Below are 53,739 nucleotides of genomic sequence, written 5' to 3'. Positions count from 1 at the left end.
CCGATCTGCGGGAGGCTGTCCCGGCGGCAGATCCGCTCGTGGTGGTCAACCGGCTGCGGGCCTCGGTTGTCGGCGGCGACCCGTCCCGGGAGGTCGGCCGGGCGATCCTGCGCCACACCGGGACCGAGCCGGTCGCGCTCGTGCCCTATGACCTCGCCGGGCTCGATGCGGCACAGGTCGCGGGTCAGCTCCTGCGGGACATCGCCCCCACCTCCCCCGCCCGGCTCGCGATCAGGGATCTGGCCGCTCGGCTGGCCGGGCGGCCCGCGGTCGGCCGCCGGCGCCGCAGCGGGTTCCGGCGCCAGTCGCGCTAGGTGATCGTCGGCCGGTGAGCGCGGCCGACTGGACCGGGCGATGACAACTCACCGTTACGCTCACGGCATAACCGTGACATAAAGCATTCGTCTCATCATGAATGTGTAGCGGTCATGGTTACAGCGAGCGATTCGTGGGCATCGCTGTGTGGAACGGTTCCGGTCAAGAAGTGAAGGGGATCTTACTCAAAGCTTCCAGTGGCAGGAGATCGGCCACGAAAGGACGTCGGTCTGATGCACTATGAAGTATGAACGTTAATGGCGGCGCAGTCACGCTGCATAGCGTGATGCAATGTATGTCTGCGTGAGAGTCCCCTTTCGGCAACGTTACGTTAGTGTTGAGCAGGCCTCGAAGGTGCCATCCGGAGCGCGGCCGCAACCGTGTCCGGGGAGCCGGAGGCACGGGGATGCTCGGGCGAGACGGCTAGGGGGTGTGTCGGGTGAGCCGGGAGTACGCGAAGGCGGTGGGCGCCCGCCTGCGGGCGATTCGGATACAGCAGGGGCTGTCGCTCCAGGGGGTCGAGCAGAAGTCGCGCGGCCGCTGGAAGACCGCCGCCGTCGGCTCCTACGAGCGCGGGGACCGGATGATCAGCGTCCACCAGCTCTCCGAACTCGCCGGGTTCTACGGAGTGCCGGTGTCGGCGCTGCTGCCCAGCGAGGACCAGTTGCCCCCGCGCGAGCGCCGCCCGCGCACGGTCCTGAACCTGGAGAAGCTCAGCGAGGCGCCACCCGACACCTCCGCGCTCGTCCGGCGGTGGGTGGCGCAGATCCAGCGCCAGCGCGACGACTACGCCGGGCACGTGCTGTCCATCCGCGACGGCGATGTGCGCGCGCTCGCCCTGCTGCACGACACCACGCCGCAGGAGTTCGCCGAGCGCCTGCGCAACTGGGGCGTCCTGGAGACGACCTTCCCCGAGGAGAGCGAGGAACCGCCGGAGTAGCGGCGAGAAACCGCCGGCGTAGTCCGGTGGCCCGTCCGGGCGCGTCACGCGCCGCAGGCAACGAACGGTCGACGCGGACCGTGGACTGCGACTGGCCCATCCCCGGGAGGTCCCATGCGGCGCACACCGCCGCCGGCGGCCGCCCGGTCCAGGTGCGACCGGGCGGCCCACATGGCAGCGGGCGGACCGGGGCGGCAGGTGCCCCGCGCAGGGCACATCCCCTCCCGACCGCCGCGCCGGGAGGTGGACAATGACCAGAAGGCGGGCCCCGCGCAGGGGCCTGGTCCTCGGGGCGGGCGGAGTCCTCGGCTCCGCCTGGATGATCGGCGCCATGCGGGCCGTCGAGACCGAGACCGGCCGTGACCTGGGCAGTAGCGACCTGGTGGTCGGTACCTCGGCCGGCTCCGTCGTCGCGGCTCTGCTCGGCCTCGGCGTCGGCATCGACGTGATGGCCAACTCCGAGCGCGGGCTGTACGAGGCGGGCGACCCCGTCCTCGACTACCGCGACCTCGGCGCCTCCCTGCCCCCACGGCCCCGGATGCGAATGGGCTCGCCACGGCTGCTCACGGCCAGCGCGCTGCACCCCCGGCACGCCTCGCCGATGGTCACCCTGGCGGCGATTCTGCCGCAGGGCCGCGGCAAGATCTCCGCGGTGGGCGACCTGGTCTCCGCCGCTATGGACCGCAGGGGACTGGACCTCGCCGACTGGCCCGCCCCGCCAAACCTGCGGGTCGTCGCGATGAACTTCGACACCGGTCACCGGGTGCTGTTCGGCTCGCCCGACGCACCCCGAGTGACACTGCCCGAGGCGGTCATGGCGTCCTGCGCGATCCCCGGCTGGTACGCCCCGATCGAGTCAGGCGGTCAGCGCTTCGTCGACGGCGGGACCCGCTCGCCCACGTCGGTCGACCTGCTCGCCGACGCCGAGCTCGAGGAGGTGCTCGTGCTCGCGCCGGCCTGCTCGCTGGCCAGCGACCGCCCCCGTGGCGCGGTGGCCCTGGTCGAACGGCAGGTCCGGCGCGCGGCGACCCGTCGGTTGCTGCGGGAGATCGAGCTGGTCGAGGCCGCGGGCACCCGGGTGACGGTGCTGTCTCCCGGACCAGAGGACCTCGCGGTGATGGGCGGCAACCTGATGGACCTGACCCGCCGCGCGGAGGTGTTCGAGACCAGCCTGCGGACCACGTGCGCGGCCCTGCGCGCGAGCGCCCGCGCGCGCCCACGGCCCCGGTCGGCCCGCACCGGCGCCACCACTGCCACCGGCGCCACCACTGCCACCGGCGCCGGCGCGACCTCCGCCGCCCGCGCGGTCGCCGCCGCAACCACTGCCGCTTCCAGGACCGGGACCGGCACCCGCGGCGGTGCCGGCGTCGAGGGGGGCGCCGGCACCGGCGAGGGCGCCGGTCAACCGAAGGGCCGGCTCGGCTTGGACCTGGCCGGCTGAGCGGGCGGTCCCGAGCCATGGCACCGGCCCGCTCCCAACCACCGCGCCCCGACGGTGCGGCTAAGACCGCGCCCGTGGTGCCCGCCGGATGGGACCCTCGTTGGTCGTCCGGCGCGGCTGGTTGCGAGACTGGTCGGGTGCGCATCTACCTGCCGTCCACGCTCAACGCCGCGCGATCGGTGTGGGAGTCCGGGCAGGTGCCGGCTGGGACGGGCTTTGCGGTCACGCCGGCGCTGCGTGAGTGGTACGCCCAGTCGGAGTCCGAGGAGGAGCTGGAGTACGCGGTGCTGCACGACGCGGCGCGCGCCAGCCTGCGCCTGCTCGACGCCGACCCGGCGGCCCCACGCCGACGCCTGGTCTTCGTCGCGGACCTCGCCGACGGCGACGTCCGCGTCCGGGACGACCTCGAACGAGGCGCCGTCGAGGTCGACTTCCCGGTGCCCTGGTCGGCAGTGGGAGCGATCCACGTCGACGACGGCGACGATGGCGAGGTTCTCGACGCGGTGGCCGAGGCGGCGGATCACATTGTCGAGGCCGACCTCGGCGGCGAGGACGCGGCCTTCACCGTTGACAGCGTCGAAGGCTTCGAGTTGCTCTGGTTCGCCCCGCAGGAGCTGCCCGACCTGCTGTGAGCAGGCCCGCCCCGTCGTTGGCGGGTCGGCTGGATGCCTGGACGGTGTTCGGCACGCCGACTGGCCTGCAGTGTGAGGTAGACCACACCCATTGATGGTTCGTTGGGGTGTGATGTCCGGGCCGGTGCTCACCCGGCGTGAAATGTTGGCGTCGGACGGCGTTTGCGGTGGCCATCCGGCTCCATCACACCGGTCTGCCTCGCCGATCGGCGTCCGCGGCCGGCTTTTCTCCACGCAAACCGGTCCAGATGGACAACGGTTGTGCCTCCCCGGGGTACGGCCGCTGTCGTGTGTTGCGAATAATGCGTAGGCAGGCCGTGAGGTGTCGGTCGGGTTCCTGCCCGGTTGGCGTCGATCGTCCGTTTTTCTCCCAACACCCTTCGTGCCGGGATGCCGGCCCGGGCGGGTATGGATCTTGGTAACCCACCGCGTAAGGAGGCTGGCAGCCGATGCTGTACCTCGCCGGGCAGATCCTGGCGTATGTGCTGGTGGCGATGGTCATCGGCGCCGCGCTTGCGTGGGTGTTCCTCATCGCCCCGCTGCGCCGGCAGGTGCGCCAGACCCGCGACGCCCAGCCGGAACCCAGGGTCGGCGGCGCCGAGCCGACGCCCGACGCCGTGGCCGACGCCCGGAGAAGCGACGCCCGGGGGACCGGCCCTCAGACGGCCGATGTTGCTGGGACAGCACTCGCGCTCCCGCCGCACCCCGGGGAGCTCAGCGGCGACATCGCGCTTGAGGGCGACTCCGAGCGTTTCCCGGAGCCTGTCGAGTCCGCCGAGCGCCTGGATCCCGCGGTGGCCGCCGGCGACCGGCTCGGGCCTGACGCGGATTCCCGTGCCTTCGGGCCCGACACGGTGGGGGCGGAACTCGCCACCACCGGGCCGATCCCGTTGCCGATCAACGCCGTGCGCGTCGGGGAACCCGTCGCCGAGCTCGTCGCCCTGCTGCGCCGCCAGCGGGACGACGCCGCCCTGGAGAAGGCCGACCTGACCGCCCGCCTCGCCGTGGCCGAACAGCGAGCGGCCGAATCCGAGCAGCGGATCGGGGCCGCGGAGCGGCACGCCATGACGGCGAGCGCCCGGGTCGAGGAGATCGAGGCCACGCTGCGCGCCAGGGTCGAGGCCGTGACGAGCGCCGCCGGCGGCGCGCGGGCGGCGGGTGACGCGTCACCGGCCGACCCGGACACCACCGCGGCGGACACCGGGCTCACCGTCGCGGAGCTCGCGCGCGAGGCCGAGCTGCTGCGCCAGCAGCTTGTCGAGGCGGAGGGCCGGGCGGCGAAGTTCTCCTCCCGGCTGGCGATGGCGCGCACCGAGGCCGAGGACGCCCAGCGTCTCGTCGCGACCATGACCACCCGGCTCGACCGGCATCAGGCCGAATGGGCGGCCGAGCGCGTCAGCCTGCTCGGCCGGATCGAGCGGACCGAGTCCGCTCTCGGTCGCGGCACCGAGACCGCTCCCGCCGCCGACCCGGCAGCGGAGCCCGCCCCCTCCGCCGCTGCGACCTCCACCCCCGGCACCTCCGCGGCTGCGGCCTCCACCCCCGAGACCTCCGCGGCCGGGCGCAGGGTGGAGTACTCCGCCGCCGTCGAATACGCCGAGATCGTCGGTACGGCGAAGGCCGTGGCCTCGGCACGCGCCGTCAGCTCGGCCCGGGCCGCCGCTCCTCTCCTCGCCGCCGAGCCGACCCAGGTCGCCGAGCCGACCCAGGTCGCCGAGCCGGTGGATGTCGACGAGCCGGTCGACGTTGTCGAGCCGGTCGACGTTGCAGGGCCGGCTGATGTTGCCGAGTCGGCTGATGTCGCCGAGCCCGCCAACGCTGGTGAGCCGGCCGCCGACGTCGCGTCGGCGAGGGCCGCGGGGCCGGCACTCCAGGACGAGCTGGCGGTGGGCGCGGAGTCCGCGCGGCTCGACGAGCCGGCGCGGCCGGATTCGGATGGCGCCGCCCTCGCGGCGGCCTCGGCCGAGTCCGGGAGTGCCGGTGAGCCCGGGAGTGCCGGTGAGCCCCCGAGTGCCGATGAGCCCGCGAGCGGGATCGAACCGGTTCGCTCGGGCACGCTGGGCGTGGCCGGAATGAGGGCCCGGACCTCCGGCGTCACCAAGGAGCGACCGGCGGCAGTGGCGGGGATCCCGGCTCCGACCGGCAGCAGCCCTGTCACCACGTCGGGCGTGCGGTCGGGCGCCACGGGGGAGCAGGGCGCGGGCGGCCGGGTCGTCCAGGAGGCCGCGCCGCGCTGGAACGGACTGCTCGATCCGGGCGGCGTCGGCGGCGACAACCTCAAGGAGATCGTCGGTATCGGCCCGGTGATCGAATCACGGCTGCGGGCGCTGGGCATCACGACCTTCAGCCAGCTCGCCGAGATGGGCGACACCGACGTCGACCGGCTGGCCCACAAGCTCGATGGTTTCGGCGATCGGATCATCTCCGACGACTGGGTGGGCCAGGCCCAGGACCTCCAGGTGCGCCACTACGGCGGCGTCTACTAGGGCGCGTGTCACGCCCGTAGCTGGCCCGGGGCGTCGCCATGGCGCGGCGACGCCCGGGTCCGTGGCTCAGAGTCCGGAGATGAGTCCCTCGATCTCGGCCTCGAGGATCCGGCGGTCGGTGACGTCGCTGTAGAGCCACAGGTGGCCGCAGTAGCCGTCGGCCGCGGCCAGCGCGATGTGGCTGCGTTCGAAGACGCGGCCGTCGGCGAACATGACCGGCTCGCGGCGCAGCGTCCGGCGCCGACGCAGCAGGGTGTCCAGACGGGCAGCGAAGCCGGACGGGTCGTCGACCAGCCCGGCCCGCGGCCGCAGATGGCGGCGGCAGTCCGTGCCAACCAGGTCGACGGGCGAGTCCGCCAGGTCGAACAGGTCGCAGTACATCTGGTTGACGGCGACGACGCTGCCGTCGCGATCGGCGATGAGGACCGCGGTCGCGAGCTCGGCGAGCAGGGTCGTCAGCCAACGCTCCCGGTCGCGGCAGGCCTCCTCGATCCGGCGCACCTCGGCGAACAGGCAGCCGCAGCCCTCGGCCGGGTGCCCGCCGTCGGCGTGCGCTGGGCGTGGATGCAGGTCGTCTTCCTCGTTGCGGTGCAGGACGACCGCGGCGCGCCACTCGGCGCCGGGGGGGAGCGCGCCGCGAGGGTAGCTCGTGGATCGGTCCTCCGGGATCTCACGGGGGGCCGACCGGCCGGGCGTCGGCTCGCCGGGGATCGGCCGGCGGGGGAGCGGGACCGTCCAGCGCCGATTCGCCACGGCGTCGTCCGCGTCGGGCCACCGCGCCGGTGGCCCGGACAGGGGGTGCCCGGTTCCAGCGGGATGACCGAGCACCGGGCCGTCGAGATCCGGCGAGGGATCGGCCGGGCCGTCCGCGGACCGGTTTGCTCCAGCGGTGTGGTCCGGACTTTCCGGTTCGCCCGGGCCTGCCGGCGCATCGGTCCAGTGGAACGGGTCGTCGGCGGACTCGCGGAAGGCACGGGCGGCGTCGTCGAACGGGTCGTACCCGCCCAGCCCGTCGAACAGGCCAGATCGATCGGGGCCGCCGGGCAGGACCCCCTCCGGTCCGACATCCTCCTGGCCGAACAGCTCGTGACCCAGTAGCTGCTCGTCGAAGAAGTCCGCGTCGAAGGGGGTGAGATCCAGCGCCGTCTCCTCGGACTCGACGGGCACAGCGGCGTGTTCGGCGTCGTCGGCGGTGAGCCACCCAGTGTGGCTGTCGGGGTGCGCCGGGACGTCCAGGCCGTGGGTGTCGCGGCTGGCGGCGTCGCCGACGGTGGGCGCACCCACCGGGGCCGGCGTGAGGGTGCCGACGAAGCGGCGCCGCCCGTCGCCGGCGGACGTCGCCACCGTCTGGATGATCGCCCGCCGGGCCTCCCCGCCAGGTAGCACCAGCCGGATCTGCACGGAGAACCCGTCGCCATGCGTGACCAGGCGCCGCCAGTGGTCGCCCACGGTGGCAACGTCGTCGGGATGGACGACCCGGTCCCATCCCCAGCCGACCGCCTCGTCGCGGGGAAGTCCGGTCAGTTCGGACCACGGGCGGTTCACAAAGAGATGGCGACCGATCGCGTCGGTGGCGAATACCGCCACCGGGCAATTTTCGACAATTCGCCAGAACATCTTCCAAGCGGTCTTGTCGAACATGTCCGAAGGCTGGAAATCTCGGTTTCCACTCATCGGGTCGCCCCTTTCGAACCGCGCGTAGCGGGCCGCAGGCAGGTCCTGGGCAGCGTCGCCGCGGTGGGCGGACGGGCTTCTCGCAAGCGGTTGCTGAGCCCGTGGATCGATGGCTGACCGGACACGGAAGGGACCCCCGAGGCAGGCGTTGGTGGCTTACCGGGTGAGATCGGCAGGGTGGGGGAGGCTCCACCGGTCGACCCAGCAGGCGATTGTGGCTTCACGGATGAGCGGGTTAGGGACCGCCGCGAGGCTACCGCCTCCGGGGCGATTCGGCGGCGAAATCCTGCGGGCGTTTCCGGGGCGGTCGGCGCACTGCCGACCCGCGGGATGTACGCGCGCCGCGATGGTCGCCCCCCGATCCGTGACCGCACTCTTGATGCGGAGAGTAACTAAATGGGTGGTCAAGGTGGGACGCTGTGCACACCGTGACCTGCCTGTGTCCTACCCGGCCCACACCCCCAGAGGGGGTTGTGCGAACGTTGTTGCGTCCGCCCTGATGGTCGGGGCTTGATAAGCGGTGACCTTCTTCCTACGCTTCGTAGCAATTGTCCGGCCGAGGAAGAGGCGGAGCTGGAGGAGCGGCGGTTTTCGTGGCGGTGGCACGTGGCGGTTGGTTGGACGCCACCTCGTTCGTGGAGGACGAGGTCCGGGAGCTCGTCCGGCGGCGTTCCCTGGATCCCGTGCGCGATCCGGCCCAGGTCCGCCAGCTCGTTCAGGAGGTGCTCGCCGACTACGAGGAACGCGTTCTCGTCAGCGACCTTCCGCCCGTCGTCGACCGGGATGTCACCGCTCGGCTGGTCTACGACGCGGTCGCCGGCTTCGGGCCGTTGCAACGCCATCTCGACGATCCCACCGTCGAAGAGATCTGGATCAACGAGCCGGGTCGGGTATTCGTCGCGCGGGCCGGTCGCAGCGAGCTGACGACGACAATTCTCACCGCTGACCAGGTGCAGGATCTGGTCGAACGGATGCTCAAATCGTCCGGCCGGCGGGTGGACCTGTCGACCCCCTTCGTCGACGCCATGCTCCCCGACGGTTCCCGGCTGCACGTGGTGATTCCCGACGTGACCCGGGTGCACTGGTCGATCAACATCCGCAAGTTCGTGCTGAGCGCAGGCAGCCTCGACGAGCTGGTCGGGCTCGGCACGATCACCTCCGCGGCGGCCGCGTTCCTGGAGGCCGCCGTCGTCTCCGGCCTCAACATCATCGTCGCCGGTGGCACCCAGGCCGGGAAGACGACGCTGCTCAACTGCCTCGGTTCGGCGATCCCCGCCCGCGAGCGGGTGATCTCGTGCGAGGAGGTCTTCGAGCTGAAGCTGCGCGCGCCGGACTGGGTCGCGATGCAGACCCGGCAGGCCAACCTGGAGGGCAGCGGGGAGATCCGGCTGCGCCGGCTGGTCAAGGAGGCGCTGCGGATGCGCCCGGACCGCCTGGTGGTCGGCGAGGTTCGCCAGGAGGAGGCGCTGGACCTGCTCATCGCGCTGAACTCGGGCCTGCCGGGGATGTGCAGCCTGCACGCCAACTCGGCCCGCGAGGCGGTCACCAAGCTGTGCACGCTGCCGCTGCTCGCCGGGGAGAACGTCAGCCACGCCTTCGTCGTGCCGACCGTGGCCGCCAGCGTCGATCTCGTCGTCCACCTGGAGAAGGACGTCTCGGGTCGCCGGCGCGTCACCGAGATCGTCGCGCTGCCCGGCCGGGCCGAGGGCGACATCGTGGAGATCGCCCAGATCTACCGCTCCCGCGCCGAGGGCCTGGTCCGCGCCGACGGCTTTCCCCCGCACGTCGACCGCTTCACCCGCGCCGGCTACGACCTGCCCACCCTGCTCGCGCAGGGGGACCGCGACCATCCCCACCGCCGGCCTGGCGGTGGCTGGCCCGAGATCGCCGTGGAGCGTTGATGGGCATCTTCCTCGGCCTGCTGTGCGGGCTCGGCCTGTTCCTGATCATTACCAGCGGCCGGCCCCGCGAGTCCCGCGGCCCGACGACGATGCGCTGGGAGCNCNCCNCCGCCGAGCTGCTCGCCCAGGCCGGCATCCGCGGCCTGAGCCCCCGCCAGTTCGTCGCGATCAGCGCTGCGCTCGGCCTGCTCGTCGGTCTCGTCGTGCTGGCGTTCACCGGGACCCTGTCGCTCGCCGGCGCGTTCGCGGTCTTCGCGAGCCTGCTGCCGCGGGCGCTGGTCGTCCGCCGCCGCCACGGCCGGATCCACGACCTGCGGGAGCTGTGGCCGGACGTCGTCGACAACCTCGCCAGCGCCGTGCGCGCCGGGATGTCGCTGCCCGAGGGCCTGGCCGCCGTCGGGGTGCGCGGGCCGGTGCAGCTACGCCCGGCGTTCACCCGTTTCGGCGAGGACTACAGTGCCACCGGATCGTTCTCGACCTGCCTGGACCGGCTCGCCGACGAGCTCGCCGACCCGGTCGCCGACCGGATCATCGAGTCGCTGCGGATGGCGCGAGAGGTCGGCGGCACCGACCTCGGCCGCCTGCTGCGCACCCTGTCGACCTTCCTGCGCGAGGACGCGCGGACCCGGGCCGAGCTGGAGACCCGCCAGGGCTGGACGGTCAACGCCGCCCGCCTCGCGCTCGCCGCCCCCTGGATCGTGCTGCTCCTGCTGGCCACCCGCGGCCAGAACGTGCAGGCGTACGACAGCCCGACCGGCGTGCTGGTGCTGGTCGTCGGCGGCGGCGTGTCGGCCCTCGCCTACCTGCTGATGAAACGGATCGGCCGGCTGCCCGAGGAGGGCCGGGTGCTGCGCGGCGGGGTCGCCGCCGCCCAGGCTGCGGCCACCGCCACCGCCACCGCCGGGCGTGGCTCCGGATCACGCCCGGACGATCCTGCGGGCGCCCGCCCGATGATCGCCGCTCCCGACCTGGACGCGCTAGGGGGCTTCGACGGGCCTGGGGGCTTCGGGGCGGGGCCCGATCGGGGGATGCAGCCATGACGATGGTCGCCGCCGGGGCGCTGCTTGGCCTGCTCGTCGGGCTCGGCCTGGTCATCGTCGTCTACCGGTCGCCGCGGGCCCGGCGCATCCAGCTCGCCGACCGGATCGACCCCTACCTGCGCGACACGCCCACCCCGTCCCGGCTGCTCGCCGACCGGCCACGGGCGTCGACTCGTCCGGGTTTCGCCGCCGTCGAGGCGCTCGTGCGGCCGTTGCTCTCCGACGTCGCCGGCCGGCTCGATCGCTTTCTCGGCGGCCGGGTGGCGTTGCAGCGCCGGCTGACCCAGGCGGGCGGGCGGACCAGCATCGAGGAGTTCCGGGTCCAGCAGGTGATCTGCGCGGTCAGCGGCGCGCTGGTCGGCGCGTTCCTGCTGGCGCTGCGGGCCCTGCTCGGCATCGGCCCGCCGGCACTGGTGAGCGTCGCCCTCGTCGTCGCCGGCGCCGCCGGCGGGGTGGTCGGCCGCGAGTACTGGCTGACCCGCTCGATCACCGAGCGCGAGGACCGGATGCTGCTGGAGTTCCCCACGGTCGCCGAGTTGCTGGCGCTGGCGGTGACCGCGGGGGAGTCCGCGATCGGCGCGCTCGAACGGGTCAGCCGCCTCACGCACGGTGAGTTGGGCCGCGAGCTGCGCCTGGCCCTCGCCGACGCCCGTTCCGGCGCCACGCTCGTGCAGGCCCTGGAGGGCATCGCCGCCCGCACGGCGCTCGCGCCGCTGACGCGGTTCGTCGACGGCATGGCCGTCGCGATCGAGCGCGGCACGCCGCTGGCCGACATCCTGCGCGCCCAGGCGATGGACGTCCGCGAGGCAGGCAAGCGCCAGTTGCTGGAGGCCGGCGGCCGCAAGGAGATCGCGATGATGATCCCGGTCGTCTTCCTCGTCCTGCCGACGACCGTGATCTTCGCGTTCTACCCCGCCCTGGTGAGCTTCACGGTGATCGCGCAATGACCAGACGCAGGGCTCAAGGCACGGGGCTCGGACCGGACGGTGATGGAGGAGACATGGGACGGCGTATCGGGCAGACCCTGAAGGCGAGGTGGCTGGCCTGGCGGTCGGCCATCCACACGACCAGCGTCGGCGGCGACGGCCGCGACCGGGGGGACGTCCCCGGCTGGGTGATGATCACGGTGATGACGGCGGCGCTCGTCGTCGCCATCGCCACGCTGGCGACGCCGGCGTTGCAGAACCTGTTCACCTCGGCCATCAACTCGGTGTCGGGCGTCGGCGGCGGTGGCGGCGGCTGACCTCCCGGCCACGCCGGCCACAGCCGTGCGAGAGGGCACACGCCTGGTCGGGCCCGACGGCGAGGACACGACGGGCGAGGACAGCGCGGCGGGCGGCAGGCCCACGTCTGGCGACGGGTTCCCGCTCGGCGATGGGGTCCCGCTCGGCGACGGGGTCCCGCTCGGCGACGGGGACTCGCCTGGCGACGAGGGGTCCGCCGTCGTCGAGTTCATCCTGGTGGGGACGTTGCTGCTGTTCCTGTTCCTCGGGATCCTGCAGGTCGGCCTGATCCTGCACATCCGCAACACGCTCGCGGCGGACGCGGCGGAGGGCGCCCGGCACGCCGCCAACCTCGGCGTCCCGGCCGCGGACGGCGGCCCCTACGCGCAGGCGCTCATCGCCCGGACGATCCCCGGCCGCGCCGACACCGTCTGCACCGGCACCGATGTCGAGGGCCCCGGCGGCACCCCGCTGGTCCAGGTCACCTGCAAGGTCGCCGTCCCGCTCGTCCTCGTCCCCCTCGGCGACGGCGTGACGATCACTGTCACCGGCCATGCCGTCAAGGAGCAGCCGTGACGCCCCGGCCGTCGCGCACCGCCTCGACGGCCCGGGGCCGGACGACGCGGCCCCGGACGGCCTCGGCAAAGGCGGTACGGCCGGAGAAGCTCCGTGCCCGGTCGGTCCGAGCGCGGACGGCCTGGGCCCGGGCGGTGTGGGGGAAGGATCGGCTACCCCGCGCGGGCGCGGGCCGGGTGCGCCGTGAGGGACGGGGGGTGGACGACGGCTCGGCGATGATCGAGTTCGTCGGGCTGTCCATCGTGTTGCTCGTCCCGTTCGTGTACCTGTTCCTGTGCGTGTTCGCGGTGCAGAAGTCGGCGTTCGGCGTCACCCAGGCGGCCCGCGAGGCCGGCCGCGCCTTCGCCACCGCCGACAGCGAGACCCAGGGCGCCGACCGGGCCCGCCTCGCCGCCGCCCTCTCCCTGCAGGATCAGGGCGTGTCCGGCCAGCCGCAGATCCATTTCGCCCCGGCCGGCGCGAACTGTGGCGCCGGCAATCCCGGCGATGGCGCGCAGACCCTGGAACCGGGCGCGTCGTTCGTCATCTGTGTCCGGACGGTCGTCGCCCTACCCGGCACCGGCGCCCTGTTCGCCGGCATCACCGACGTGACCGTCAACGGCCAGTTCACCGTGGTGATTGATCAGTTCCGTGCCGATAGGCAGAATCCCCAGCCCTAGCAGGGGTTTCGTGCGTTCACGGGGTTACGCGGGATCACGCGGTTTTACAACATCATGCGGACTTTTTGCGGACCGTGATCATGGCCTGGTCCGTGGCTGCCGGCACCCGGCAGCCAGCGTCCGCCGCCGGTGGTGCGGGCGCCCGCTCGGACATCGCAGTTACGTCTGAGCGGCCGTCACGTTCGGTTGCGACGGCGGACCCGCCATCAGTGGCGGCGGGTCGGGCCTCGGTGCTGCCCTCCGGCCGGAGCTGAACGTCCAGCACCATCCGGACCGTGGACCACCGGGGGTCAACTTCGTCCGCCCCCGGACGGACAGGGGACCGGTTGAGGTTCGTACGCACAAAGTGCGTACGAACGCGCCCGCTCCTGGGTCAGGTGCTCCAGTGGAGCGCCGAGGGTGTCCACACTGTGGATACCCTTCGCCGGCCCGGCTGTGGCGATCCACGGCATACGCCGTCCACCTGATCACTTTGCCGGCACCGGCAAGCCGATCTTCGCGGCGCCGCGAAGATCGGGATACTGTCCCGATCTTGCCGGCTCCGGCAAGATCGGAAGCGTACCCGGCCCTTCGCGTTCCGGGCATTCGGTCAGGCCGGCGCCCGGACCGCACTGGTCAGTCTTGGGCCCGGCCGCTGTTGGTCCGTGTCGGGATCACGGGTCGGTGTACTTCTTCGACCGCAGCATCACCTGCGCGTCGGTGCTGATAACTGTTCCGGCTGCGGGTTGCTGGGAAACGACATGCCAGTTCCGGTCCAATACCAGGAGCCGCCCCTGGCCGGTCGCGTCCTCTTCCGCCAGGTTGTAGAAGCCGGCCGCCTGGAGGGTGTCCTGGGCGGTCTGATGGTTCAGGCCGACCACGTTCGGCACGGCCTTCTGCACGGCCGGAGCTGCAGTGACCGCTGCTGCCGGCGCGGAGCCTACGGGTGCTGTGGCTGCGGGTGCTGTGGCTGCGGGAGAATTGGCGTCCACCGCGGCGGCCGCGGCCGGAGCGGTAGAGGTTCCGTTTCCCCCGCCGGCGGCGACGCCGATCACGATGAGGAGGATCGCGACGCCCGCGCCGATTCCGATCTTCGCGTTGCGGGAAAGGCCCCTCTTCTCTGGCGGCGGGGGCGATGTGGACGGGCGGTGGCCGGCATACTGATCGCGGGCCGGTGGCGGATAGTCGTAGCGCGGATCACGCCAGCCGGCACGATCGTTGGGCGGATAGCCCCGGTCGTCATAGCCATAACTCATAGTGCGATTCCCCCGTTTCGTACGTCCGAGGGCGCATGCTAGCGATCAGCCCTGGAGCGGACGCTCAAGGCGTTCGATGGTTGACGGTGCGTTGATGGGGTCGCGGGAGTCTGGCGCGTAGCTCGGCGATGCCGTCCAGGGTGGACAGCGGCCGAGCGTGGGCCGCGAGCACGCCGTCGGCGCGGGTCTGCAGTGCGACGCGGGCCGGCGTGGCCGGTGCGCCGCCGTCGTCGGCTTCGAGGTCGGCGCAGACCGGGCATGGCGCCGGCTGGGTGTGCCTGCGGCACATCTGGTGCAGGTTCGGGGGGACGAACACCGACGGCGCCGAAGTGGCCAGGGTGGCGGGTTCGGGGTGGAGGTCGCGGATACGCCGTCGGCGGACCGCGATGGAACTGCGGACCGTGCCGGTGACCGGTGCTTGGTAGGCGGCGGTGATCTGCTCGGGGGTGCAGCCGCGGGCGAGGGCAGCGGCGATGTCCGGCTGCCAGGAGGCGGGGAGCTGCTCGTCGTGGGCCAGGCGGCCGGCGAGGTCGGCGTACGGGTTCACCTCGACGGCGCCGCTCAGCTCCTCGGTGGCCTGGTGCTCACCGTGAACGCTCGAAGCGATCTTCGAGCCTCCTTGAAGATCGCTCCCCGGTTCGTCGTCGGTGGGCTCCGCTGCTGCTGCTTGTACTTCCAGGGAGCTTGCCAGGGAGGGGTCCGGTCCACCGGACGCAATTCGGGGGCCGGCCGGACGCAACTCATCGGTAACTTCCGTGTCTGCGTCCGGTGTGCCGAACCCAATCCCCGCGGGTTCTTGGTGAGTTGCGTCCGGCGAGGCGGACGCAACGGCGACGGCGGTTGGTTGCTCCGCAGGTGGTTGCGTCCGGTCCACCGGACCCATCTCGGTGTCCACGTCGAACCGGACCTCGTCGAACAGGAGTTCGTAGACGGCGACGTGGCCGCGCCGGGCGCGCTCGACCTGTCGGATCAGTCCACGCCCGGCGAGCCGGCCGAGTACGGCGGCGAGTTGGCTACGGCTCTTCAGTCCGGAGCGGGCAAGGAGCTTCGGTAGTCCGGGGGATGCGCGGCGCGAGCCGCGGCGGGCGTTCTCGGCGAGAGCGAGCACGACGGTTCGCTCGGCCGGGGGGAGATCGCCGGGGAGTATGTCGAAGGCGGCGGCGACCCATCCCCAGCTCATGAGGAGCCCCAGCGGGCAAGTGGGGTGGTGACGTCGGTGGTCTGGCCGCCTTCAGGCAGGCTGCCGCGGGCATGATGGGACACAGGTCGGTGCCCTTCTGAGGAAAGGGTTACTGATCAAGGGCCGGTCAGGAGGTGCGAACTCCTGGTCGGCCCGCTTCATGTGCGCTGAGACCGTGGGTCTTCAGCCGGCACGCCCCGTGCTGTCGATCAGCCGGAATCGGCTGTGGGCCTGGTGGGTGTGCGGCCGGTGCGTCGCATCCACTCCTCGATGTCGGTGGCGAGCCAGATCTTGCCGACCCGCAAGGTCGCGATCGGCTCGGGGAACGTCGGATCGGACTTCATGATCTGGTAGATCCGCGCGGAGCCCAGACCGAGAGCCTGCGCGATCTCCGCTGCTGCCATGAGCCGAAGATCCTTTGTCATGGGCGCCAAGTCTAGTAGGCGAGTCGCCAGTATGCGGGTTGCATGCTAGACTACTTCTCTAGTAACGTGCCACTTGAGCGGCCCCGGCCAGGAGGTAGGAGCTCCGAGCCAGGGCCTGACGGACCACCTGCCAGAACAGGAGACCCGCTGTGCCCCACCTTGTCATGCCTCCGCGCGCCCGTGAGCGGTTCGCTCGCACGGCCCGCCGCCTGGTCGTCGCGGTGGCGGTCCGCGTGCTGGACCGCCTCGGCCCGGCCGCGCTCCCCCCGGCCGTCGAGTTGGCCCCGGCCGCCGTCCCCGCCCCGGTGGTGGCCGAGCCGACGCTGGCGGCCGCACCGAAGCTGTTCGCCGTCGACGAGCTGCCCCCGCTGGAGGTGATCGACGCGGCGGCGGTCGCGTTCGACCTGGCCGGTGAGGCTGCCCGCGCCGGTGACCGCGGCAAGCGCAAGGCCCGCAAGCTCCTCGACCGGCTTCCCGACGGCCTGTACGGCCGGTGGATGGTCGAGCGGGTGCCGTCGGCGAAGACCACCCCGGACCTGGAGCAGATCCGCGCCGACTACACCCGCGCCGGTCTCGGCGAGGTCCCGATGCGGGACGTCGCGCCAACCCTGCGGGTCACCATCGCCGTGGCCGAGCCGATGCTGGCGGTGGCCGCGTGAGCCCCACCGACCTGTTCGCCCACCATCCCGACCTGATCGACGTGGGGAGCCGGTATCCGCTGGCCCGCGCCGCCATGACCTTGCAAGAGCGCATCAACGCCGAGGGCGCGGGCCGCTTCGACCCGACTCGGTCGCCGGCCGAGCAGCGCGAAGCCTGGCAGCGCGCGCTCGGCATGTGCCAGGCCCGCGACGTCATCCCCGACGTCTTCGAGGGGCGCCCGCAGGCGCTGGCCGATGGCCTCCTGGCCCTGCGGGCGAAGGCGGACGACCCGACGCTGCTCGACGACGAGCGGCAGGACTTCGACTGGCAGTCCGACGGCTACGCGGACGCCCTGCTGACCTTCGACGCCGCCGTGCGCCCTCTGCTCGGGAGCACGGCGACCAGCACGGAGGAGGCCCGATGACCGCGAAGACGATCCCGCTTACCGACCTGCTCCCCGACGACGTTGTTCAGGGGTTCGCCGATCGGACGTTCGCGCGGGCGATGACGGCCGAGCAGCTCCAGGTGCAGACGGCGTACGGCTCGATCTACGCGGAGGTCCTGGTCGACGCGATTGACACGAACGACGTCGAGCTGGCCGCGGCGGCGGTCCGCTGGCTGGTCGCGCACGTCCGTGCCGGCCGGGCCCGCTGGCACGAGCTCGACCAGCGCGCCGGGGGTGCCCAGTGAGCGGCTGGGCGACGCAGCGGTTGGCCGACCGGATGGCGGCCCGCGAGCAGAACCGGCTCGACCTGGATGCGGCTGCCGCACGGCAGGCCGTGGCGCTGGCCCAAGCCGACGAGCGAGCCGAGAAGCAGCGGGCCGCGCGGGATGCGGCCATGTCTCGCCGGCGGGCGCGGCGGAGTGCGGCCCGGCAGGCGGCAGCCGGCTGGCTCGCCGTGCACACCGTCGAGGTGCTCATCTACGCCTTGGCGGTGCTCTGCGCGGCGATGGCGGTCCCTGCGATGGCCGTCTACGGGCTGCGGATCTACGGGGCCGTGACCGGCGTCCTGCTGCCCGCGTTGACCGAGCTGGGCGCGTGGGCGTTCGCCGGCGCGGTGCAGGCGTCCCGGCGGCGGCACCCGGACCGGCCGGTGCGCTGGCTCGCGGTCGGCGTCATCGTCTTCGCGGCGACCGGCGCGGCGCTGAACCTGGCGCACGGCTGGTCGACTCACGGCCCGCTCGCCGGCGTGGTGATGGCCGCGGTGTCGGTGGCGGGCATCGTCGCCCATCAGCTCGCCGTCGCCTCGCCGCCGCGCTCGCGCGCCGAGCGGACGGCGGCTCGGCATGGCCGGCTAGTCGAGCGGCGGTTGGCGCGGGCGCGGCGGGCGGCGGTGCGCCGCGCGGTGGTCGAGCTGTCCCCCGACGGCACGGTCCGTCTCGTCTACCAGACCGGCGTCTACGGGACGCGCCGCCGCGGCCTGGCCCCGGCGGTCGCTCCCGGACTGCCCGTCGACCCGGTGGACGGCTGGGATGCCGGCCTGTCCGTGCTGCTCGCCAGCGCCCTCCCTGAGGGTGTCGTCGAGCCGGCCGGAACGGACCTGACCGACCCGACTCCCGCGCACCCGACTACCGAGCTCGACCAGCAGGTTTCCGACGGGGAGTCGGCCGACTCGGTGGGCCGGTCGGGTGGGGTGGCGCTCGCGGACCCGCCGCCGTCCGATCCGCCGGCGACGAAGACGGGTGGACGCCGGGTGAACCCGCAGGCGCGGCGGAAGCTGACCGCTGACGAGGCGCTCGCCGCCGCCCGGCGCTACGCCCGCCGTAAGGGCCGCCCGGTGACCGCGGAGGAGCTGCGGGAGCGGCTCGGCGTCGGCGCGGTGACCGCCCGCCGGCTCCGCGACAAGGTCAACGCCGAGCAGGCCGACGGCGGTGCCCAGTGACCGGCGGGGGAATCCGCGCGGACCTGCGCGCGCTGCCCTGGTGGGTGGCGACCGGGCTCGTCGTCCTGGCCGTGGTCGTACTGGCGGTCCGTGCGGCCGGTCTGGTCGTGCTCGCGGTCGTCGACGCGGCGGAACGGTTCGAGGCCGCGGTGTCCGGCGCGGCCGGGGTCCGGCCGCTGGCAGCGTCGGTCGTCGTGCTCCCGCCCGGTGGTGAGGGCCGGTGACCGAGCTCGACGAGGCGCCTGCGGCGCACGGGGGCACGGTCGTCACCGGGCCCTGGGCGGCCGAGCCGATGGTGGAAGCCGGGCCTGTCGTGGGCGAGGTGCTGCCCGCGGCCGGTCCGGTGGCGGCCCGCCCGGCGGTGCCGCTACGGCTCGACGATCCGCTGCGGCTACCGGTGTGGATGACCGACCGTGCGGTCGCCCGGGCCCGTGCTCGGCGTGCCGGGCTGGTCGCCGGCCGGCTGGCGGTGCGCTCGACGTGGCGGACCCCGGCGGCGGTGGCGCGGGGCTCGTGGCAGCTCGGGCGCTGGTGGTGGATGTGGGTGCGCGCGGAGGATCTGGCCGTCGAGCTCCGCGACCCCGCCGGCCGGCTCGGCAAGGAGATCTTCGTCGTCCGTGAGCACCGCAAAGCCCGGTGGATCATCAGCGGTGGGGTGTTCGGCGGCAGCAGTCTCGCTGAGGCGCTGGGCGCGGTGATGGTCGGCGACTGGCTGCCCGTGCTGAGCGTCGCCGTCGGGGCGGGCGCGGCCGGCCTCGCCGGGCGGCGCCGGGCCCCGGGTGGTGTACTGGCCGTGGGCGGGATGGAGCCGGACCCGCGGGCGGATCTGGCCCCGGAGCATCTCAACGCGGCGTTCCGCGCCGCCGGGCTACTCAAGCCGGGCACGACGCTGGTGCTGTGCGCGCCGATCGTGCGGGACCGGCACGGCCGCGGCTGGGAGACCGTCCTGGACCTGCCCCGCGGGGCGGGGAAGACCGCCGCCCACGCGATCGCCAAGCTCGACGTGCTCGCCGCCGAACTCGGCGTCGACGAGATCCAGCTCATCCTGAGCCGGGTCCGCGCCCACGAAGGCGGCCACGGCCGGCGGCTGTCCCTGTGGGTCGCCGACGACGACCCCTACCTTGGCACCCCGATCCGCTCCCAGCTCATCGACCTCGACCGGTTCGACTTCTGGAAGCCGGTGCCGTTCGGTCGGGACGCCCGCGGGAACCGCATCGACGTCCTGCTGCTGTGGCAGTCCGCGTTCTTCGGTGGGCTGCCCAGACGCGGCAAGACGTTCTCCATGCGGCTCCTCGTCGCCGCCGCCGTCCTGGACCCGTGGTGTCAGCTCTGGCTCGCCGACGGCAAGGGCGGCGCCGACTTCCGCGCCGTCGCCGGCGTCGCCCACCGCTACGTCTCCGGCGCCGACCCGGACGACCTGACCGCCTTCGAGGCGATGCTCGACGAGCTGATCTCGGAGATGTCGCGGCGGTTCGCGTTGCTCGCGAGCCTGCCCGCGTCGGTCTGCCCGCAGGGGAAACTCACCCCGGAGATCATGCGCCGCTACCGGCTGCCGCTGATCCCGCTGGTGATCGACGAGTTGCAGGAGTACTTCGAGGCCGTCGAAGACGAGAAGGACCGTCAGCGGATCATCGGGAAGCTCGCCCGGATCGCGCGGCGCGGCCCGGCCGCGGGAATCATGCCGGTGTACGCGTCGCAGCGGCCGGACGCGAAGAGCGTCCCGACGAAGCTGCGGGAGATCGTCACCTACCGGTACTGCACGCAGGTCACCGACAAGACGTCGTCGGACATGGTGCTCGGGGACGGGAAGGCCCGCGCCGGCGCGGACGCGTCGATCCTTTCCGAGTCGGAGCATCACAAGGGCGTCGGCGTGCTGGTCACCGGCCCGGCGTCGTTCGTCGTGGTGAAGGCCGACCTGCTCGAGAACCCGGACTTCGAGGCCGTGTGCCAGCGCGGCCGGGAGCTACGTCTCGCCGAGGGCACGCTGACCGGGGAAGCCTGCGGCGATCTTGCCTCAGCTGCCGCGAGCGTCCGGTTCGTGATTCCTACCGTCATCGCCGACGTGCTGGAGGCGTTCGGCCGCCGCTCCCGTATGTGGACCGAGGATCTCCTGTCCGCCCTGGTCAACATCGACGAAGACACCTACGGCGAATGGGACGGCACCCGCCTCGCCTCCGAGCTGGAGGACGCCGGCGTCGTGCGGAGCATGAAGCAAGTCAAGATCGATGGGGAGAACCGGGCCGGCTGGCTGCTGCGCGACCTCGAAGGCGCGATCCCACCCGAGGCGCTCGCCGCACGGCCGGTAGACGGGGCCCCGTCTACCCGCGCCGCCAGCGAACCCCCCGCTACCCCGCTCGGCTCCACACCCGCCCCGTAGACGGGGCCCTCTACCCCAGTAGCGGCCCCGGTAGACCCCTCTGACCTGCACGGTAGCGGCAGTAGAGGGGTCCCGGGCCTGCCCTCAACCACCCCGTCAGGACCGACCTGGCGGGCAGGCGAAGGGAAGACGCGATGCCACTGCGACGTACCCGGACCGATCGTCAGATGCCGGCGGCCGGCACGACCCCGCCCGAGCACTGCGCGGCCTGCGGCCACCCCGGCGGCCCGACCCGACCCCTACGCCACGACACCGGCGCCTGGGTGCACCACCCCGGACAGCACGGCCCCCACGGCACCATGCTGATGCCCTCCGAGACCGACGGCGAGTACTGATGGGCCTAATCGACTGGATCGCCGCCGGCCCGGCGAGGTCCGCGAGACGGACCTGGGCGCGCGCCGACCGCGACCAGGCCCGCGACCGGCTGCGGGACGTGACCGACGGCAAGGGCCTGACGCCCTGCGGAACACCGACCCGCGCGCCTATGCCCACCTGCGAGAGATGCGGCCAGTACGGGCGCCCTCTCACCGTCCGCCACGGCCGAGCCGTCTGCCGGGCCCGCTGCTGACCTGTTCTGCGGGGTGTGCCGTCCGGGTCAATGCACTCCCGGCAACGGCAACCCCCAATCAGCGTCCCTGCCGGGTGGCCGCGTACCGGCGGGCCGACCGGGCGCGCCAGGCGGCTGCCGAGCCCCCTGTCTGGGTGGCGCGCAGTGTCCACAACCCGGCGACGTAGCAGGCGAAGGCGGTCAGGGTGTCTGGGGCGACCGTCCAGCAGTCGAGCCTGGCGGCCCATCGTTCGGCGTCCGCCGGTTCGTGGCCGGCCCCGACGAGTCGAATCACCAGGAACGCCGCGTCGACCCAGCACGCGGCGGCGGCGGGCCGCGCCCAGTCGACGACCCGTACCAGCGGGCCGTCGAGGAGAAACTGCCCGCCGTGCAGGTCGGTGTGGGTGAGCCGGTCTCCGGCGACCAGCCGCGGTGCCGCGGCGGCGAGGGGTGCCGCCGCGGCCGCGTTCCAGCCGTCGAGTGTGCCCGCGGGCAGCGCCCGGATCTCGTCCCACCAGTCCGCCCCGGACCATCGGAGCTCAAGCGGACGCAGCTCACCCGCGGGAAGCGCCGCGATGGCGTCCACGGCCGCGGCGACCGCCGGCAGGTCGGCCGACCCAGGGCGCAGGTCAGCCGACCGTCCGGCGGCGTGGTCGAATCCGACGAACAGCCAGTCGTCGATGTCAACGACGAACCGCGGTGTCGGCGCGATCCCCGGGGCAAGCCGACCGTTGGTGTACTCGGCGCGCAGACGCCTGGCCCGCACCCCACCGCCGTGGACGCCCTTGACGAACATCCTGACTGCCGGGGTGGTCACGACCGCGGCGACGTCGCAGCCGTCCCCTCCGCCCACATCCGCGGTGGAGGTCACCGGACCGGTCTGTTCGATGATCGCGGCCCGCGCCTCGCCCGGCAGATCGTCCCATTCGATCATTGATATGGCTCCATGGTCCGTTACTTGGGGATACGGCTGCCCTGGTTCTCGTCGCCGTCCTTACCGCTCGCCGAGCAGTTTCCATCGTCGGCGCAGTCGGCCGCGGTCGCCCACAGGTCGGGTTCAAGCTGGTAGCCGAGACGTTCGATCGCCCGCACCGTCCGCGCGATCCGCATCGATCCGGGATGCCCGCTGAGGTCCCCGCCGGCCTGGCATCCCTCCGGTTCGGGGGCGCAAGCACCGGCGCTGACGGGCCTGTCGTCGGGGGCATGGTGGATGAACGTGCCGGCGACCTTTCGGCAGAACAGCGCGTAGTCCTTGGTGAACAGCAGGAAGGTATGCCAGCCCAGGTCAACGGCGCGGGATGGACGCAGACCGCGGTCGAGCGTCGGGCCGCACGCGGCGAGGAACGCCAGGGCCTGGTCGATGATCCGACCGGCGTCGTCGCCGACCTCCGGATGGTCGGCTTCGAGGCGGGCGACGAGTCGCGTGTAGAGCTTCTGCGGGATCAGGTCCCGGCCGAGTCGGGGCAGGGCAAGGGTGGTGGACATGGTTCTCCTTCCGTCCCTGGTTTCAGGCAGGGGCTCCCGTGTGGTGGGGAGGCTCATGGGCGGGCAGGTCAAATGGCCGCAGGTTCGCCCGCGGCGCCTGTGACCCCGGCGAACGCGTCGGCCGCCTGGCCGCGGCGGATCCGCACCGCCTCGCGCCGCTGCTCGCCGTCGAGCAGCGTGTAGCCCTCCTGGAACAGAGAGGTCCACAGGCCGAGAACGCTACGGGTCACCCGGATGTACTCGGTGATCGCCAAATCGAGAGCGGACAGGCTGTCGGGGTCGGCGGCGCGGGCGGCACGTTCGACGTCGGCGGCCTAGCGCTGGTCGGCGTAGGAGCGGCAGAGCACCCGCAGCCCCTCGGCCTGCGCGCTGGTGAGGTTGAGGGCATCGGCGTGGTGAAGCTCGACGACGAACAGGTTGTCGACCGGGGCGGGCAGTTCGGCGGCGGTGGCAAGCAGCGCGGCAATGGGCACAGAGCGCGGCCTTTCGCTGGTAGATGGGGGCTGCCCTACCCACGGTGGTCCCGCGGCGCGGGAGTCCAGTCCGGCACGTCGCGGGCCGCGGGTAGGGCAGCGTCAGATGCCCGGCGCGCTCGGGGGGAACACGCCGGGCTGATCTAGGGGCCGGCGGCCCGGTTGATCAGATGGATCGGGATCACCGCGGAGTGCGCGAGGCCGCGCAGCCGCGCGGAGTGCACCTCCGCCTCCGCCACGGTGGACCAGCCGGCATGCACCTCGGTGTCCCCGCTGGTCCAGACGACGAGCACCCCATAGACGATCGGGACGACGGTGGTGCCGTCTCCCGGCCGTTCCGGGGCTGGGGCCCGGGCGGGGAGCAGCTCACGGCGCGACGGCGCTGTCCCGCCGTGTCCCTGCCCGGGTGGGACGACATGAGGAGGAGCGGCCCCGCCGTCCCGTCCCGCGGTCCCGGCCGGCCGGGGAAGGGGCAGGGAGTCCATATCCTGTCTCCTCCCGTCGTGGCCGGCTGCCGGTGTGGATATGACACAACGCGCGACAGATCTGGTACAGACTGCGAGAATCTCTCGCGCGAGAGGAAGCCCTCTCGCGCCGAGATGCAGGACGGGGAAATGGCCATGGCACCTGCTCGTGCCGCTTTTGTCGCCGAGCTGGGGAAGCTGATCGGCGAGCGCGGGACGAACCGCACCCAGCTCGCGAAGAAGATCGGCGTCAACCGGATGGTCGTCTCCGCCGCTGTCCGCGGTGAGCAGCACGGGAGCCCGAAACTGCTGCCGTCACCGCACGTCGTCGACGGGCTCGACCGGGAGTTGGGCGCGGCCGGCCGTCTGCTCGCGCTGTGGCGCGAGGCGATGATGGAGCACACCGCCAACGAGATCAACTTGGATCGTGGACGCGGACCGTCTCTCGCCCCCACAGTGGCAGAGGGGATCCTGAGAGAGGAGACGGCCACGGACCGGCGGGAATTCGTGGAGCTGGCCGCCCTGTCCGCGCTGGCGGCATCGACACAGACGGCAATGGACAAGGCGGTCACCGCGGCGACGCTCGACGAGTTGGAGGCCGACGCGGACGAGATCGCCCGGGTCTACGGCTCCGCACCGCATGCGTCTCTGCTGCCCGAGGTCGGCGCCCGCTGGAGGCAGATCACGACGATCCTCGGCGGCCCGGTCGCCCCCGAATCTCGGCCGCGGATCACGCTGCTGGGTGGCCAGTTCACCTACTTCCTCGGCCGGTTGGCGTTCAACACCGACGACATGCGCTCGGCGCGCCGGTTCGCCGGCCTCGCCGGCCGGTATGCCGCCGAGGTCGGTGACCCGGTGCTGATCCTGTCGGTGGCGGCGCTGCGCTCGAGCATCGCCTACTGGCGGCAGCGTTACGGCCCGGCGCTGGCCGACCTTCAGGCGGTCAGCCACATCACCGACCCGTACATGGCGGCCCGGATCGCCGCCTATGAGGCACGCACCCACGCCGCTCTCGGCAACGCGGCCGCGGCCCGCGAGGCGCTCGGCCGGATGGAGGCGACCGCGGACACCTTCGCGCCCAGGCCTGGGTCAACGCCGGTGGGCCCGGCCGGCGTCGCGATGTTCCGCGCGGGCGCCGCGCTGGCGCTCGGCGACATGGACGATGCCGGCCGGTGGGCAGCGATCGCCGTCGACGGGTACCAGCGGCGCGGCGGCGACTACTCGGCCGAGGAATCCCACCACGCGACGCTGACTCTCGCGCTCGCGCACCTGCGTGGCAGCAGACCCGAGCCCGAGGAGGCGGCGCGTATCGCGAGCGCCGTCCTGGCCGAGAGCCCGGTTCCTGCCCACACCGTCAGCGGGAAGCTCCGCAGTCTCGGCCGTGCATTCAGCGCGGATCACCGCCAGCTCCCCGAAGTCGCCGCCTACGTCGAGGCATACCGGGCTCTGCCGGCGGGGACGGGCGCCCCGTGACCACGATTCCCACCCTGACCACCGACCGGCTGATCCTGCGTCCCATCGCCCGAGCCGACCTCGACGCCTACGCCGAGATATGGAGCGACGAGGAGTTCACCAGGCACATCGGCGGTCCATCTGACCGGCACGGCACCTGGCACAACCTCGCCGGCAACATCGGGTGCTGGACCCTCGAAGGCGTCGGCCCCTGGTCCGTCGTCGAACGCGCCACCGGCACGCTCATCGGCCGCGCCGGCCTGTGGAACGAACCAGGCTGGCCGGGCATCGAAGCCGTCTGGTTCATCGGTCGCCCCTGGTGGGGCCACGGGTTCGGTACTGAAGCCGCGACCGCCGCGATCGGCTGGGCCTTCGACGAATACCCCGATCTACCCGAGGTCGTCTCGGTCATCCGGGCCACGAATGCCGCCTCGATCCGGCTCGCCGAACGACTCGGCATGCACCTCACGCGCACCGAACGCCTTCACGGCGCAGAGAAAGGCATCTACGCGATCGCCCGCTCCGAGTGGGTCTCACGAGCGCCAACCATCGAAGCCTGACCGAGTACACCGTCCCCTCGCTCTGGTGCAGCGTCTGGTCGAGGCCGACCAGGATGACGGCGGTGGACCGTTGGCGAAGCCGTCGGTCACGCTGATCCCGGTCGCATAGCGGATCACGTGGGGACTACGGCGCGGACCGACGGAACGGGCCATCCTCAGCAACATGGATGATCCGGCGGCGAAGCCGCAGAACCCGGCGGCGATCGTCTTGCGCTGCCGGAAGCATCGCCGCCCGCAGACCGGGCCCGGGGTGAAGCTGACGTTCCGCCGTCCGCCGTCGTCCAAGGAATGCCCGAACTGCCGGACCGTGCACGCCCCGAAGCGGCCGGAGTAGCCGACGCTTCCCGGGCCCGGGGATCGCGACGGCGTCGGTGCCGTGATGGCCTTCGCGCCGGGCGGACCGGTAACGAGGAGCAACGAGCGCCGTGCGTTCTTCGCCTCGCTGCCCTCGCGATGTCCGGCGCACGGCGCCCCTTGTAGGTGGATCCACGTCAAGGGGATATCTTGCCTAAATTCAGGAGGAGGTGCCGTTGATCAAGTATGCGATCCTTGCCGATCATGCCCGGGTGGACGGCGACGCGGCCCACCTACTCGGTGCGAGCCCGATCGTGCCAGTTCCAGCGGTGCCCTGGGCGCGGCCGTTCGCTCTGCTCGTCGAGCTCCTGTTCACCCAAGAGAAATGCGGAGCTGAGCAGCTCTTGACGATCATTTCGACCGCACCCTCGGGCCAGACTCACCTGACCATGGAGGTGCGAACCACCCCCATCTGGCCGCCTGTTCCACCGCCCGGCGCTGTGGTGCGCGTCGTGATGGCCATCAATGGGCTTCTACCGATTGCCGAGCTGGGTGACCATCTCATCCAGCTGGCACTTGATCAGAGCGAGCCATATAAGATCAACTATCGGGTAGTCACGCCACCGCCGGTAGCTACGGAAACTTCCTAACGAAGCCGACTATGCCCGTCACAATCAGCTACCACGGTAGAGAACGCATGATCCTGCGCCGAGCCACGCATGCGCAGGTCGAGCAAGCCCTGAGCAGGGAGCTTCGACGCGAACCGGGCCAGCCTGGGTCGGTCTGGATCTACGGGCAGACCGATCAGGGCATCCTGAAGGTGTGTGTGAGCGCACCCGTCGCAGGCAATAATCGTTTTGTGATCACGGTAGCCTGGCCGGACGGATGAGTTAGGGTGCAGCCATGTTGGTGACGTGGGACCAGACGGCCAACGCGATCTATCTCGCGATGGGTGAGACTGCTCAGTCCGCCTCCCGAACAGTGCAACTCGACTCAGGCACCCTAGTTGATGTTGATGGGTTCGATGTCGTCGTAGGCATCGAGATCATCAATCCATATCGCGCGCTCCCAACGAGCGACATCATGGCGATGCACATCCCCGCGACTGATCGATCGGCGCTGGAGCGCTACCTCAGGGGCCTGTCTGGTCAGTCAGCCGAGATCAGCTCAACCCCTGGCGGCTCGCCTCCATCGCTGATCCAGCGCGAGGGTCGCATCGCCGTCAGCTGACGCACGCAGGTCCGTCTACTCAGACAGCGGCCGATGATCGCCACCTGCAGGGGCCCAGGCTTCTTGGCTCTACTCGCCGAGGAAGGCGCTCAGCGCGTAGGTGCCGTGGCGGTCGAGGTTGCCGCGGGCGCGGTCGTAGCCGCGGGTGGTGCGGGGGTCGGCGTGGCGGGCGAAGTCCTGGGCGTCGCGCAGGCTCGCGCCGGCGTCGAGTAGGAGCGTGATGGCGGTGGCCCGCATCGAGTGCGGAGACAGCCGGGTCTGGGGCAGGCCGGCCCGGCGGCCAAGTTGGCGGACCTTGCGCCACACCGCCGGCCGGTCGAGGCGGCGGCCGGTCGACGTCGCGAACAGCGGACCGTCGGCGCGGCCGTCGAGGTAGACGTCGAGGGCGTGGCCGGTGGTTGGGGCGAGCACGATGACCGCGGCCTTCGCGCCCTTGCCGACCATGCGGATGATCCGGTGGCCGCGTTCGGTGTCGAGGTCGGTCACGTCCAGGCCGATCGCCTCGGACACCCGTAGCCCGTTGCGCAGCAGCAGTCCCATAAGCGCCTCGGTGCGCGGCCCGTCGGCGGCCGCCGCGGCGAGGAACCGGCGGGCCTCGTCGAGGGACATGCCGGGGGCCTGGTGCCGGTCGCCGGTCTTCGGCCGGCGGACCCGCGCGGCCGGCGAGGCGGTGATGACGCCCTCGTCCACCGCGTAGCTGTAGACCGACGCGACCGAGGACAGCTTCCGGGCGATCGTGGTGGAGGCCTGCCCGGCGGCTTCCAGCTCGCGGGCCCACCGGTCGAGGTGCTGGCGGCGGGCGGCGAGCGGATGGACGTCCCACCCGGCGCAGGCCCTCGTCCACTCGGCGACCCCGCGGCCGTACGCCTCCCGCGTCTTCGCCGCGAACCCGGAATCGAGCCAGAGCGCGACCAGCGGCGGCCACGGGTCCCCGCCGTCGGCCGGCATGAGCGCGCCCGGCTCGATGATCTCAGCAAGGGCGACGTCGGTGGACGGTGCGGCGGACTCGGGAATCATGATCCGAAGATACAACAGAATCACCGTTCTGTTGTATCCGTGAAGGACCCTGGCGGACCGGTCGTGACCGGGGTGTCCCTAGGCTCCGTGCATGGAGGGCACCGCGTTCATCGTCTCGATCATCTCTCTGCTGGTCGCGGTCGGCAGCGCGGTCTATGCCCGGCAGGTCGCCCGGATCGAGCGGGAACGCCGTCGCGACGAACGCCAGCCCACCTTCAGCGGCACGATCGAGATGGAGCCGGAGTCGGTAGGCGGGTGGTACTCCCACCTTCATCTGCGCCTCGAATCCCCGTGGCCGCTCACCCGCCTGACCGCCTCGGTCATCGAGGGCCACGGCGTCGAGTTCACCCCTGACCAGGACAGCATCGACCCGTCTTCGTCCGTCCCTCGCCTGCGGGTCCAGCACGGTGCGCTCCGTACCGGTGATCAGACGGACTGGCTGGTGCGCGTGCTCGAGGACCGGTCCGAGCGGATATGCCTGCGCGTGATCTGCGGGGACGACGCCCGGCGGCAGTGGGAGACCACGGTGTACGTCACCACCCCGCCGCAGCTGTCGCACCCGATGTTCGGGGCCTGGCGGTAGACCGCGCTCACCCAGCCGGCCGGTAGCAGGACGCCAGATACGCCTCGACATCCGCAGCCGAGACGTACACCCGTCGGCCGACCACCCAGCAGGGGATCGTGCGCTCGTCGGTGAGCCTGCGGGCCATCCGCTCGCTGATCGCCGGCCAGCGGTTCGGCACCTCGGTCCGCGGGACGAGATCCGCCGGGGCGGTCATCGTCGGTCCAGGCGGGCGACGGCGAGCTGACATCCGTCCTGGGCGAGCGTGGTGGCCAGCGGGCCGGTGGCGGTCAGCTCGAGGTAGTCGCCGGCGGCCAGGCGGACGATCGTGACGGCCAGCTCCAGTTCCGCGCCGTCGGCGGCCGGGCCGGTGGACGCGGACATGACGTCGGTGCCGTTGCGCCGATAGGTCGCCCGCCGGTCGGCCTCGCCGGCGGCGAACGTGACGATCCCGTAGACCGCGTACGCCCCGGCGGTGCGCACGGTGATCCGGGTCGGCTGGGCCGGATCCCACATCCCCTCGTCGTCCACCGCGGCGGCGCCGAACACGACCGGGCTGTCCCTGCCCGGGGTGAGGGTCTGCGTGGCGGTCGCACGGACGTGGCACACCCCGGCGGCGGGCAGGAGGGCGGCGAGGCCGCTGTCGATGCTGGTCATATCAGGCTCCGATCCACACGACGGTCAGGCTCGACCCGCCGTCCGCCACCGACGTCTGAATGGTGTTCCCGCTGTTCTGCCGGACGCGCAGCTCGACGTAGTCGCTCACGGCGAGCCGGGCGATGCGCGGTCCGACGGGCATGAACGGCTCGATGCCGGTCATCGCGGCCCGCTGGGTGATGGCCAGCGTGATCGGGTTCGCTTCGCCGCCGTTGACCATGAGTTTCGACGCGCGGAAGCCGGTGCCGTTGACGGCGAGAGCCGCCGTCCCGGCGATGAGATAGTTCCCCGGGGTCTTCACGACGTAGCGGGAGGTGTTTTCCTGGTCGGAGTGGCCGCCGTCCCGGTCGACCTCCTCGTTTTCCATGGCGATCGGATAGTCGGAGTCCGGGGGGATGTCGTGGGGCACGGTGTTGGTGAGCTGGCAGAACCCTCCTGCTCGGAACGACAGGAACGACAGCATCGTCGAGATCTTGTTCATTTCGACCGAGGTGAGGTACGGGTCAGGCCAGTCGGGTGGGCTGGGGATCGTGTGGGCCTTGGTTGGGCCCGACGGTGTCGTCATTTGTGCTCCAGAGGGTCAGCGGCGACCAAGCCGCCAAGCTTTCGAGATCTTCGTCTTCTTGTGGATCTTCACGTTGCCGACGCGCAACTTCGCCAGCTCGGGCGGGAGCTTCACCGGCTCCGGCTCGGGCGTGCGAGGAATGACCGCGAGGGCGTTCCACTGCCCGCCCGGCTTCGCTCGCGTAGCGCGGGCAGCCTGGCTCATCGGGAGCTTCAGCGCGACCGTGTCCGCCTCACGGGCCGGCGGCCGGCGGAGCGCCACCGTAGGCGCGTCCTGGACGGCCGGACGGGGCGGCGAGAGCGGGCGGAGCGTCTTCGGTGCCGACCGGGACGTCTCGCGGGGGAGGACTAGCGTCGGCGCGGCCCCGTGCAACGCCCGGCCGATGTCCGTGCGGGACAGGCGCATCGTCGGCGCATCCCCACCACCACGGTGCGCCCGGGGAGCGGCGTGGACGCTCGACGGGTCGTGACCGGCCAGCCGGCGAGTGCCGACTCCCGGGTGGCGGGAGCGGCCCTTGTGGCTGTTCAGCCCGCCCTTGCGCCGGCCCAACCAGATCAGGAACCCCTCCGGGTTGCGGATCTTCGGGTCGGCCATGACCTGAGCGCGCAACGGATCGGCGTGCTCGGCACGGGCACGGCCAGCCAGCTGGGCGATGGACAGCCCGGAGCCGCGGCGGGGGCCGAAGTCACCGGAGCCGTTGACGACGGCGGGGACGGCTTTCGGGCTGTGGCCGGGCAGTGTCGCCACGTCAGGCCGCCTCGTCAGGGTCGCCGCCGGCGAGGAGCTCGGAGAGGTCACCGCGGCCGAGCGCGGCGGCGATCTGGTCGGCGCTGGCCCCTTCCAGGTCGGCCGTCACCCACTGCACGCCGTCTTGGACGTCGATGGCCGGCGTGGCGCCGAACAGGTCGGCCAGCTCGCCGCGGCGCCGCGCGGCGTCGATCTCCGCGGCGTTCGCCGAGCCCAGCCACTCTGCGTCCCGCTGGACCACCGGGCGGGTGGCGCGCCGGGTGTCGGTCACGGCCGGTCCGGGGCGCCGAACTGGGAGCGCAGATAGCCGGCCGGGTCATCGACCAAAGCCCGCTGGAAGGGCTCGCAATGCTCGGCGAGGGGGTGGCCGGACCGCAGCTCCGGGTTGACCCCGGCGGTGGCGACGGCCTGGTGGATCACGAGGCCGGCGAGCTGTCCGGCGTCCGGACGGCCGATCCGCTGTCCGTCGAAGATCACCTCACCACCCGACTCGAGCCAGCTGAGGCCGGCGTCCTCGGCGCGGCCGGTCGCACCGGCGGGGACCTGCTCGGCGCGTAGCCGGGCACGCCACGCGTCGTGCAGCCGTCCGCGCTCGTCCACCGCCTTCAGCAGCGCGGCGAGAGCGTCGGTGGCGGTCTGGAGCAGATCGTGGAGACGTTCGGCATCGACGTGCGCGGCCCCGATCTCACCGGCGAGAGCCTCCAGCCGGGCGAGTCGCTCGGCGTTCGCTTCGGAGGCGAGCCGTGCGCGGGTCCGTTCGGCGCGGGCGGCGACCAGCCGGCCGAGGAGCCCCTCAGCTCGCGCCACGGACGCACCGTCGGGGGCCTGGTCGAGGTCGGCGAGCAGCGTCTCCGCCTCGGCGGGCGTGGCCATCAGGCGTCCTCACCGAGTTCGCGCCGGAGGACCGCGGTCAGCTCGTCGCTGTCGGCGGCGTCGGTCGAGGCGGCGGAGGGCAGCGGCAGCGTCCAGCCGGACGGCGCGCCTCCGAAGGCTCGGCGCAGTGCGAGCGCGACGAGCAGCTCGGGGTTGATCTGGTCCACGCGGCGTCCGCCCGCCCCGACGGCCCATCCGGAGACGGGGTCGGCGTGCCACACGCCAGCCGCGCCCCGTGGCCCAGCGGGGATCCCGCAGGCCCGCAGACCGGTGGCGGTCCGGCTGATGAAGGTCCGCCGGTCCTCGGCGATGCGACGTAGCCCGGCGACGGCCTGGCCGATGGCTTCGAGGTGTTCGACGACCCGGGCGGCGTCGCCGGGACGGTCGACGATCGACGCGACGAGCTCGTCTCGCCGGTCCCGGCGGACTGCTTCCCGCCGGGCTGCCTCGGCCTCGCTGCCGCGCAGCCGGGCGCGAGCCCGAGCGAACAGACCGAGCGCCTCAACGTCGTCGGGGTCGGCGTCGCCGGCGGCGGCCCGCTCGACGAGCGCCTGGGCGGCGGCGTGGGATGTCTCGGCGTCCCGCTGGTACTCGGCGAGCTCGGCCGCCGACATCGAGCTCAGATCAGGGGTAGGGGTGGGTGGTGCGGGGGTCATCGGCGTCTGGCTCCTCGAGGATCCACACCCCGCCCGACCGTCGAGCGGGGATCACGCCCCGCCGGGCCAGCCTGCGGACGTAGGACTCGGTGCAGCCCATCCGGCCGGCCATCTCGGTGACGCTGACCCCACGCTGCACGGTGGGCTGGCCGCTGGTACCGATGTCGGTACCGGGATGCTCCCGGGACGCGGCGCGGCCGAGCTGGTCGAGCAGGGCGACCACACCGTCGGATCGCGGGAGCCCTCCGTCCCGGTGAGCGCGGGCGGTCAGGCCCTCGGCGAGCAGCGCCCGCACCGCACCGGCCAGGGATGCCGGCACGATCACGGCGCCGCCGAACGCCTGTTCCCTTCGGACGAGCGCCTCGGTGAGGAGCGCGGCCGGGCCCCACGCTGCCGGCGGGTCAGCGCCGAGCAGGTCGCGGACCCGCCGCAGCCTGTCGAGGTCGGCCTCGGCGATCGCGGCGGCGAAGGCGACGACCGGCCGGGCGGGAAGCTCGCACAGATGCCGGTCGAGCGCGTCGATCACCCGCGGATCCAAGGCCCCCCACAGCCGCGCCCGCACCGCCGCGATGGCCCGCTCGTACCGTGCGACGCGGCGGGCGACGGCGTCGAGGTCCACCAGGCCGAGTGCGGCCACGTCCAGGCCGCCACCGGCGTCAGCCATCAGCGTCCCGTCGCCGCTCGGCCTCCATCACGATTCCGGCCACCACGTCAGAGAGCCACGTCTCCGCGGCGTCCGGGTCTTCCGTGGACCACTCGTCCAGGATCTCCGCTGTGAACCTGGCGAGGGTCATGACCATCGCGGCGACCTGTACGCCGGACTCCTCGGACGCAAGTCCGCACTGCTCGCCGAGGTCCCGAACGATCCTGAAGAACGTACGTTCGAGGTCGGCCGGGGGCATGTGCCGGGCCGTCCCCACCAGCTCGGCCGCCCGCAGCGTTGCGGCGACCACGTCCCCCGCATGCTCGCCGCGGCCAGTCACGAGGCGTCCGGCAGGTTCGCGGCAGCGACGTCCAGCGCGCGGGCAAGATCCCCCAGCATCGACCGGGCCTCGGCCGCGCCGTCGCTGGCGGGGACGGAGGACAGCCGCAGGATGCTCGCCGACAGGCTCGACACCGCCGAGCACAAGTCGCGCGCTGCGCCCGGGGTGATCCGCGCGAGAGGCGTCTCGACCGCGTTGCCCTCCTTGTCCGAGAACACCGCGGTGTAGGGGCCGCTGATCTGGGAGACGAGCTCAGCCGCCTTGTCGATCATCTCGGATACCAGTGCGGTGCGCCGTGAGGCAGCATCCGCGACTACCGCCGCGGTGGCCTCCTTCGTGGCGGCACGGTCGAACTCCAGCCCCAGACCCTTAGCGATCTTGCTGACGGTGGCGGGCGAGCGGCCGATCTCCCGGGCGATCGCGTTCCGGCTGAACCCCCGGGCGTGCAGCTCCCGCACGGCGTCCTCGTCCTCCGGGCCCACGACGCGCAACCGGGTCACGCTGACCTCCCCGACATCGCACGCAGCCACTCATCGACGGCGCTCATGGACGCGGCGCCGTCGTCGACGGCCTCCAACCTGGAGATCACCGACGACAGCCGATCCGAGGCGGTCGCGAGGGCCTGGACGTCGCGGGCAGGAAGCACCGTCACCGAGCTCTCCACGATCTCGCCGTCCTTGGTCTCACCGTGGGCCAGCGGCTGGCGGGCACCCAGCCGGGACAGCACCTCGCCGAGCCGCTGGTACGTCGCAGTGAGGATCTCCGCGCGGCGTGCGGCAGCATCCACCACGGCCGCACGGGTAGCCGCGCGGGTGGCGGCTCGATCGAACTCCAGACCGAGCGTCTGAGCGAGCTTCGAGACTGTCGACGGAGACCGGCCCAGCCGCTCGGCGATCTTGTTGCGGCTCAAGCCCTCGGCGTGCAACGCGCGCACCTGCTCGGCCTCGCCGTCCGCGACCGGTCGCAGATGGGCGCGGCCTAGTCGGCCACTACTTTCCGTACTCATTTTCGGGACATGCTCCTATCGAACAGGTGTTTCATACGTTAGCCCTCCGCCTGCCGGTGACAGACCGTGGCACTGTCAGCCTCGCGCGCGTGCGCGAGCGACCGGACGCCCGCCACCGTCTCCCGTGTCGGGGTGTGGCACGGTGGCCGGATGACGGGGGATGTGTGGGATGGCGACGGGGAAGACTGGGCCGCAGAGGAAGAGGAGGAGGCGCCAGGCCCGCGGGTGCGGCGGTACGACGTGGCGCGCGAGCCGGGTGGGGTGGTTCCGCGGCGGCTCAGTGATCTCGGGATCCGGGTATTCACGTCGGAGGGTAACGACGAGTTCGTCGCCTGCTTCATTCCGACGATCTTGTATCCGGGGGATGCGGATTACGAGGCGTACGACCGGGATCTGCCGCCCGAGGTCGTGGCCGAAGCGTTGCCGGAGCGTCGGGCGCGACGCTGGCGGGGTCGTGGCAGGCCACGGTGAGCTGCTGCTGGTCCTCTCGGGCTGGTGGGGATGGGGTCGGGCGGGGTGATGGCCGCGCCCGGCGCGACGGATGGCGTGCTACTAAGCGGGGCGGGGCAGCTCAGTGACGGTCAGCAGGCGGTAGGCGAGATCGTCCGCAGTGGTGCTCCAGCCGACGATGACGCCTTCCATCTGCATCAACAGGTCGAAGATCAGCGGGGACGGGAAGCCGTTCAGCGCGGCGGAGGGGAAGAGATCCCTGGCGAGGGTGTCTTTCTCGCTTTGCAGGAGGCGGCGGAGCCAGTTGGCTGCCGCGTCCTGCTCGGCCTGGGTGGGTGGTGCCATGTCGGCGCGGTCGTCCACAGCGCGGGCAGCGAGCCCTTTCAGGGTCCGGTAGATCTTCCGGCCGTGGTCGTTTTGCATGCTCGCGGGGATCATGTGGGGGTCGTCCTCTCGGGTCGGGTGGGGTGTCGTCAGGTCGGGTCACCGGCTGGTCCTACTGGTCGTGTTCAGGGGGTCACCGGAGGATCGGGGCCGGGTCTTGCCCGGGTTCCGCTGGCGTTTGAGTACGTGGGTGAAGCCGCCTGTGGCGACGGCATGCCGGGCGAGTACCGCGCTGATCTCGCATGCGGTGTTGACGTCGAGGTCGTCGAGGTCGTGCGGGCCGAGCTGTTCCCACAGGGCGGCGGCGTGGGTCGTGGTCTCGATGATCTGCGCGATCAGATCGGTGTCCCCACTGGCGGGGACGTAACTACCGGCGTAGTGGTCGACGGGGCGGACGCAGTGCGGCCACTGCGCGCAGCTCGGGAGGTCGGCGTCGGGGCCGCGGCGCTTCGCCGTGCGCACCGGGGGGAGACCGAGGGCGGCACCGATCTCGTTGGCCCGGTCGCGGAAGGCGGGCCCGTGCCCGTGGTATCCGCGGTCGGTGCGGCCAGCGACCTCGTGTTGCCACTGGTGGATGCTCTCGTGTAGTAGGACGTCGGCAACGAACCGGCGGCGCGTCGTCTCGTCTGCGTCGCGCAGGTGCGGGTGTGTCCCTGCCAGCAGGGACGGCCGGATCATGATCTGACCGCGCCCGCCGAGTCCCCCGCGGGCGGCGAACTGGCCGTAGCGCCGGGGCACTGACGGCTCGTCCAGGAGGATGTACGGCGGCGCCATCGCCCCGCCGTAGTAGCGGACGTTGTACGTCGCCCAGAGCTCGTGCAACTGCTTGAGATCATCCCGGCCGGCGGCGAGGGCGGCGGTTGCCCGCCGGTGCGCCACCTCTGTCTCCGTCAGCGGGGACGGTCCAGGGGCGGCCGTCACGGTGCCGGCCGGGCGTTCGGGCAGCCACCGGCGTGGCGGGCGAGCAGGGCACCGTGCGGGCCGGGCTCGGCAGGGGTCCGGCAGGACGGGCAGGTCCAGGCGGTGGGCGAGCGCAAGCCCGCCCACGGGGCACGTGCCTCGGCACTGGGCGTGCCGTCGGGTCGGGCGTGGCCGGTCCACTCCCGGGCGGGCCGAGGGGCGCTCATGCTGCGGCCTGGGTGGGGTCGAGGGTGGGCACGGCGGCGGTGCCGAGGGCACCGTGGTGCCGGCCGCCGCACGGGCATGTGCAGGTCCGGGGCGGGCTGACGGCGAGCAGGCATCCGGGTGCGCATCCGCCGGTGTCGATCAGGGTGCGGGCGGTGGGCGCTCCGTGGGCCGGCGACGCGCCGGGGGTGAGGGTGGGCATGGTGGGGGCGCCTCCAAGTCGGTTGATCTTGCGGTCGTGCCGGGCTGCGAGTCCGGCGGTGCGGGCGGCCTGCTTTGCGAGGTCTTCAGCCCGGCGGGCGTTGGCGCGTTTCCGGGCGTCGGTGATGCGGGCGGCGACCCGGTCCTCGGTCTCCTTGTCGATCTCGGCCAAGTCGTTATCGGTGATCACTTTCGGCCCTTCAGGGGTGGCCACGAGGGGGGGACATTCAGGGGTGGCGGCCACCCCTGGGCCTGACGCGCGGTGTCCCGCGGGTGAGCTGTAGTCCTGTGACCTGGGGTTTTCTGTGAGCAAGGAACCGGAAATCTGCTGACAGGGGGGACAGCGTCCCCACCTGCCCCCCCTGGAATTTCAGGTCGGGACACGGCGGTACTTTCTTCCCTGTTGACCTTGGTAGACGACCGTTTCGATCTCGATCTGTCCTGCCTCGGCGAGCCGCCCCACGGCGTCGTCCAGGTAGTCGCGGTACCGCCGCGCGGCCGATCGCAGATCGGACTGCGACACCCACCCGTCCGCCCGGTGAAGGCATCGCATGATCGCCGCGCATGCCTTCTTCGTCTGGGCGCCGTCGGTCCGGTCGGCGACGATGACGGCCCGCTCGGCGTCCGCCTCGGCGCGGGCCCGGTTCCGTTCGGCGGCGGCCCGGCGCAGCGTGTCCACTACGGATTGCCGGGTCCGGTCCGAGATGTCCATCAGCGTCCCGGCCAACCGCCAGTCCTCGGCGGTGACGCGGGCGTGCCCGTCGAGCAGACCGAGCGCGGCGGCGACCTTCAGCCGGCACAGCAGGGCGTGCCCGTCGAGTGCCTCGGCGTCCCCCCGCTGGCGCCGGCGGTGTGCCTCCCGGATCGTGACGATGGCCTCGGCGCACACGTCGAGAACACGCAGCCGGCCCGGGTGGAACTCGACGTCGTCCGGCCAGCCGGGCAGGTCCCACTCCCACGGTTTCGGTTCGGCCGGCATCTCGTCGGGCATCGCGGGGTCGGTGCCGGGCAGCCACACGAACCGTTGCGGGGTGCCCCCGGCGGCCTCGGCCTCGTTGAGCAGGACGTCCGCCCGACCGGGCTGCACCCCGACGACCAGGCCGAGGCGGTAGGCGTGCGGGGCGACCTTCAGCCGGCGGGTGGCATCGGCGTTGTTAAAACCGACTTCTTCGCCGACCCATCCGCTTCGCAGGACAGAGAGGATCGTTGCGCCGGTACGGCCCTTGACCGCGCCGAGCTGGTCGACCTCGTGAATCTCGATGACGGCGGACGTCTCGTCCTGAACGATGTCCTCGGCGTCCTTGTCGTAGTGCACGAAGGTCTTGACCAGACCCTCGCCAGTCCCGACCGGCCAGACGTTGACGTCGCCGACGTCGCAGGCGTCGCGGGCCGCGCCCATCGCCGCGCCCTTACCGCCACCCGAGGGAGCCACGACCGCGAGGAACAGGTTCAGGCTCGCGTGGCTGCCGATGGTGGCCGGCAGGACGTACTCCGGCGGTACCTGCGACAGCACCCGCACCAGGGCCACACCGAGGACAGCCCATGGCGACGCCATCCGCGCACGGGCGAACTCGCGCACATGGGCCAGGCACGGCCGGGCAAACCAGAACGACTCATCGTCGACCGCGGCGGGCCCGGCCAGGCCGCGGGCGACGGTTCGAGACAGCTCGGTGGTGGTCCACCCGATCACCTCGGCCACGTCGGCATCCGGGCTGTCGAGGTAGCCCAGCGCCGACAGGAACGTCTCCCGGGTGCGACGCCGGTCGGCGGCGTCGGCGACCTGGCGGGCGTACCAGCCGACGTTGCCCACGGTCGCGGCGACCTCGACGCACTCGACGAGGTAGACCACCTGCATCCCGTAGGCCGCGCTCGAGGTCTCCACCTCCGACCGGCGCAGCATCTCGGTCCACACGGGCAGCGGGTCCGTGAGCAGACCGTCCGACCGCAGGTCGCACGACACCCGGAACGCCAGGCCATGCGCGGACCGGTGGAAGTCCTCGGCGGTCAGCGTCGCGGCGAGGTCTACCGCGGTCTCCAGGTCGCCGGACATCATCGCCCCGACGACCACCCGCTCAGCGAGGATCAGATCATCACCGACGTCCGCCCGGATCGGGCTTACGGTCACTCGCCCACCCGCCGCATCCGCGCGGCCTCGCCCCGCCGGCGAGCGTCGAGGTGCTCCCGCTCGGCATCCAGGGTGCGCAGCCGGCCGCCGCAGACGCGGCGGAGCTGAGCGCGGAGTTCTTCGATGGGGTCGGTGGCCGGGTGGTCGGGGGTGTCGGCGGTATCGTCACGCCGACCGATGACGGGTATCTTCACAGGTAGTCCTGATCGTGTGATGGCGGGCGGGATCTCAGACCTGGCGGGTCTGTGGGGNGGGCGGAGCCGGCGCTGGGGAGCGTCGGCTTTGTCATTTCCGGGGCTAGTCAGGCCGCCTCTGCGGCAGGAGCCTCGGGGGCGGTGGTGCGGCGACGGCCCTTGCCGGCCTGGCCGCCGAGCCGGCCAACGGTGGCCATCCACTTCGTCCGGCATCTGCTCGCCAGCAGGGTGCGGGTGTCCTCGTCGAGATCGCCCGCAGGGTCGAGCGCATCCGCCCAGTACCGCAGCGTTGCCGGGCCACGTACCGGGTTGTCGATCTCTGCCATGACCCCACCGTGCGCCGGGTAGCTGTCGCGCGAACGCTGCCAGCGTTCGCGCGACAGCCAATTTCAAGATCGGCGGAGTTCGCGGCGGAGGGTGCGGAGGTCGTCACCGATCCGCTGGCGGGTCGCCACACCGGTCGCGCTGTCGCCGTAGGCGGCCAGCGGCAGACGGTCCAGGCCGAGCGCGGCCCGCTCCTGCTGGAGCGCGGCGGCCTGCGGGGACAGCCGACTACCCGACTCGATCTTGAATTCGGCGGCGGTGACCTCGGGCCAGCGGCGCAGTACCGGGCGGAGAGCGTCCCGGCGGAGTTCGGCGCCGCGCTGCTGCGCGCCCGGACGACGCTGTCCCCCACCGGCGTACGGCAGGACGTGCGGGGCCGGACGGCCTATGCGCGCGCGAGCCCGTGCCTCGACTCGGCGCCGCAGCACCGCGGCCTCCCGCTCGGCCTCCCCGCGGACCCCGGGGCGGTACCGGACAACCAGTCCGGACGGGTTCACCGCGTAGGGCGTCATCGGCTGGAGGGCCTCAGCAAGGAGCCGCGCAGGCTGCCATGGGTCGACGTCCGCAGCGAGCAGAGCCGCGAGGGTGATCCGGTCCCCGGGCCAGGACGGCTCGATGGGCGCGCCGAGGCGGGCGAGCGTCGCGGCCACATCGTCCGCCAGGCAGATCAGCCCCGCAAGCTCGTCGACCGCGGACCGGCGAGCGTCCATGCTCATCCAGCGCCACGGCCACAGGTTGCCGACAAGAGATCCATCCGGGGCGATCAGACCGACGCGATACAGCGGGGCCAGCAGGGGCACCGTCAGGGCCGGATGGCCGAGCAAACTCCCTACCGTCGCGAGGTCCAGGAGCGGGCGGGCCTCGCTGATCACGTAGGGCGTCAGCCGGTAGCCCACCCACGAGACTGCGGTGGCGAGGGCGGACTCGACCGGGTGGCGCGGCCGGGCGGCCACGACCACCCGGGGCACGGCCGGGCGGTCGACCCACCCGGCCGTGGCCACGACGCCAGGGTCAGCGGGGGTCGGGGTCATGCCGACGCCCGGCCGGCGCAGTAGGGCGCGCGTTCCCGCTCGGCCCGCTCTTGCTCCGCCAACCATCGGTCGACTTCGCTACGCCGGTACACCACGGTCCCGCCGACCCGGAAGCCGAGCGGACCGAACCCCCGGTGACGCCATTGCCTAAGCGTGCCGACAGGCACCTTGATCAATCGGCTGAGTTCGCTGGTCCGCAGCATCTCGTCGTCGCTCACCGACTTGGCCCTCCAGCCCTTCGTACGGGTGACTTCTCACCCGATCCAGGCCAGTCATACACGCGTTCGATTGGTTCTGTCCAGCGGGTGGAGCTTCACCCGCTCGACCCTGGTACGTTCGGCCTGTGACTCCCGAAGATCCGGCCGATCCGCCTCGGGCTACGGTCGATTCGCTACGCACTGTGATCGGTGGTGCGGCTGCAAGGATTCGACGAGAGGCTGGTCGCAGGCAGCAGGACGTGTCCGACGCGGCTCGGCTTTGCGGACTCGCTTGGGATCGGTCGAGGATTGCCGCGCTGGAGCGCGGAGCGAAATCAATCAGCATTGAAGAGCTTGTTGTTCTGCCGTTTGTACTTGGTGTGGCCTGCGAGCGCCAAGTCACCGTGTCAGAGCTACTCGACTCGCCGGATCTTGTGGCGTTGACCCCTCAGATCCACGGATCGGCGCGAGATATAGCGGACATCCTTGCCGGGGAGACGCCGGAGGACATCATCGTGCCCTCTCGCGTCGCGGACGCTATTGGGCGCGGTACCTGGGATTTCGGCCGAATAGCCGGCCCGCCACCTGTACCGAGTGACCCGGGAGCACATTCCTTCACAGATCTCCCGCTGAGCCCCGAATTGGCGGGCGGGGCCGATGAAGAAATCGATGCCCAAGTAAGGGAGCCGATCCGGAACCTCGCGGCGCGGACGATCTTAGAGGCGATGCCAGTTGCTCGCCGTGCCTTCGAACTGGGGCTGTGGCCGCGCGGTGGCACTGTCGGCGACGTCACTCGCTGGGCGTGGCTAGGTGGCGAGACCGAGGAACTAGCGGGACGCCGACTCGGTGAACCGCCGGCAATCATCGTGGCGCTATCGCTCGCGTTGTGGGGTCGGACCCTGTCCGCTGAACGGGACCATATCCTGAGTGAAAAGAGTGTCCCGAGCGCGGCGACACGCGATACGGTCCGCTCCGTACGTGGGAGAATAACCCGAAACTTGCTGAATCAGCTTTCTGGCGATATTCGGTTGCGTGAGCTTGCTGGAGAAAACAGGGAAATTGAAAAAGCTACTGGCAGGGGCGCGGCCTTCGTCGCGCTTGTTGCCCGGGATCTCTGGGGTAATTCGTTGGCCAATGAGCGGGACCGGCTTGTGGCTGAAAGCGAACCCGACGCGAGCCCGGACCGGCGGCGCGAGCTACGCGAGCGGGTCACCCGTCAGCTTGTCGACCAGGTGACCGAGGAGATCCGACGACGGGAGACCGGGGGCGATGGCCAGCGTCAAGAAGAGGCCGGACGGTAAGTGGCGTGCGCGCTACTACGACGCGGCCGGCAAGGAGCACTCGCGGCACTTCGCCCGGAAAACCGATGCCTCGCGCTGGGCCGCCGACCAGGAGTCCGCGGTGCAGCGTGGCGTGCACGTCGACCCGCGCGCAGGCCGCGAAACCGTGAAGGCGTTCGCTGAACGCTGGCGAACGGCCCAGGTGCAGCATCGGCCGCGTACTGCCCGCCAGGTCGAGATCGTGATGCGGGTGCACACGTATCCGACGCTCGGCGATCACAGAATGTCGGCGGTCAGCCGCACCGCGGTGCAGGCGCTCGTGACGTCCTGGGCCTCGACGGCGGCGCCCCGGACGGTCGTGATGCGGTTCGCCTTCCTGCGGGCGATGTTCGCCAGCGCGGTAGACGACGGGGTGATCGGCAGGAGCCCGTGTGTCCGGATCAAGCTGCCGGAGATCGTGAAAGAAGCGGTCGTGCCGCTAACCGTCGAGCAGGTGCGGGCGCTGCACGATGCGATCGCTAAGGCGTACCGGCCGGCCATCCTCGTCGGGGCCGGATGCGGCCTGCGGATCAGTGAGGTCCTGGGGCTGACCGAGCCGGCGGTCCGGCATCTCGCGCGTGACCTCGACGTCCGGTGGCAGCTCTCCGAGGCGCCCCCCTGGAAGCTGCTGCCCGTCAAGACTACGAACGGTGTCCGTGAGGTACCCGCGCCGGCGTTCGTGCTCGACGCGCTGTCAACGCTGACCGCGGGGGAGATGCTGGGGACCCTGCTGCACCGCGGCGACGAGCAGTGGGAGCCGATCTCCGCGCGCATGGTGCACCTCGCGTTCGCGGACGCCGTCGAAGTCGTGAACCGGGCGGCCGAGCGGCGCAAACGCGATCGGAAGGCCCGGCGGACGACCGCACCGGAGCTTCCGTCCGTGCCGACCGGCACGACCTTTCATGATCTCCGCCATCACTATGCGTCGACCCTGATCGATGGCGGGGAGTCCGTGACGGTGGTCGCGGCCCGGCTCGGCAACGACCCGGCCGAGACACTGAGGACATACAGCCACTTGTTCCCGGACTCGGCGGAGCGGACGCGTCGGATCGTGGATGCAGCGTGGGCGCCGGCGGACCCGCAAGATCAAGCGGACGGATTGCGGACCGTGGGGGAGTAGGTAAGCCGCTGACCAGGCAGAATGTGGCCGTAGCGGTCAACGGCCAGTTCACCGTCGTCATCGACCAGTTCCGCGCGGACCGAACCCAGCCCTGACCAGCCCTTGCACTGCTTCCTGGAGCAAGAAATCCGAAGATCTGCATCATCGAGATCGGTGATCTCGCCCAGGATGGCGAAGACGGCCGGTACGAGCTGACCACGCGGAGGCGCCCACCAGGGCCGTTCGTGCCTGCGCGATGTCAGGCTGATCCGAGGATGACCGTGGCCGAGACGGTGCGGAAGACGCCTGACTTTCGTCGGCATGCCTGGGTACACCCTGGTCAGCCCGGCTGCCGGACGGCGGCTGGGGTCAGGGGCACAGCGTTGGAGGTAGGTGGAGGTAACGGACATGCCGTTCGTCAACGTGAAAGTGATCGAAGGCGTATTCACCCCCCAGCAGAAGCAGGAGATGATCGCCAAGTTGACCGAGGTCATGGTCGGCATCGAGGGCGAGGCGACGCGATCAGTGACCCATGTCGTCGTCGAGGAGGTTCGTAGCGGGGACTGGGGCATCGGAGGACGGTGCCTGACCACCGAGGACGTGCAGAAACTCCAGGCCAGCGAGAGCACCTGAGGAGTCGAAGCCGAAGCCGCCGACTACTCGCCGAGGAAATCGGCAGCGCATCCTCCTGCTGACACAACGGGTGGACCTGAAGGTCGATCGAGGCGGTGCGGCCCTGGCTTGCGGCCCGGTCGGTCAACTCGCGCAACAGCCGCGACTTGCCGATGCCGCCGACACCCGTGGCATTGAAGACGCGCGGTCCCGCGCCGATGCGCGTCATGTCCTCGGCGAAAGCCGCCAGTATCGGTTCGCGGTCGACGAAAGGACGCTGCAGAGCCGCCACCCGGCGAAAACGTGGCGCTGGCGCCATGTAAATTTCCGGCCATCACAGACCGCAATGCCACCGAGGACGATGAAAAATCATAGTCGTGGTCGGCATGCCGGTTGATTCCCCTGCTCGACCGGTCCCGATCGCCGCGGGCTCCCCCGTCGTCCGCGCAGCAACGGCCCATCGCCCGGCGGTCGTATGTCCAGGAGTGTGAGCAACACGCAGCGCAACGAATATATCACTCAGATAACGGCGTAGTGGCTCCGTGTGATTACTCTTCGTGGCCAACGGGTGTCGATGACGGCACCCATGGTTCTGAGGAGCGGACATGTTTCGTCGAGGACGGCTGGGGATGGGGGCGGTGGCGCTGGCCGCCGCCGGCATCGTGGCCCTGCCGGCAGCGGCCACCGCGGCCCCCGCATGGGGGACGCCCTCCAGGCAGCACCTAGCCGTCGCGGGGCCTGGCACCGAATGGTCCTGGGGTTACAACGGACTCGGGCAGCTGGGCAACGGCACCACCACGAACAGCGCGGTACCCGTCCGGGTCAGCGGCCTGACCGACGTGGTCGGCGTCGCCGCGGGCAGGTACGCCGGGTACGCGGTGCGCCGGGACGGCACCGCCTGGTCCTGGGGCTATAACGCCTACGGGCAGCTTGGCAACGGCACCATCACGAACAGCAGGGTGCCCGTCCGGATCAGCGGCCTGTCCCGGGTCGTCGCCCTCGCCGGCGGCGCCGCCAACGGGTATGCGCTGCGCCAGGATGGCACCGTCTGGTCCTGGGGCTACAACAACTACGGGCAGCTTGGCAACGGCACGACCACCAACAGCCGGGTGCCCGTCCGGGTTCGCGGCCTGTCCCGGGTCATCGCCATCGCCAGCGGGGGCCTGACCGGGTATGCGCTGCGCCAGGACGGCACCGTCTGGTCCTGGGGCTACAACGACGAGGGGCAGCTCGGCAACGGCACCACCGCCAACAGCCCGATACCCGTCCGGGTCAGTGGCCTCAGCGGGGTGACCGCAATCGCCGGCGGCCGGGAGACCGGGTACGCGCTGCGCCAGGACGGCACCGTCGGGGCCTGGGGCGCGAACGACGAAGGGCAGCTGGGCAACGGCACCACCGTGTCCAGCACGGTACCCGTCGCGATCCGCAACCTCTCGGAGGTGACCGCCATCGCCGCCAGCAGCGAGGGCAACAGCGGGTACGCGCTGCGCGGGGACGGCACCGCCTGGGCCTGGGGCCTCAACAACACCGGGCAGCTTGGCAACGGCACCGACGACACCTCCCTGGTACCCGTCCAGGTCAGCGGCAGCACCGGCCTCGTCGGGGTCACCGCGATCTCCGCGGGCAGCTTCAGCGGGTACGCGCTGCGCGCGGACGGCACCGTGTGGGCGTGGGGCAGCAACTTCTTCGGGCAGCTGGGCCACAGCACCACTCCCCCCTACAGCCTGCTTCCCGTCCAGGTCAGCGGCGTCGCCGGGGCGGAAGCCATCGCTGGTGGTGGCTTCAGCGGGTACACGCTCGTCAACACCTTGATCAGGTGACCGGGCCCGACCGCCAGGTCGATGACGGGCGGGGAACCTGACCCCGCCCGATCCCCGCGGCCCCGGCCCGACATCCTCGTCGACCGGGGCCGCGGCACGTCCCCCAACCGCGGCGTCACCAGCGCCGCGGCATCACCCCGGCGAGCCGGCCCGGCACGGTGCGCATGGTGTGCGCGCCCGCGGGAAGGTGTCCCCACACGTCGGGCGTTGCGCTGGACGTGCGCCGCGGGGTCGGCCGAGCCGTGACCCCTCGCCGCTCCACACCCCTGGCCCCGCCGAGACCAAGACCCACTGGGAGACTCACGATGATCCCCGCCCACGGCTACACCGCCTTCTTCAGGCCCAGCTCCGAAGGCGGTGACAAGAACATCGTGGGCGGGCTGCCCGCCAGCACGCGTGACGGGGAGAAGCTCGTCTGCCAGGTGCCGGTCGTCGCCTGGGGCAACAACGGCGAGGCCCTGGTTGCGGACATGGCAGACGGTTGTCTACGCAGTGTCCGGGGCGCCGAAGGGTTCATCCGCCTCACCCGGGCCGCGAGCGAGACGGTCGGCCACGGTGAATCCCGGTCGCCTGCCTGATCGCGCTTGCGGCGAGTGGTGATGTGACGAAATCCACGCCGGATCTGGAGCTGGAGTCGAAGTCGGAGCCGGAGCCGGATTTCGGTCGGCATTGGCAGCCAGCGATGCTCGATAAGTTCGGCTGAATGCCTCCGCCGGGCAATCCTGTCGCGCCATAATGACCGGCAGACGGTTCCCTGTCGGCCTGCCCTGTTTCCGTAGGGGCTGGTTCCCGGTCCGACTCGGCTCGCCCCACCTCACCAGCGTCTTCGCTATGTAGGCATGTCAGCCGGGCGGACTCCGCCCCCTCCCTGCACCGAGGCCACCGCATGAGTCAGCTCTGTCCCACCGGCGTGCCCAGACCCGATTTCGGGATCAGCATTCCCCAACGGGTGCATCCCGCGGCCGACCGCATCGGCGAACATCTCCTGGCCTGGGCCGCCGGGTTCGGGCTGGCCGTCGACGATGCCGCACGTGCCCGGTTGGACGCCGCCGGATTCCACCTGGCGGCCGCCCGGATCCTGCCCGATGCCGAGCAGGCCGACGTCGAGCTCTTCGCCCAGTGGGCGGTGTGGCTGTTCCACCTCGATGACGAGCAGGACGAAGGGCCCATGGGCCGCGACGCCGCGATCGTGCGCGAGACCTACGCCTCGATCACCTCGATCACCTCGACGGCCGAAGGGCAGCCCGCGCCCGCCGGCGCCCCCGCGTCGGTGACGGCCCTGGCCGACCTGTGGCCCCGCACCGCCCGGGGAATGTCCGCGCCGTGGCGTCGCCGCATCCGTCAGCACATCCACGACCACCGCGACGCCTTCCTCACCCAGATCGCCCACCGGCAGAACGGCACGGTGGCGACCCCCGAGGAATACCCGACGCTGCGCCGGAACGACAACGCCATGTTCATGTACGACCTGGTGGAAGTCGCCTACCGGACGGAAATCCCCCCGGACCTCGCGGCGACGAAGAGCTGGACCGAGCTGTGTGCCGCGTCGAGTGACATCATCGCGTGGACCAACGACGTGGTATCCCTGCCGCGGGAAGCCGCCCTCGGGGAGACCACCAACTACGTCATCGTTCTCCAGCGCGCCACGGGCTGCGACGAACGCACCGCCCTCGAACAGGTCCACCTGTACATCACCCGACGGCTGCGCGCTCTCGACGACGCCCAACGCGCCTTCCTCGTCGACGCGCAGAGCCTGGCGCCGACGGCGCACTGTGACCGGCTGCATCCAGACCGGCTGGACCGGGTCGTCCGCACCGTCTGCGACATGCCGGGAGCACACCTGGCCTGGATGTTCACCTCCGGCCGCCACCGGTAGCGGTCTGCGCCCCGCTACCGCCGACACCTCCCCGCGGGCGCAACCGATCGCCCTCGGCCGCCGTGATCCAGAAGGGCGGTCGGGATGGCGTCGCTCGATGCCGGGCGGCCGAGGCCGGGCGGGTCCGGCGCCGGCGGCGAGGAATCGCCGAACGACGTGTCGCCGGGGCCGCATCGCGGCCGAACGCGTCGCACTGGCCCGAACGTGCCGCCCCGAAGCCGTTTTCGGGCTACTACGCGGGGGCCTGCCTGCTGGTGTCGTTGCTGATCCACGTATTGATGGAGGAGACCTCACCAGTCGGGGCTTGAAGATCGGGGCTGACAATGCGTGTGTTGCTGGTCGAGGACGACCACGGCGTCGGCGGCGCGATCAAGGATGTCCTGGATGCGCGCGGCCACCCGGTCGAGTGGGTGACCCGGGGGGCGGACGCCCTGCTCCGTCATCGCAACGCCGACCTGCTGCTCCTTGACCTCGGGCTGCCGGACATCAGCGGGCTGGAGGTGCTGCGTCGCCTGCGCCGGCTCGCCGCGACCCCGGTCCTCGTCCTGACCGCGATGGGCACCCACGAGCGCGACATCGTGCGGGGCCTGCGCCTCGGCGCCGACGATTATCTGATCAAGCCGGTGCGGATGGACGAGCTGCTAGCCCGGATGGAGGCCATCCTGCGCCGCACCGAGCGCGGCGGTGCCACCCCGGTCGGGCGGGTGCAGGTGAACGACATCGCCATCGACCTCGACACCCATCTGGTGACGGTCGCCGGCGAGGAGGTCGTGCTGACGCGGATCGAGTTCGAGATCCTGGCCGTGCTCGCCCGCAAGGCGGGCGCGGCCGTCAGCCGCGAGCAGTTGCTCGACGAGGTGTGGGGCGACGCCTACGTGGCGGTGTCGCGGACGTTCGACGTGCACCTGTCGAAGCTGCGCAAGAAGCTTGGCCGGCCGAGCCCGCTGCACAACATCCGCGGCTTCGGCTACCGGCTGGGCGACTGAGATGCGCCGACGGCTGCTGATCGTCCTCATCGTGGCCGGTCTCGGCGCGCTCGCCGCGTTCGCCGTCCCGCTGCTCTACACCACCTCGGCGGAACGCTCCGACCGGTTCGTCAGCCGGCGCACCGCCGACATCAACCGGTTCGCCGAGCTCGCGCTCACCGGCTCCGACCAGCTCGAACCGGAGATCGATGCGCATGCCGACCTCTATGGCGACGCCGTGGCCGTCGTCGACGCGGCGGGCCGGCCGATCGTCTCGCGCGGCGACCTCGGTGATCTCGGCGGCGGCGGGCAGGTCGCGCAGGCGATCGACGCGGCGCTGCGCAACCAGCGCCAGGCCAGCCTGCCCGATATCCGGCCCTGGTCGTCCGGGCGGGTGCTGTTCGCCCGCCCGGTGGGCAACGGCGTCGAGGTGAGCGGCGCGGTGGTGCTGGTGTCGAGCCGGGGCCGTGCCGCGGCGGACGTCGGGCGGGTATGGGGGCACGTCCTGCTCGGCGTGCTCGCCGTCGCCGCGGTGTTCGCGACGGTGATCCTGCTGATCGTCCGCTGGGTGCTGCGGCCCATCACCCAGCTCGAGCACGGCCTGCGGGCGGTCGGCAAGGGGGTGGTGGCGGCGCACGTGTCGCCGCAGCAGGGGCCGTCGGAGGTACGCACACTGCTCGCCTCGTTCAACCGGATGTCGGACGCGGTCGCCGACTCGGCGCGCCGTCAGCGGGCGCTCATCGACGACACCTCCCACCAGTTGCGCAACCCCCTGATGGCGATGCGGCTGCGGATGGACATGCTGGCCGGCTCGTTGCCGGACGAGGCGCGCGACACCTACGCCTCGATGGTCGCCCAGGCCGGGCGGCTGCAGGTCCTGCTCGATGGCATGCGCGCGCTCGCCGTCGCCGACGCGGCCGCCACCGAGCTCGCCGCCCATCCCGCGACCCCGGCGGCCTGCGACGCGAGCGCGACGGTGCTCGAGCGGATCGACTTCTGGCTGCCCGCCGCCGTCGCCCGGGACGTGACGCTGGTCGATCACGTCCCGGCGGAACCCATCCCGCTGCTGTGCGCCGATACGGACCTGGAGCAGATCGTCGACGTGCTGATCGACAACGCCATCAAGTACGCCCCGGGCAGCACGGTGACCGTGACGGTGACCGCTCGCTGGCCGACGGGGCGGGGCCGGGTGACCGTGGCCGACGACGGCGTCGGCGTGCCACCCGGCGAGCTGCCGCGCNTGACCGAACGGTTCCACCGCGGCAACCACGACCTGTCCGGCTCCGGGCTCGGCCTGGCGATCGCCGAGCGGCTGGTGACCAACAACGGCGGGCGGCTGATCCTGGAGACGGTGACGCCGCACGGGCTGTCCGTCGCCGCCGAACTGCCCGTCGGAGAACGGCCCACGTCCCCGCCGGTCGACTCCGCGCCCACGGGCACGCCGGCGAACGGCGGGCGTGGCTCGGGGTTGCCCGGCCTGTCGCGGTCGGGCGGGACCGACACGATGCCGACGATCTGGCTGCCCAGGTCCCAGCGCCGCCGGGCCCGACGGCGCGACGACCCGGCGAGTGCCACGACGCCCGGAGCCGCCTCGTGACCGTCTCTCGCCGCGCGGTGCTGCTCGGCACCCTGGCGGTCGGGGCCACGGCCGTCACCGTCGCCAGTGCCGGCGGTTGCTCGTCGGACGACCCCACGGTCTCGATCGCGGCCGGGGAGCCCGACGGCTTCTACATCGAGTTCGCGAACCTGCTCCGACCGTTGCTGCACGCCCAGGTGGTTCCGACGCTCGGCAGCGTGCAGAACATCCGTAGCGTCTCGGCCGGCACGGCGGACCTCGGGCTCGCCCTCGCCGATGCCCTCGACGCCGCGCAGAAGGGTCTGCCCGCCTTCGGCCGCCCGGTGCAGCTCTACGCGCTCGGCCGGGTCTACGAGAACTACATGCAGCTCGTCGTGCGCGCCGACAGTCCGGTGCGCGCCGTGGCGGACCTGGCCGGCCGGGCCGTGTCGCTGGGCGCCAACGGCTCCGGCGCCGCGCTGTTCGGCGAGCGCCTGTTCGCCACGGCGGGGGTGATGCTCGGCCAGGCACGCCACCTGTCGCTCAAGGACGCCGTGGGCGCGCTGCGCGAGGACATGATCGACGCCATGCTGTGGTCGGGCGGGGTCCCGACGGAGGTCCTGGCGCAGGCGGACCGGGAGTGGGGCATCCGGCTGCTGGAGCTCGGCGCCTACGTCCCCGAACTGCGCCGCCGCTACGGCCGCTACTACAACGAGGTCGCCCTGCCGGCCGGCACCTACCGGGCGGCGGGCGCCGTGCATACGGTCGGCGTTCCGAACCTGCTGGTCGCCGGGTCGCACTGCCCCGATCAGGTGGTCCGCAACACCGTCCGGGTGCTGGTCGAGCACGCCGGGCAGCTCGTGCCGAAGCAGGCCCGGGGCACCCAGTACCTCGACGTCGGCAACCTCATCAACACCGAGCCGCTGCCGCTGCACCCGGCCGCCGCCGAGACCTACCGGGCGCTGCGGGGATAGCCCGGCCACCCGTCCCAGGAGGCCGCCGCCTCGCTCGTCAGCGGGTCCGGCGGTTGAACAGGACGCTCGAGGCCACGACCGAGACCGCGATGATGCCCAGGCTCCACAGCACCGCGTGCCAGGCGACGGAGCCGACCGGCCTGCCGGTGAGCGCGGCGCGGGTCGTCTCCACCACGGTGTTCACGGGTTGGTCACGGGCGAAGCCCCGCAGCCAGGACGGCATCGTGTCGACCGGGACGAACGCGCTGCTCGGGTAGGCCAGGAAGCTGACGAGGAAGGTGAACCCGTTCGCCGCCTCCGGTGAACCGGCGAGGATCCCGACCGTCGCCGACAGCCAGGACAGCGCCAGCACGAACAGCGCCAGCACGCCCACGGCCACCAGCCAGTCGCCGACACCGGCGGACGGGCGGAAGCCGATGGCGAGGGCCACGGCGACCACCAGCGCGGTGGAGACGAGGTTGCGCACCACGCTCGCCACCACGTGCCCGGAGATCAGTGCGGCGCCGGAGACGTCCATCGACCGGAACCGGTCGATGACGCCGGTGGTCAGGTCGCTGGACACGGTGACGGCGGTGGTCGCCGCCCCGAAGCCGGCGCAGACCAGCAGCACGCCGGGCACGACGTAGTCCACGTAGTCGATGCCGGTCTGCAGCGCCCCGCCGAACAGGTAGACGAACATCAGCATCAGCATGATCGGGAGTGCGAGCGCGGTGATCATGCCGTCGACGCTGCGCACGGTCAACCGCAGGCTGCGGCCGATCATCGTCGCCGCGTCGCCGGCGGCGTCGACGAACGCCGGCCGGGGCGCGGGGCGGACGGCCGCTTTGGGCAGGGCCAGCTCAGACATGAGCGCTCCCCCTCTGGAGGGCGGTCGGGCGGATCTCGGTGGGCGACGGGCGGGTCTCGGCGCGTGCCGGCCGGGCGGTGAGGGTGAGGAAGGCGTCGTCCAGGGTGGTGCCGTGCACGTCGAAACGGGCGACGCGATCGCGGCCGGCGTCGATCTCGTCGAGCAGGGCGCGTACGTGGGCCGCCGTGCCGTCGGTGGTGATGCCGAAGGTGCGCCGAGCCGGATCGGCGGTGACGGCGCGCGGGCCGAGTTGGCGCACGACGGCCGCGAACGCCTCGGGCCCGGCGGCCGCCGTCAGCTCCACGTCGAGGCGGTGCCCGCCGACCTGCTCCTTGAGCTGCGCCGCGGATCCCTCGGCGACCACCCGCCCGCCGTCGACGATCGCGATGCGGTCGGCCAGCCGGTCGGCCTCGTCCAGGTACTGCGTGGTGAGGAAGACGGTGACGCCGGCGACGGCGAGCTCGCTGACGATCTCCCACATCGCGGCCCGACTGCGCGGGTCCAGGCCGGTCGTCGGCTCGTCCAGAAAAATGATCTCCGGCTCGCCGACGAGGCTCGCCGCGAGGTCCAGCCGGCGGCGCATCCCGCCGGAGTAGGTCTCGACCCGGCGCCGGCCGGCGGCGGTCAGGTCGAACCGTTCCAGCAGCTCCGCGGCGCGCCGGCGGACCAGGCGGGGCGGCAGGTGCAGCAGCCGGCCCATCATCCGCAGGTTCTGCTCGCCGGTCTGCGCCTCGTCGAGGGCCGCGTACTGGCCGGTCAGGCTGATCCGCCGGCGGACCTCGCGGCGCTGGGTGTCGACGTCGTGGCCGGCGACCCGGACGCGCCCGGCGTCGGCGCGCGTCAGGGTGGCCAGGATCCGCACGGCGGTGGTCTTGCCCGCGCCGTTCGGGCCGAGCAGCGCGAACACGCCGCCGCAGGACACCCGCAGGTCGACGTGGTCGAGCACGGAGGTCGAGCCGTAGGACTTGGCCAGCCCGACAGCCTCGATCGCCAGGTCAGTGGACATCGTGAGGGCTGCTCCTCGTCGCGAAGGTGAACTGCGTATGGCGTACGTTCAATAGCGTAGATGGTACGCAGATCTAGGATGGCGTCAACGGCGGTGCGGCGAAGGGCGGCTGTCGGATCCCTGACGCGGCGCGGAGGTGACGATGGCCAGGAGCCCCGGACCGGGCGGCGGCCCGGCCAGCGTGCCTGCGGACTCGGGTGTCGTGCCCGCGGCCTCGGGTGTCGTGCCCGCGGCCTCCGCCGTGGGCGGCAGGCCGGAAGCGCCCGGCGTCTTCGCTCTTCCGCCGGCCGTCGAGATGCTCTGGGGGATCCGGGAGCGGCCGAGCCGGGGTCCCCGCCGCGGGCTCAGCCTGGAGCGCATCGTGTCCGCCGCGGTCGACGTCGCGCAGGCCGACGGCATCGGCGCGCTGTCGATGAGCCGGGTCGCCGCCGAGCTCGGCGCCGCGACCATGTCGCTCTACCGGTACGTCGCCGCCAAGGACGAGCTGCTGCTGCTGATGGTGGACGCCGCGATGGGCAGCCCGCCCGGCCCGCGCGAGCCCGACGACGGCTGGCGGGCGGGCCTCAGTCGCTGGGCCCAGGGCGCGCGGGCGGCGTACCACCGTCATCCCTGGGCCCTGCGCGTCCCGATCAGCACCCCGCCGCTCGGCCCGAACATGGTCGCCTGGATGGACGACGGCCTGCGCTGCCTGGCGCACACCCCCCTGACCGAGCAGCAGAAACTGTCCTCGGTGCTACTGCTGAGCGGTTTCGTCCGCAACGAGGCGACGCTGTCCGCCGACCTCACGGTGGCGTCCGGCGGGGAGAAGATGATGCCGGGCTACGGCGCGCTGCTCTCGCGGCTCATCGATCCGGCGCTGTTCCCCTCGTTGCAGCGCGCGATCGATTCCGGCTCGCTCGACGATGACGACGACATGGACGGCGAGTTCGACTTCGGGCTCGCCCGCCTGCTCGACGGCATCGCCGTGCTCGTCGACCGCCTCGCCGCCACCTGAAAGCCGCGGCAGATGCGTTCTCGGCGATGTGGACGACCGCACCACCCGCGCCCTCGGACTACTGCTGATCTCGCCTCCGCCAGGCGAGCTACCTTCCCGGGGCGCAATACCAGGAACTTTAGGTTCGGATCAGGACTGTGACCACGGTGGGCGGCGGTCCTGCGAGGTGCTTGTCGATCGGCTTCTTGGCGGGGAACGGGGTGCGTTTGGTGCGTCGGACGACGCGGGGGTGGGAGCGGAGCCGTTTCGGTAGGACGTGTTCGGCGATCTCAGCGGTCACCGCGGCCAGGATCCGGGCCGTCCGGCGGAGGGGGGAAAAGCGCCCGGCGCACGACTTGGCGGCGGACGACTTTGACGGTGTGGGTGAAGGAGAGCCGGTCGGGGTCGATCCCTTCGACCAGCGCGGTGTCGTGGATCAGTTTCCGTAACGCCCGGTGCAGCAGC

At 71.9% G+C, this 53,739-nt stretch carries 65 protein-coding genes and 5 pseudogenes (1 of these 70 only partly in view); 37 read left to right on the top strand and 33 right to left on the bottom strand.

The window, feature by feature from the left end; translation table 11 throughout:
* From FF36_RS09320 to FF36_RS09300, 5 genes are all read left to right on the top strand, one after another.
* On the top strand, window positions 1-314 hold the 3' portion of the coding sequence (locus FF36_RS09320) for a CpaE/TadZ family protein (RefSeq protein WP_044884602.1). 1,021 nt of this gene lie to the left of the window's left edge; the window shows 314 of its 1,335 coding nt (coding positions 1,022-1,335); its start codon lies beyond the left edge, outside the window; its stop codon occupies window positions 312-314.
* A gap of 440 nt (window positions 315-754) precedes the next feature.
* On the top strand, window positions 755-1,255 hold the full coding sequence (locus FF36_RS09315; RefSeq protein WP_041938893.1) for a transcriptional regulator: 501 nt from the start codon (window positions 755-757) through the stop codon (window positions 1,253-1,255).
* Window positions 1,256-1,505: 250 nt separating this feature from the next.
* A complete protein-coding gene (locus tag FF36_RS09310) occupies window positions 1,506-2,696 on the top strand; it encodes a patatin-like phospholipase family protein (RefSeq protein WP_044884601.1) in 1,191 nt (396 codons plus the stop codon).
* A 137-nt stretch (window positions 2,697-2,833) separates the two neighbouring features.
* Window positions 2,834-3,328 (top strand): DUF6912 family protein, encoded by a 495-nt coding sequence (locus FF36_RS09305; protein WP_044884600.1) that lies wholly within the window; start codon window positions 2,834-2,836, stop codon window positions 3,326-3,328.
* 449 nt (window positions 3,329-3,777) lie between these two features.
* Window positions 3,778-5,814, top strand: a complete 2,037-nt coding sequence (locus tag FF36_RS09300) for a hypothetical protein (RefSeq protein ID WP_044884599.1) — start codon at window positions 3,778-3,780, stop codon at window positions 5,812-5,814.
* Between the two features lie 66 nt (window positions 5,815-5,880).
* Here FF36_RS09300 and FF36_RS09295 read toward each other — a convergent pair whose 3' ends face one another.
* On the bottom strand, window positions 5,881-7,488 hold the full coding sequence (locus tag FF36_RS09295; RefSeq protein WP_044884598.1) for a PAS domain-containing protein: 1,608 nt from the start codon (window positions 7,486-7,488) through the stop codon (window positions 5,881-5,883).
* 593 nt (window positions 7,489-8,081) lie between these two features.
* Here FF36_RS09295 and FF36_RS09290 point away from each other — a divergent pair.
* The 7 genes and pseudogenes from FF36_RS09290 (at window position 8,082) to FF36_RS09265 (ending at window position 12,887) form a co-directional block, all read left to right on the top strand.
* Window positions 8,082-9,389, top strand: a complete 1,308-nt coding sequence (locus tag FF36_RS09290; protein ID WP_044884597.1) for a TadA family conjugal transfer-associated ATPase — start codon at window positions 8,082-8,084, stop codon at window positions 9,387-9,389.
* Window positions 9,389-9,491, top strand: a pseudogene (locus FF36_RS37525) (type II secretion system F family protein); the annotation flags it as partial. The gene FF36_RS09290 and the pseudogene FF36_RS37525, both read left to right, overlap by 1 nt.
* A gap of 6 nt (window positions 9,492-9,497) precedes the next feature.
* Window positions 9,498-10,243, top strand: a pseudogene (locus FF36_RS37520) (type II secretion system F family protein); the annotation flags it as partial.
* A 182-nt stretch (window positions 10,244-10,425) separates the two neighbouring features.
* Window positions 10,426-11,376 (top strand): type II secretion system F family protein, encoded by a 951-nt coding sequence (locus FF36_RS09280; RefSeq protein ID WP_044884595.1) that lies wholly within the window; start codon window positions 10,426-10,428, stop codon window positions 11,374-11,376.
* A 53-nt stretch (window positions 11,377-11,429) separates the two neighbouring features.
* Complete coding sequence (locus FF36_RS09275; protein WP_044884594.1) at window positions 11,430-11,672, top strand: hypothetical protein; 243 nt, start codon at window positions 11,430-11,432, stop codon at window positions 11,670-11,672.
* A 43-nt stretch (window positions 11,673-11,715) separates the two neighbouring features.
* Entirely contained in the window at window positions 11,716-12,228 is a 513-nt protein-coding gene (locus FF36_RS39905) for a TadE/TadG family type IV pilus assembly protein (RefSeq protein ID WP_370657228.1), read from the top strand.
* Between the two features lie 215 nt (window positions 12,229-12,443).
* Window positions 12,444-12,887: a hypothetical protein gene (locus FF36_RS09265; protein WP_044884657.1), complete on the top strand. Its 444-nt coding sequence runs from the start codon at window positions 12,444-12,446 to the stop codon at window positions 12,885-12,887.
* A gap of 653 nt (window positions 12,888-13,540) precedes the next feature.
* Here FF36_RS09265 and FF36_RS32575 read toward each other — a convergent pair.
* The 3 genes from FF36_RS32575 to FF36_RS09245 all read right to left on the bottom strand — a co-directional run bounded on the left by FF36_RS32575 (window position 13,541) and on the right by FF36_RS09245 (window position 15,706).
* Window positions 13,541-14,122 (bottom strand): PASTA domain-containing protein, encoded by a 582-nt coding sequence (locus tag FF36_RS32575; RefSeq protein WP_082121787.1) that lies wholly within the window; start codon window positions 14,120-14,122, stop codon window positions 13,541-13,543.
* A gap of 64 nt (window positions 14,123-14,186) precedes the next feature.
* Window positions 14,187-15,302: a hypothetical protein gene (locus FF36_RS34845; RefSeq protein ID WP_128423284.1), complete on the bottom strand. Its 1,116-nt coding sequence runs from the start codon at window positions 15,300-15,302 to the stop codon at window positions 14,187-14,189.
* 209 nt (window positions 15,303-15,511) lie between these two features.
* On the bottom strand, window positions 15,512-15,706 hold the full coding sequence (locus FF36_RS09245) for an AlpA family phage regulatory protein (protein WP_044884591.1): 195 nt from the start codon (window positions 15,704-15,706) through the stop codon (window positions 15,512-15,514).
* Between the two features lie 170 nt (window positions 15,707-15,876).
* Here FF36_RS09245 and FF36_RS09240 point away from each other — a divergent pair, with 170 nt between their 5' ends.
* The 7 genes from FF36_RS09240 to FF36_RS34840 all read left to right on the top strand — a co-directional run bounded on the left by FF36_RS09240 (window position 15,877) and on the right by FF36_RS34840 (window position 20,961).
* A complete protein-coding gene (locus FF36_RS09240; protein ID WP_199865360.1) occupies window positions 15,877-16,386 on the top strand; it encodes a hypothetical protein in 510 nt (169 codons plus the stop codon).
* Window positions 16,383-16,790: a hypothetical protein gene (locus tag FF36_RS09235; RefSeq protein ID WP_044884589.1), complete on the top strand. Its 408-nt coding sequence runs from the start codon at window positions 16,383-16,385 to the stop codon at window positions 16,788-16,790. The genes FF36_RS09240 and FF36_RS09235 overlap by 4 nt, the downstream gene beginning before the upstream one ends.
* The gene (locus FF36_RS09230; protein WP_044884588.1) at window positions 16,787-17,056 is read left to right on the top strand and encodes a hypothetical protein; all 270 of its coding nucleotides are present in this window, start codon (window positions 16,787-16,789) and stop codon (window positions 17,054-17,056) included. Before FF36_RS09235 ends, FF36_RS09230 begins: the two co-directional genes overlap by 4 nt.
* Window positions 17,053-18,249, top strand: coding sequence for a hypothetical protein (locus tag FF36_RS09225; protein WP_044884587.1), 1,197 nt, complete (start codon window positions 17,053-17,055; stop codon window positions 18,247-18,249). Before FF36_RS09230 ends, FF36_RS09225 begins: the two co-directional genes overlap by 4 nt.
* Complete coding sequence (locus FF36_RS09220; RefSeq protein ID WP_044884586.1) at window positions 18,246-18,473, top strand: hypothetical protein; 228 nt, start codon at window positions 18,246-18,248, stop codon at window positions 18,471-18,473. Before FF36_RS09225 ends, FF36_RS09220 begins: the two co-directional genes overlap by 4 nt.
* Complete coding sequence (locus tag FF36_RS09215) at window positions 18,470-20,626, top strand: FtsK/SpoIIIE domain-containing protein (RefSeq protein ID WP_044884585.1); 2,157 nt, start codon at window positions 18,470-18,472, stop codon at window positions 20,624-20,626. The genes FF36_RS09220 and FF36_RS09215 overlap by 4 nt, the downstream gene beginning before the upstream one ends.
* Before the next feature lie 134 nt (window positions 20,627-20,760).
* The gene (locus tag FF36_RS34840) at window positions 20,761-20,961 is read left to right on the top strand and encodes a hypothetical protein (RefSeq protein ID WP_128423283.1); all 201 of its coding nucleotides are present in this window, start codon (window positions 20,761-20,763) and stop codon (window positions 20,959-20,961) included.
* Window positions 20,962-21,252: 291 nt separating this feature from the next.
* Here FF36_RS34840 and FF36_RS37515 read toward each other — a convergent pair whose 3' ends face one another.
* The 5 genes from FF36_RS37515 to FF36_RS34835 all read right to left on the bottom strand — a co-directional run bounded on the left by FF36_RS37515 (window position 21,253) and on the right by FF36_RS34835 (window position 23,616).
* Complete coding sequence (locus FF36_RS37515; RefSeq protein WP_044884584.1) at window positions 21,253-22,107, bottom strand: hypothetical protein; 855 nt, start codon at window positions 22,105-22,107, stop codon at window positions 21,253-21,255.
* Between the two features lie 20 nt (window positions 22,108-22,127).
* On the bottom strand, window positions 22,128-22,658 hold the full coding sequence (locus FF36_RS09205) for a glycine-rich domain-containing protein (RefSeq protein WP_044884583.1): 531 nt from the start codon (window positions 22,656-22,658) through the stop codon (window positions 22,128-22,130).
* 68 nt (window positions 22,659-22,726) lie between these two features.
* On the bottom strand, window positions 22,727-22,888 hold the full coding sequence (locus FF36_RS35390; protein ID WP_157866943.1) for a hypothetical protein: 162 nt from the start codon (window positions 22,886-22,888) through the stop codon (window positions 22,727-22,729).
* Between the two features lie 84 nt (window positions 22,889-22,972).
* Complete coding sequence (locus FF36_RS35385; protein WP_157866944.1) at window positions 22,973-23,131, bottom strand: hypothetical protein; 159 nt, start codon at window positions 23,129-23,131, stop codon at window positions 22,973-22,975.
* A 143-nt stretch (window positions 23,132-23,274) separates the two neighbouring features.
* On the bottom strand, window positions 23,275-23,616 hold the full coding sequence (locus FF36_RS34835; RefSeq protein ID WP_128423282.1) for a hypothetical protein: 342 nt from the start codon (window positions 23,614-23,616) through the stop codon (window positions 23,275-23,277).
* A 135-nt stretch (window positions 23,617-23,751) separates the two neighbouring features.
* On the opposite strand from FF36_RS34835, the gene FF36_RS09195 reads away from it, so the two are divergent.
* From FF36_RS09195 to FF36_RS09180, 4 genes are all read left to right on the top strand, one after another.
* Complete coding sequence (locus tag FF36_RS09195) at window positions 23,752-25,068, top strand: NsdA family TPR-like regulatory protein (RefSeq protein ID WP_242422395.1); 1,317 nt, start codon at window positions 23,752-23,754, stop codon at window positions 25,066-25,068.
* Window positions 25,065-25,607, top strand: a complete 543-nt coding sequence (locus FF36_RS09190; protein ID WP_044884580.1) for a GNAT family N-acetyltransferase — start codon at window positions 25,065-25,067, stop codon at window positions 25,605-25,607. Before FF36_RS09195 ends, FF36_RS09190 begins: the two co-directional genes overlap by 4 nt.
* Window positions 25,608-26,137: 530 nt before the next feature.
* The gene (locus FF36_RS09185; protein WP_128423281.1) at window positions 26,138-26,551 is read left to right on the top strand and encodes a DUF6941 family protein; all 414 of its coding nucleotides are present in this window, start codon (window positions 26,138-26,140) and stop codon (window positions 26,549-26,551) included.
* A gap of 253 nt (window positions 26,552-26,804) precedes the next feature.
* Window positions 26,805-27,131, top strand: coding sequence for a DUF2283 domain-containing protein (locus FF36_RS09180; protein ID WP_044884578.1), 327 nt, complete (start codon window positions 26,805-26,807; stop codon window positions 27,129-27,131).
* A 69-nt stretch (window positions 27,132-27,200) separates the two neighbouring features.
* Here FF36_RS09180 and FF36_RS09175 read toward each other — a convergent pair whose 3' ends face one another.
* A complete protein-coding gene (locus FF36_RS09175) occupies window positions 27,201-28,172 on the bottom strand; it encodes a tyrosine-type recombinase/integrase (protein WP_199865359.1) in 972 nt (323 codons plus the stop codon).
* Between the two features lie 67 nt (window positions 28,173-28,239).
* Here FF36_RS09175 and FF36_RS09170 point away from each other — a divergent pair, with 67 nt between their 5' ends.
* Entirely contained in the window at window positions 28,240-28,731 is a 492-nt protein-coding gene (locus tag FF36_RS09170; RefSeq protein WP_044884577.1) for a hypothetical protein, read from the top strand.
* A 7-nt stretch (window positions 28,732-28,738) separates the two neighbouring features.
* On the opposite strand, the gene FF36_RS09165 is transcribed toward FF36_RS09170, so the two are convergent.
* The 11 genes from FF36_RS09165 to FF36_RS09115 are packed head-to-tail and all read right to left on the bottom strand — an operon-like array spanning window position 28,739 to window position 34,197.
* Entirely contained in the window at window positions 28,739-28,927 is a 189-nt protein-coding gene (locus FF36_RS09165) for a helix-turn-helix domain-containing protein (RefSeq protein ID WP_044884576.1), read from the bottom strand.
* Entirely contained in the window at window positions 28,924-29,367 is a 444-nt protein-coding gene (locus tag FF36_RS09160; RefSeq protein WP_044884575.1) for a hypothetical protein, read from the bottom strand. The genes FF36_RS09165 and FF36_RS09160 overlap by 4 nt, the downstream gene beginning before the upstream one ends.
* A 1-nt stretch (window position 29,368) precedes the next feature.
* On the bottom strand, window positions 29,369-29,932 hold the full coding sequence (locus tag FF36_RS09155; RefSeq protein ID WP_128423279.1) for a hypothetical protein: 564 nt from the start codon (window positions 29,930-29,932) through the stop codon (window positions 29,369-29,371).
* Between the two features lie 15 nt (window positions 29,933-29,947).
* On the bottom strand, window positions 29,948-30,679 hold the full coding sequence (locus FF36_RS09150; RefSeq protein WP_044884573.1) for a hypothetical protein: 732 nt from the start codon (window positions 30,677-30,679) through the stop codon (window positions 29,948-29,950).
* Between the two features lies 1 nt (window position 30,680).
* Window positions 30,681-30,950 carry a hypothetical protein gene (locus FF36_RS09145; RefSeq protein ID WP_044884572.1) on the bottom strand — a complete coding sequence of 90 codons (270 nt, stop codon included), beginning with the start codon at window positions 30,948-30,950 and terminating at the stop codon, window positions 30,681-30,683.
* Window positions 30,947-31,552 (bottom strand): hypothetical protein, encoded by a 606-nt coding sequence (locus FF36_RS09140; RefSeq protein WP_044884571.1) that lies wholly within the window; start codon window positions 31,550-31,552, stop codon window positions 30,947-30,949. Before FF36_RS09140 ends, FF36_RS09145 begins: the two co-directional genes overlap by 4 nt.
* A complete protein-coding gene (locus FF36_RS09135) occupies window positions 31,552-32,208 on the bottom strand; it encodes a hypothetical protein (protein WP_128423278.1) in 657 nt (218 codons plus the stop codon). Before FF36_RS09135 ends, FF36_RS09140 begins: the two co-directional genes overlap by 1 nt.
* Window positions 32,177-32,872 (bottom strand): MerR family transcriptional regulator, encoded by a 696-nt coding sequence (locus tag FF36_RS32570; protein ID WP_052681023.1) that lies wholly within the window; start codon window positions 32,870-32,872, stop codon window positions 32,177-32,179. The genes FF36_RS09135 and FF36_RS32570 overlap by 32 nt, the downstream gene beginning before the upstream one ends.
* Window positions 32,865-33,191, bottom strand: a complete 327-nt coding sequence (locus tag FF36_RS09125; protein ID WP_044884569.1) for a hypothetical protein — start codon at window positions 33,189-33,191, stop codon at window positions 32,865-32,867. Before FF36_RS09125 ends, FF36_RS32570 begins: the two co-directional genes overlap by 8 nt.
* Window positions 33,188-33,691 carry a helix-turn-helix domain-containing protein gene (locus FF36_RS09120; protein WP_044884568.1) on the bottom strand — a complete coding sequence of 168 codons (504 nt, stop codon included), beginning with the start codon at window positions 33,689-33,691 and terminating at the stop codon, window positions 33,188-33,190. Before FF36_RS09120 ends, FF36_RS09125 begins: the two co-directional genes overlap by 4 nt.
* Window positions 33,688-34,197, bottom strand: coding sequence for a helix-turn-helix domain-containing protein (locus tag FF36_RS09115; protein WP_044884567.1), 510 nt, complete (start codon window positions 34,195-34,197; stop codon window positions 33,688-33,690). The genes FF36_RS09120 and FF36_RS09115 overlap by 4 nt, the downstream gene beginning before the upstream one ends.
* Before the next feature lie 150 nt (window positions 34,198-34,347).
* Here FF36_RS09115 and FF36_RS09110 point away from each other — a divergent pair, with 150 nt between their 5' ends.
* The gene (locus FF36_RS09110) at window positions 34,348-34,668 is read left to right on the top strand and encodes a hypothetical protein (protein WP_044884566.1); all 321 of its coding nucleotides are present in this window, start codon (window positions 34,348-34,350) and stop codon (window positions 34,666-34,668) included.
* Window positions 34,669-34,749: 81 nt separating this feature from the next.
* On the opposite strand, the gene FF36_RS09105 is transcribed toward FF36_RS09110, so the two are convergent.
* The 8 genes from FF36_RS09105 to FF36_RS09070 form a co-directional block, all read right to left on the bottom strand.
* Window positions 34,750-35,085 (bottom strand): hypothetical protein, encoded by a 336-nt coding sequence (locus tag FF36_RS09105; protein ID WP_044884565.1) that lies wholly within the window; start codon window positions 35,083-35,085, stop codon window positions 34,750-34,752.
* Window positions 35,086-35,130: 45 nt separating this feature from the next.
* Complete coding sequence (locus FF36_RS09100; RefSeq protein WP_044884564.1) at window positions 35,131-35,910, bottom strand: SprT-like domain-containing protein; 780 nt, start codon at window positions 35,908-35,910, stop codon at window positions 35,131-35,133.
* 244 nt (window positions 35,911-36,154) lie between these two features.
* Window positions 36,155-36,529 (bottom strand): hypothetical protein, encoded by a 375-nt coding sequence (locus FF36_RS09095; RefSeq protein ID WP_206778450.1) that lies wholly within the window; start codon window positions 36,527-36,529, stop codon window positions 36,155-36,157.
* A 198-nt stretch (window positions 36,530-36,727) separates the two neighbouring features.
* Window positions 36,728-38,482 (bottom strand): DnaB-like helicase N-terminal domain-containing protein, encoded by a 1,755-nt coding sequence (locus tag FF36_RS09090; protein WP_052681021.1) that lies wholly within the window; start codon window positions 38,480-38,482, stop codon window positions 36,728-36,730.
* A complete protein-coding gene (locus FF36_RS09085) occupies window positions 38,479-38,676 on the bottom strand; it encodes a hypothetical protein (protein ID WP_044884562.1) in 198 nt (65 codons plus the stop codon). Before FF36_RS09085 ends, FF36_RS09090 begins: the two co-directional genes overlap by 4 nt.
* Before the next feature lie 107 nt (window positions 38,677-38,783).
* Complete coding sequence (locus FF36_RS09080; RefSeq protein WP_044884561.1) at window positions 38,784-39,002, bottom strand: hypothetical protein; 219 nt, start codon at window positions 39,000-39,002, stop codon at window positions 38,784-38,786.
* Window positions 39,003-39,065: 63 nt separating this feature from the next.
* Window positions 39,066-40,031: a hypothetical protein gene (locus tag FF36_RS09075; protein ID WP_128423275.1), complete on the bottom strand. Its 966-nt coding sequence runs from the start codon at window positions 40,029-40,031 to the stop codon at window positions 39,066-39,068.
* Window positions 40,028-40,249, bottom strand: a complete 222-nt coding sequence (locus tag FF36_RS09070; RefSeq protein WP_242418618.1) for a helix-turn-helix transcriptional regulator — start codon at window positions 40,247-40,249, stop codon at window positions 40,028-40,030. The genes FF36_RS09075 and FF36_RS09070 overlap by 4 nt, the downstream gene beginning before the upstream one ends.
* A 239-nt stretch (window positions 40,250-40,488) precedes the next feature.
* Here FF36_RS09070 and FF36_RS34825 point away from each other — a divergent pair, with 239 nt between their 5' ends.
* Complete coding sequence (locus FF36_RS34825) at window positions 40,489-41,529, top strand: hypothetical protein (protein WP_128423274.1); 1,041 nt, start codon at window positions 40,489-40,491, stop codon at window positions 41,527-41,529.
* Entirely contained in the window at window positions 41,498-42,667 is a 1,170-nt protein-coding gene (locus FF36_RS09065) for a tyrosine-type recombinase/integrase (RefSeq protein ID WP_044884559.1), read from the top strand. The genes FF36_RS34825 and FF36_RS09065 overlap by 32 nt, the downstream gene beginning before the upstream one ends.
* Here FF36_RS09065 and FF36_RS36355 read toward each other — a convergent pair.
* The gene (locus tag FF36_RS36355; RefSeq protein WP_206778449.1) at window positions 42,634-42,969 is read right to left on the bottom strand and encodes a hypothetical protein; all 336 of its coding nucleotides are present in this window, start codon (window positions 42,967-42,969) and stop codon (window positions 42,634-42,636) included. The genes FF36_RS09065 and FF36_RS36355 overlap by 34 nt on opposite strands.
* Before the next feature lie 85 nt (window positions 42,970-43,054).
* Here FF36_RS36355 and FF36_RS09060 point away from each other — a divergent pair, with 85 nt between their 5' ends.
* The 9 genes and pseudogenes from FF36_RS09060 (at window position 43,055) to FF36_RS09030 (ending at window position 50,448) form a co-directional block, all read left to right on the top strand.
* The gene (locus FF36_RS09060; protein WP_044884651.1) at window positions 43,055-43,279 is read left to right on the top strand and encodes a tautomerase family protein; all 225 of its coding nucleotides are present in this window, start codon (window positions 43,055-43,057) and stop codon (window positions 43,277-43,279) included.
* Window positions 43,280-43,349: 70 nt separating this feature from the next.
* Window positions 43,350-43,655 carry a hypothetical protein gene (locus FF36_RS35380; protein WP_157871709.1) on the top strand — a complete coding sequence of 102 codons (306 nt, stop codon included), beginning with the start codon at window positions 43,350-43,352 and terminating at the stop codon, window positions 43,653-43,655.
* Window positions 43,656-43,863: 208 nt separating this feature from the next.
* Complete coding sequence (locus tag FF36_RS09055; RefSeq protein ID WP_044884558.1) at window positions 43,864-45,078, top strand: RCC1 domain-containing protein; 1,215 nt, start codon at window positions 43,864-43,866, stop codon at window positions 45,076-45,078.
* Window positions 45,079-45,383: 305 nt separating this feature from the next.
* Window positions 45,384-45,656, top strand: a complete 273-nt coding sequence (locus FF36_RS09050; RefSeq protein WP_044884557.1) for a hypothetical protein — start codon at window positions 45,384-45,386, stop codon at window positions 45,654-45,656.
* 308 nt (window positions 45,657-45,964) lie between these two features.
* Complete coding sequence (locus tag FF36_RS31435; RefSeq protein ID WP_128423273.1) at window positions 45,965-46,954, top strand: terpene synthase family protein; 990 nt, start codon at window positions 45,965-45,967, stop codon at window positions 46,952-46,954.
* Window positions 46,955-47,277: 323 nt separating this feature from the next.
* Window positions 47,278-47,940, top strand: a complete 663-nt coding sequence (locus FF36_RS09040; RefSeq protein ID WP_011602538.1) for a response regulator transcription factor — start codon at window positions 47,278-47,280, stop codon at window positions 47,938-47,940.
* Window position 47,941: 1 nt separating this feature from the next.
* Window positions 47,942-49,159, top strand: a pseudogene (locus FF36_RS09035) (sensor histidine kinase); the annotation flags it as partial.
* Window position 49,160: 1 nt separating this feature from the next.
* Window positions 49,161-49,516: pseudogene (locus FF36_RS37510) on the top strand (sensor histidine kinase); the annotation flags it as partial.
* On the top strand, window positions 49,513-50,448 hold the full coding sequence (locus tag FF36_RS09030; RefSeq protein WP_044884555.1) for a TAXI family TRAP transporter solute-binding subunit: 936 nt from the start codon (window positions 49,513-49,515) through the stop codon (window positions 50,446-50,448). The pseudogene FF36_RS37510 and the gene FF36_RS09030, both read left to right, overlap by 4 nt.
* 37 nt (window positions 50,449-50,485) lie before the next feature.
* On the opposite strand, the gene FF36_RS09025 is transcribed toward FF36_RS09030, so the two are convergent.
* Together FF36_RS09025 and FF36_RS09020 are read right to left on the bottom strand one after the other, a co-directional pair.
* Window positions 50,486-51,295 carry an ABC transporter permease gene (locus tag FF36_RS09025; protein ID WP_236705612.1) on the bottom strand — a complete coding sequence of 270 codons (810 nt, stop codon included), beginning with the start codon at window positions 51,293-51,295 and terminating at the stop codon, window positions 50,486-50,488.
* On the bottom strand, window positions 51,288-52,301 hold the full coding sequence (locus FF36_RS09020) for a daunorubicin resistance protein DrrA family ABC transporter ATP-binding protein (protein ID WP_044884554.1): 1,014 nt from the start codon (window positions 52,299-52,301) through the stop codon (window positions 51,288-51,290). Before FF36_RS09020 ends, FF36_RS09025 begins: the two co-directional genes overlap by 8 nt.
* Window positions 52,302-52,443: 142 nt before the next feature.
* On the opposite strand from FF36_RS09020, the gene FF36_RS09015 reads away from it, so the two are divergent.
* Entirely contained in the window at window positions 52,444-53,295 is an 852-nt protein-coding gene (locus tag FF36_RS09015; RefSeq protein WP_236705613.1) for a TetR/AcrR family transcriptional regulator, read from the top strand.
* Window positions 53,296-53,564: 269 nt separating this feature from the next.
* Here the strand turns inward: FF36_RS09015 and FF36_RS34050 are convergent.
* Window positions 53,565-53,739 (bottom strand): annotated as a pseudogene (locus tag FF36_RS34050) (IS4 family transposase); the annotation flags it as partial.

Source organism: Frankia torreyi (assembly GCF_000948395.1).
GTDB classification, from domain to species: Bacteria; Actinomycetota; Actinomycetes; order Frankiales; family Frankiaceae; genus Frankia; species Frankia torreyi.
This window is presented reverse-complemented; position numbering and strand designations above follow the sequence as displayed.

Bases quoted from the DNA above. Each gene is read 5' to 3' on its own strand.
- FF36_RS09310 (WP_044884601.1), top strand. From the start codon at position 1,506: ATGACCAGAAGGCGGGCCCCGCGCAGGGGCCTGGTCCTCGGGGCGGGC.
- FF36_RS09300 (WP_044884599.1), top strand. From the start codon at position 3,778: ATGCTGTACCTCGCCGGGCAGATCCTGGCGTATGTGCTGGTGGCGATG.
- FF36_RS09295 (WP_044884598.1), bottom strand. From the start codon at position 7,488: ATGAGTGGAAACCGAGATTTCCAGCCTTCGGACATGTTCGACAAGACC.
- FF36_RS09280 (WP_044884595.1), top strand. From the start codon at position 10,426: ATGACGATGGTCGCCGCCGGGGCGCTGCTTGGCCTGCTCGTCGGGCTC.
- FF36_RS09275 (WP_044884594.1), top strand. From the start codon at position 11,430: ATGGGACGGCGTATCGGGCAGACCCTGAAGGCGAGGTGGCTGGCCTGG.
- FF36_RS09265 (WP_044884657.1), top strand. From the start codon at position 12,444: ATGATCGAGTTCGTCGGGCTGTCCATCGTGTTGCTCGTCCCGTTCGTG.
- FF36_RS32575 (WP_082121787.1), bottom strand. From the start codon at position 14,122: ATGAGTTATGGCTATGACGACCGGGGCTATCCGCCCAACGATCGTGCC.
- FF36_RS34845 (WP_128423284.1), bottom strand. From the start codon at position 15,302: ATGAGCTGGGGATGGGTCGCCGCCGCCTTCGACATACTCCCCGGCGAT.
- FF36_RS09245 (WP_044884591.1), bottom strand. From the start codon at position 15,706: ATGGCAGCAGCGGAGATCGCGCAGGCTCTCGGTCTGGGCTCCGCGCGG.
- FF36_RS09230 (WP_044884588.1), top strand. From the start codon at position 16,787: ATGACCGCGAAGACGATCCCGCTTACCGACCTGCTCCCCGACGACGTT.
- FF36_RS34840 (WP_128423283.1), top strand. From the start codon at position 20,761: ATGCCACTGCGACGTACCCGGACCGATCGTCAGATGCCGGCGGCCGGC.
- FF36_RS37515 (WP_044884584.1), bottom strand. From the start codon at position 22,107: ATGATCGAATGGGACGATCTGCCGGGCGAGGCGCGGGCCGCGATCATC.
- FF36_RS09205 (WP_044884583.1), bottom strand. From the start codon at position 22,658: ATGTCCACCACCCTTGCCCTGCCCCGACTCGGCCGGGACCTGATCCCG.
- FF36_RS34835 (WP_128423282.1), bottom strand. From the start codon at position 23,616: ATGGACTCCCTGCCCCTTCCCCGGCCGGCCGGGACCGCGGGACGGGAC.
- FF36_RS09195 (WP_242422395.1), top strand. From the start codon at position 23,752: ATGGCACCTGCTCGTGCCGCTTTTGTCGCCGAGCTGGGGAAGCTGATC.
- FF36_RS09180 (WP_044884578.1), top strand. From the start codon at position 26,805: ATGTTGGTGACGTGGGACCAGACGGCCAACGCGATCTATCTCGCGATG.
- FF36_RS09170 (WP_044884577.1), top strand. From the start codon at position 28,240: ATGGAGGGCACCGCGTTCATCGTCTCGATCATCTCTCTGCTGGTCGCG.
- FF36_RS09165 (WP_044884576.1), bottom strand. From the start codon at position 28,927: ATGACCGCCCCGGCGGATCTCGTCCCGCGGACCGAGGTGCCGAACCGC.
- FF36_RS09160 (WP_044884575.1), bottom strand. From the start codon at position 29,367: ATGACCAGCATCGACAGCGGCCTCGCCGCCCTCCTGCCCGCCGCCGGG.
- FF36_RS09155 (WP_128423279.1), bottom strand. From the start codon at position 29,932: ATGACGACACCGTCGGGCCCAACCAAGGCCCACACGATCCCCAGCCCA.
- FF36_RS09140 (WP_044884571.1), bottom strand. From the start codon at position 31,552: ATGGCCACGCCCGCCGAGGCGGAGACGCTGCTCGCCGACCTCGACCAG.
- FF36_RS09135 (WP_128423278.1), bottom strand. From the start codon at position 32,208: ATGACCCCCGCACCACCCACCCCTACCCCTGATCTGAGCTCGATGTCG.
- FF36_RS32570 (WP_052681023.1), bottom strand. From the start codon at position 32,872: ATGGCTGACGCCGGTGGCGGCCTGGACGTGGCCGCACTCGGCCTGGTG.
- FF36_RS09115 (WP_044884567.1), bottom strand. From the start codon at position 34,197: ATGAGTACGGAAAGTAGTGGCCGACTAGGCCGCGCCCATCTGCGACCG.
- FF36_RS09110 (WP_044884566.1), top strand. From the start codon at position 34,348: ATGACGGGGGATGTGTGGGATGGCGACGGGGAAGACTGGGCCGCAGAG.
- FF36_RS09105 (WP_044884565.1), bottom strand. From the start codon at position 35,085: ATGATCCCCGCGAGCATGCAAAACGACCACGGCCGGAAGATCTACCGG.
- FF36_RS09080 (WP_044884561.1), bottom strand. From the start codon at position 39,002: ATGGCAGAGATCGACAACCCGGTACGTGGCCCGGCAACGCTGCGGTAC.
- FF36_RS09075 (WP_128423275.1), bottom strand. From the start codon at position 40,031: ATGACCCCGACCCCCGCTGACCCTGGCGTCGTGGCCACGGCCGGGTGG.
- FF36_RS09065 (WP_044884559.1), top strand. From the start codon at position 41,498: ATGGCCAGCGTCAAGAAGAGGCCGGACGGTAAGTGGCGTGCGCGCTAC.
- FF36_RS36355 (WP_206778449.1), bottom strand. From the start codon at position 42,969: ATGCCGACGAAAGTCAGGCGTCTTCCGCACCGTCTCGGCCACGGTCAT.
- FF36_RS09060 (WP_044884651.1), top strand. From the start codon at position 43,055: ATGCCGTTCGTCAACGTGAAAGTGATCGAAGGCGTATTCACCCCCCAG.
- FF36_RS09055 (WP_044884558.1), top strand. From the start codon at position 43,864: ATGTTTCGTCGAGGACGGCTGGGGATGGGGGCGGTGGCGCTGGCCGCC.
- FF36_RS09050 (WP_044884557.1), top strand. From the start codon at position 45,384: ATGATCCCCGCCCACGGCTACACCGCCTTCTTCAGGCCCAGCTCCGAA.
- FF36_RS31435 (WP_128423273.1), top strand. From the start codon at position 45,965: ATGAGTCAGCTCTGTCCCACCGGCGTGCCCAGACCCGATTTCGGGATC.
- FF36_RS09040 (WP_011602538.1), top strand. From the start codon at position 47,278: ATGCGTGTGTTGCTGGTCGAGGACGACCACGGCGTCGGCGGCGCGATC.
- FF36_RS09025 (WP_236705612.1), bottom strand. From the start codon at position 51,295: ATGTCTGAGCTGGCCCTGCCCAAAGCGGCCGTCCGCCCCGCGCCCCGG.
- FF36_RS09020 (WP_044884554.1), bottom strand. From the start codon at position 52,301: ATGTCCACTGACCTGGCGATCGAGGCTGTCGGGCTGGCCAAGTCCTAC.
- FF36_RS09015 (WP_236705613.1), top strand. From the start codon at position 52,444: ATGGCCAGGAGCCCCGGACCGGGCGGCGGCCCGGCCAGCGTGCCTGCG.